General features: G+C 68.8%; 58 protein-coding genes (2 of these 58 cut by a window edge). 27 read left to right on the top strand and 31 right to left on the bottom strand.

All coding sequences use genetic code 11. The features are described from left to right. Together NOV86_RS16575 and coxB are read right to left on the bottom strand one after the other, a co-directional pair. Positions 1-1,414, bottom strand: the 5' portion of a protein-coding gene (locus tag NOV86_RS16575) for a cbb3-type cytochrome c oxidase subunit I (RefSeq protein WP_267642746.1). 1,211 nt of this gene lie to the left of the window's left edge; only the first 1,414 of its 2,625 coding nucleotides appear in the window; its start codon is at positions 1,412-1,414; its stop codon lies beyond the left edge, outside the window. Further along, on the bottom strand, positions 1,411-2,193 hold the full coding sequence (gene coxB / locus NOV86_RS16570) for a cytochrome c oxidase subunit II (RefSeq protein ID WP_267642745.1): 783 nt from the start codon (positions 2,191-2,193) through the stop codon (positions 1,411-1,413). Before coxB ends, NOV86_RS16575 begins: the two co-directional genes overlap by 4 nt. 175 nt (positions 2,194-2,368) lie before the next feature. Here coxB and NOV86_RS16565 point away from each other — a divergent pair, with 175 nt between their 5' ends. Together NOV86_RS16565 and NOV86_RS16560 are read left to right on the top strand one after the other, a co-directional pair. Beyond that, the gene (locus NOV86_RS16565) at positions 2,369-3,457 is read left to right on the top strand and encodes a M48 family metallopeptidase (RefSeq protein WP_267642744.1); all 1,089 of its coding nucleotides are present in this window, start codon (positions 2,369-2,371) and stop codon (positions 3,455-3,457) included. 91 nt (positions 3,458-3,548) lie between these two features. Then, a complete protein-coding gene (locus NOV86_RS16560; RefSeq protein ID WP_267642742.1) occupies positions 3,549-4,520 on the top strand; it encodes a transcription initiation factor IIB in 972 nt (323 codons plus the stop codon). Between the two features lie 91 nt (positions 4,521-4,611). Here the strand turns inward: NOV86_RS16560 and NOV86_RS16555 are convergent, their stop codons facing one another. The 4 genes from NOV86_RS16555 to NOV86_RS16540 form a co-directional block, all read right to left on the bottom strand. After that, positions 4,612-5,076, bottom strand: a complete 465-nt coding sequence (locus tag NOV86_RS16555; protein ID WP_267642740.1) for a DUF7522 family protein — start codon at positions 5,074-5,076, stop codon at positions 4,612-4,614. A 62-nt stretch (positions 5,077-5,138) separates the two neighbouring features. Next, positions 5,139-6,677 carry a 2-isopropylmalate synthase gene (locus tag NOV86_RS16550; RefSeq protein ID WP_438266722.1) on the bottom strand — a complete coding sequence of 513 codons (1,539 nt, stop codon included), beginning with the start codon at positions 6,675-6,677 and terminating at the stop codon, positions 5,139-5,141. Positions 6,678-6,955: 278 nt separating this feature from the next. Then, positions 6,956-7,303 (bottom strand): DUF192 domain-containing protein, encoded by a 348-nt coding sequence (locus tag NOV86_RS16545; protein ID WP_267642736.1) that lies wholly within the window; start codon positions 7,301-7,303, stop codon positions 6,956-6,958. Between the two features lie 36 nt (positions 7,304-7,339). Beyond that, a complete protein-coding gene (locus tag NOV86_RS16540) occupies positions 7,340-7,636 on the bottom strand; it encodes a NifU family protein (protein ID WP_267642735.1) in 297 nt (98 codons plus the stop codon). A gap of 152 nt (positions 7,637-7,788) precedes the next feature. Here NOV86_RS16540 and NOV86_RS16535 point away from each other — a divergent pair, with 152 nt between their 5' ends. Beyond that, positions 7,789-9,471 (top strand): hydroxysqualene dehydroxylase, encoded by a 1,683-nt coding sequence (locus NOV86_RS16535; RefSeq protein WP_267642733.1) that lies wholly within the window; start codon positions 7,789-7,791, stop codon positions 9,469-9,471. Positions 9,472-9,778: 307 nt separating this feature from the next. Here the strand turns inward: NOV86_RS16535 and NOV86_RS16530 are convergent, their stop codons facing one another. Next, positions 9,779-9,967, bottom strand: coding sequence for a hypothetical protein (locus tag NOV86_RS16530; RefSeq protein ID WP_267642732.1), 189 nt, complete (start codon positions 9,965-9,967; stop codon positions 9,779-9,781). Between the two features lie 190 nt (positions 9,968-10,157). On the opposite strand from NOV86_RS16530, the gene NOV86_RS16525 reads away from it, so the two are divergent. Beyond that, on the top strand, positions 10,158-10,694 hold the full coding sequence (locus NOV86_RS16525) for a DUF7097 family protein (RefSeq protein ID WP_267642731.1): 537 nt from the start codon (positions 10,158-10,160) through the stop codon (positions 10,692-10,694). A 71-nt stretch (positions 10,695-10,765) separates the two neighbouring features. On the opposite strand, the gene NOV86_RS16520 is transcribed toward NOV86_RS16525, so the two are convergent. Both NOV86_RS16520 and NOV86_RS16515 read right to left on the bottom strand, forming a co-directional pair. After that, positions 10,766-11,014, bottom strand: a complete 249-nt coding sequence (locus NOV86_RS16520) for a UPF0058 family protein (RefSeq protein WP_267642730.1) — start codon at positions 11,012-11,014, stop codon at positions 10,766-10,768. Positions 11,015-11,144: 130 nt separating this feature from the next. Then, entirely contained in the window at positions 11,145-11,342 is a 198-nt protein-coding gene (locus NOV86_RS16515; protein ID WP_267642729.1) for a DUF5800 family protein, read from the bottom strand. A gap of 150 nt (positions 11,343-11,492) precedes the next feature. Between NOV86_RS16515 and NOV86_RS16510 the strand changes: the two genes are divergently transcribed. Further along, positions 11,493-12,347, top strand: coding sequence for a polymer-forming cytoskeletal protein (locus NOV86_RS16510; protein ID WP_368408779.1), 855 nt, complete (start codon positions 11,493-11,495; stop codon positions 12,345-12,347). A 105-nt stretch (positions 12,348-12,452) separates the two neighbouring features. Here the strand turns inward: NOV86_RS16510 and NOV86_RS16505 are convergent, their stop codons facing one another. After that, positions 12,453-13,058: a hypothetical protein gene (locus tag NOV86_RS16505; RefSeq protein WP_267642728.1), complete on the bottom strand. Its 606-nt coding sequence runs from the start codon at positions 13,056-13,058 to the stop codon at positions 12,453-12,455. Between the two features lie 207 nt (positions 13,059-13,265). Further along, positions 13,266-13,760 carry a hypothetical protein gene (locus NOV86_RS16500; protein ID WP_267642726.1) on the bottom strand — a complete coding sequence of 165 codons (495 nt, stop codon included), beginning with the start codon at positions 13,758-13,760 and terminating at the stop codon, positions 13,266-13,268. Between the two features lie 144 nt (positions 13,761-13,904). Between NOV86_RS16500 and NOV86_RS16495 the strand changes: the two genes are divergently transcribed. Both NOV86_RS16495 and NOV86_RS16490 read left to right on the top strand, forming a co-directional pair. After that, positions 13,905-15,086 carry a redox-regulated ATPase YchF gene (locus NOV86_RS16495; RefSeq protein WP_267642725.1) on the top strand — a complete coding sequence of 394 codons (1,182 nt, stop codon included), beginning with the start codon at positions 13,905-13,907 and terminating at the stop codon, positions 15,084-15,086. Beyond that, positions 15,087-15,470 carry a hypothetical protein gene (locus NOV86_RS16490; RefSeq protein ID WP_267642723.1) on the top strand — a complete coding sequence of 128 codons (384 nt, stop codon included), beginning with the start codon at positions 15,087-15,089 and terminating at the stop codon, positions 15,468-15,470. It begins immediately after the preceding gene. 39 nt (positions 15,471-15,509) lie between these two features. Here NOV86_RS16490 and NOV86_RS16485 read toward each other — a convergent pair whose 3' ends face one another. Beyond that, the gene (locus tag NOV86_RS16485; RefSeq protein ID WP_267642721.1) at positions 15,510-16,163 is read right to left on the bottom strand and encodes a type 1 glutamine amidotransferase; all 654 of its coding nucleotides are present in this window, start codon (positions 16,161-16,163) and stop codon (positions 15,510-15,512) included. A 109-nt stretch (positions 16,164-16,272) separates the two neighbouring features. On the opposite strand from NOV86_RS16485, the gene NOV86_RS16480 reads away from it, so the two are divergent. After that, the gene (locus NOV86_RS16480; RefSeq protein ID WP_267642720.1) at positions 16,273-16,941 is read left to right on the top strand and encodes a DUF7978 family protein; all 669 of its coding nucleotides are present in this window, start codon (positions 16,273-16,275) and stop codon (positions 16,939-16,941) included. 20 nt (positions 16,942-16,961) lie between these two features. Here NOV86_RS16480 and NOV86_RS16475 read toward each other — a convergent pair whose 3' ends face one another. The 3 genes from NOV86_RS16475 to NOV86_RS16465 form a co-directional block, all read right to left on the bottom strand. Further along, entirely contained in the window at positions 16,962-17,813 is an 852-nt protein-coding gene (locus NOV86_RS16475; protein ID WP_267642719.1) for a UbiA family prenyltransferase, read from the bottom strand. 121 nt (positions 17,814-17,934) lie between these two features. Continuing rightward, positions 17,935-19,689, bottom strand: a complete 1,755-nt coding sequence (locus NOV86_RS16470; RefSeq protein ID WP_267642718.1) for a bacterio-opsin activator domain-containing protein — start codon at positions 19,687-19,689, stop codon at positions 17,935-17,937. Positions 19,690-19,764: 75 nt separating this feature from the next. Next, the gene (locus tag NOV86_RS16465; protein ID WP_267642717.1) at positions 19,765-20,886 is read right to left on the bottom strand and encodes a pyridoxal phosphate-dependent aminotransferase; all 1,122 of its coding nucleotides are present in this window, start codon (positions 20,884-20,886) and stop codon (positions 19,765-19,767) included. Positions 20,887-21,145: 259 nt separating this feature from the next. On the opposite strand from NOV86_RS16465, the gene NOV86_RS16460 reads away from it, so the two are divergent. Genes NOV86_RS16460 through NOV86_RS16450 form a run of 3 tightly spaced genes read left to right on the top strand, consistent with a single transcriptional unit; the run spans position 21,146 to position 23,843 of the window. Further along, on the top strand, positions 21,146-22,204 hold the full coding sequence (locus NOV86_RS16460; RefSeq protein ID WP_267642716.1) for an ABC transporter substrate-binding protein: 1,059 nt from the start codon (positions 21,146-21,148) through the stop codon (positions 22,202-22,204). Further along, positions 22,201-23,076: an ABC transporter permease gene (locus NOV86_RS16455; protein ID WP_267642714.1), complete on the top strand. Its 876-nt coding sequence runs from the start codon at positions 22,201-22,203 to the stop codon at positions 23,074-23,076. The genes NOV86_RS16460 and NOV86_RS16455 overlap by 4 nt, the downstream gene beginning before the upstream one ends. After that, the gene (locus NOV86_RS16450; protein WP_267642713.1) at positions 23,064-23,843 is read left to right on the top strand and encodes an ABC transporter ATP-binding protein; all 780 of its coding nucleotides are present in this window, start codon (positions 23,064-23,066) and stop codon (positions 23,841-23,843) included. The genes NOV86_RS16455 and NOV86_RS16450 overlap by 13 nt, the downstream gene beginning before the upstream one ends. A gap of 43 nt (positions 23,844-23,886) precedes the next feature. Here NOV86_RS16450 and NOV86_RS16445 read toward each other — a convergent pair whose 3' ends face one another. Then, the gene (locus NOV86_RS16445; RefSeq protein WP_267642712.1) at positions 23,887-24,624 is read right to left on the bottom strand and encodes a proteasome assembly chaperone family protein; all 738 of its coding nucleotides are present in this window, start codon (positions 24,622-24,624) and stop codon (positions 23,887-23,889) included. Positions 24,625-24,704: 80 nt separating this feature from the next. On the opposite strand from NOV86_RS16445, the gene NOV86_RS16440 reads away from it, so the two are divergent. The 3 genes from NOV86_RS16440 (at position 24,705) to NOV86_RS16430 (ending at position 26,680) form a co-directional block, all read left to right on the top strand. Further along, positions 24,705-25,613, top strand: a complete 909-nt coding sequence (locus NOV86_RS16440) for an RsmB/NOP family class I SAM-dependent RNA methyltransferase (RefSeq protein WP_267642710.1) — start codon at positions 24,705-24,707, stop codon at positions 25,611-25,613. Next, on the top strand, positions 25,610-26,119 hold the full coding sequence (locus NOV86_RS16435) for a DUF7122 family protein (protein ID WP_267642709.1): 510 nt from the start codon (positions 25,610-25,612) through the stop codon (positions 26,117-26,119). Before NOV86_RS16440 ends, NOV86_RS16435 begins: the two co-directional genes overlap by 4 nt. Before the next feature lie 135 nt (positions 26,120-26,254). After that, on the top strand, positions 26,255-26,680 hold the full coding sequence (locus NOV86_RS16430; protein WP_267642707.1) for a CBS domain-containing protein: 426 nt from the start codon (positions 26,255-26,257) through the stop codon (positions 26,678-26,680). 154 nt (positions 26,681-26,834) lie between these two features. On the opposite strand, the gene NOV86_RS16425 is transcribed toward NOV86_RS16430, so the two are convergent. Continuing rightward, positions 26,835-28,421: a DUF790 family protein gene (locus NOV86_RS16425; protein ID WP_267642706.1), complete on the bottom strand. Its 1,587-nt coding sequence runs from the start codon at positions 28,419-28,421 to the stop codon at positions 26,835-26,837. Between the two features lie 93 nt (positions 28,422-28,514). Between NOV86_RS16425 and NOV86_RS16420 the strand changes: the two genes are divergently transcribed. Next, on the top strand, positions 28,515-28,925 hold the full coding sequence (locus NOV86_RS16420) for a hypothetical protein (protein WP_267642704.1): 411 nt from the start codon (positions 28,515-28,517) through the stop codon (positions 28,923-28,925). A 15-nt stretch (positions 28,926-28,940) separates the two neighbouring features. Here the strand turns inward: NOV86_RS16420 and NOV86_RS16415 are convergent, their stop codons facing one another. Beyond that, positions 28,941-30,296 carry a DEAD/DEAH box helicase gene (locus NOV86_RS16415; protein ID WP_267642703.1) on the bottom strand — a complete coding sequence of 452 codons (1,356 nt, stop codon included), beginning with the start codon at positions 30,294-30,296 and terminating at the stop codon, positions 28,941-28,943. A gap of 131 nt (positions 30,297-30,427) precedes the next feature. On the opposite strand from NOV86_RS16415, the gene NOV86_RS16410 reads away from it, so the two are divergent. The 3 genes from NOV86_RS16410 (at position 30,428) to dnaJ (ending at position 34,737) form a co-directional block, all read left to right on the top strand. Beyond that, entirely contained in the window at positions 30,428-31,408 is a 981-nt protein-coding gene (locus NOV86_RS16410; RefSeq protein ID WP_368408778.1) for a nucleotide exchange factor GrpE, read from the top strand. A gap of 147 nt (positions 31,409-31,555) precedes the next feature. Then, the gene (gene dnaK, locus NOV86_RS16405) at positions 31,556-33,430 is read left to right on the top strand and encodes a molecular chaperone DnaK (RefSeq protein WP_267642702.1); all 1,875 of its coding nucleotides are present in this window, start codon (positions 31,556-31,558) and stop codon (positions 33,428-33,430) included. Between the two features lie 125 nt (positions 33,431-33,555). Continuing rightward, on the top strand, positions 33,556-34,737 hold the full coding sequence (gene dnaJ, locus NOV86_RS16400) for a molecular chaperone DnaJ (RefSeq protein ID WP_267642700.1): 1,182 nt from the start codon (positions 33,556-33,558) through the stop codon (positions 34,735-34,737). A 27-nt stretch (positions 34,738-34,764) separates the two neighbouring features. On the opposite strand, the gene NOV86_RS16395 is transcribed toward dnaJ, so the two are convergent. Together NOV86_RS16395 and NOV86_RS16390 are read right to left on the bottom strand one after the other, a co-directional pair. Continuing rightward, positions 34,765-35,409: a PH domain-containing protein gene (locus NOV86_RS16395; RefSeq protein ID WP_267642699.1), complete on the bottom strand. Its 645-nt coding sequence runs from the start codon at positions 35,407-35,409 to the stop codon at positions 34,765-34,767. A 1-nt stretch (position 35,410) separates the two neighbouring features. Continuing rightward, positions 35,411-36,208 (bottom strand): hypothetical protein, encoded by a 798-nt coding sequence (locus NOV86_RS16390; RefSeq protein WP_267642698.1) that lies wholly within the window; start codon positions 36,206-36,208, stop codon positions 35,411-35,413. Between the two features lie 116 nt (positions 36,209-36,324). On the opposite strand from NOV86_RS16390, the gene NOV86_RS16385 reads away from it, so the two are divergent. After that, on the top strand, positions 36,325-36,750 hold the full coding sequence (locus tag NOV86_RS16385) for a GerW family sporulation protein (RefSeq protein ID WP_267642697.1): 426 nt from the start codon (positions 36,325-36,327) through the stop codon (positions 36,748-36,750). A 63-nt stretch (positions 36,751-36,813) separates the two neighbouring features. Next, positions 36,814-37,530 carry an acyl-CoA synthetase family protein gene (locus NOV86_RS16380; RefSeq protein WP_267642696.1) on the top strand — a complete coding sequence of 239 codons (717 nt, stop codon included), beginning with the start codon at positions 36,814-36,816 and terminating at the stop codon, positions 37,528-37,530. On the opposite strand, the gene NOV86_RS16375 is transcribed toward NOV86_RS16380, so the two are convergent. Then, positions 37,516-38,580, bottom strand: coding sequence for a sensor histidine kinase (locus tag NOV86_RS16375; protein WP_267642694.1), 1,065 nt, complete (start codon positions 38,578-38,580; stop codon positions 37,516-37,518). The two genes, NOV86_RS16380 and NOV86_RS16375, sit on opposite strands and share 15 nt — an antisense overlap. A gap of 43 nt (positions 38,581-38,623) precedes the next feature. After that, positions 38,624-40,630, bottom strand: coding sequence for an AMP-binding protein (locus NOV86_RS16370; RefSeq protein ID WP_267642693.1), 2,007 nt, complete (start codon positions 40,628-40,630; stop codon positions 38,624-38,626). A gap of 106 nt (positions 40,631-40,736) precedes the next feature. On the opposite strand from NOV86_RS16370, the gene NOV86_RS16365 reads away from it, so the two are divergent. Then, positions 40,737-41,894 (top strand): alpha/beta hydrolase family protein, encoded by a 1,158-nt coding sequence (locus NOV86_RS16365; protein WP_267642692.1) that lies wholly within the window; start codon positions 40,737-40,739, stop codon positions 41,892-41,894. A 73-nt stretch (positions 41,895-41,967) separates the two neighbouring features. Then, positions 41,968-42,588, top strand: coding sequence for a GNAT family N-acetyltransferase (locus NOV86_RS16360; RefSeq protein ID WP_267642691.1), 621 nt, complete (start codon positions 41,968-41,970; stop codon positions 42,586-42,588). On the opposite strand, the gene NOV86_RS16355 is transcribed toward NOV86_RS16360, so the two are convergent. Together NOV86_RS16355 and NOV86_RS16350 are read right to left on the bottom strand one after the other, a co-directional pair. Next, on the bottom strand, positions 42,589-44,091 hold the full coding sequence (locus tag NOV86_RS16355; RefSeq protein ID WP_267642690.1) for an FAD-binding domain-containing protein: 1,503 nt from the start codon (positions 44,089-44,091) through the stop codon (positions 42,589-42,591). Beyond that, positions 44,088-44,399, bottom strand: coding sequence for a DUF8142 family protein (locus NOV86_RS16350; protein WP_267642689.1), 312 nt, complete (start codon positions 44,397-44,399; stop codon positions 44,088-44,090). Before NOV86_RS16350 ends, NOV86_RS16355 begins: the two co-directional genes overlap by 4 nt. Positions 44,400-44,471: 72 nt before the next feature. On the opposite strand from NOV86_RS16350, the gene NOV86_RS16345 reads away from it, so the two are divergent. After that, a complete protein-coding gene (locus NOV86_RS16345; protein WP_267642688.1) occupies positions 44,472-44,765 on the top strand; it encodes a DUF7967 family protein in 294 nt (97 codons plus the stop codon). Positions 44,766-44,839: 74 nt separating this feature from the next. Beyond that, on the top strand, positions 44,840-46,522 hold the full coding sequence (locus NOV86_RS16340) for an acyl-CoA mutase large subunit family protein (RefSeq protein ID WP_267642687.1): 1,683 nt from the start codon (positions 44,840-44,842) through the stop codon (positions 46,520-46,522). Between the two features lie 24 nt (positions 46,523-46,546). Here the strand turns inward: NOV86_RS16340 and NOV86_RS16335 are convergent, their stop codons facing one another. From NOV86_RS16335 to NOV86_RS16325, 3 genes are all read right to left on the bottom strand, one after another. Continuing rightward, positions 46,547-47,653 carry an aminotransferase class V-fold PLP-dependent enzyme gene (locus tag NOV86_RS16335; RefSeq protein WP_267642686.1) on the bottom strand — a complete coding sequence of 369 codons (1,107 nt, stop codon included), beginning with the start codon at positions 47,651-47,653 and terminating at the stop codon, positions 46,547-46,549. 107 nt (positions 47,654-47,760) lie between these two features. Further along, positions 47,761-47,994 (bottom strand): YgaP family membrane protein, encoded by a 234-nt coding sequence (locus NOV86_RS16330; RefSeq protein ID WP_267642684.1) that lies wholly within the window; start codon positions 47,992-47,994, stop codon positions 47,761-47,763. A gap of 107 nt (positions 47,995-48,101) precedes the next feature. After that, positions 48,102-49,076 (bottom strand): hypothetical protein, encoded by a 975-nt coding sequence (locus NOV86_RS16325; RefSeq protein WP_267642683.1) that lies wholly within the window; start codon positions 49,074-49,076, stop codon positions 48,102-48,104. 111 nt (positions 49,077-49,187) lie between these two features. On the opposite strand from NOV86_RS16325, the gene mce reads away from it, so the two are divergent. Further along, on the top strand, positions 49,188-49,574 hold the full coding sequence (gene mce, locus NOV86_RS16320; RefSeq protein WP_267642682.1) for a methylmalonyl-CoA epimerase: 387 nt from the start codon (positions 49,188-49,190) through the stop codon (positions 49,572-49,574). Here the strand turns inward: mce and NOV86_RS16315 are convergent, their stop codons facing one another. From NOV86_RS16315 to NOV86_RS16305, 3 genes are read right to left on the bottom strand one after another with little or no spacing between them, the layout of a single operon-like run. After that, positions 49,575-50,066 carry an NUDIX hydrolase gene (locus NOV86_RS16315; protein ID WP_267642680.1) on the bottom strand — a complete coding sequence of 164 codons (492 nt, stop codon included), beginning with the start codon at positions 50,064-50,066 and terminating at the stop codon, positions 49,575-49,577. Continuing rightward, positions 50,063-50,683 carry an NUDIX hydrolase gene (locus NOV86_RS16310; protein WP_267642679.1) on the bottom strand — a complete coding sequence of 207 codons (621 nt, stop codon included), beginning with the start codon at positions 50,681-50,683 and terminating at the stop codon, positions 50,063-50,065. The genes NOV86_RS16315 and NOV86_RS16310 overlap by 4 nt, the downstream gene beginning before the upstream one ends. 55 nt (positions 50,684-50,738) lie before the next feature. Beyond that, positions 50,739-51,329 carry an NUDIX hydrolase gene (locus NOV86_RS16305; RefSeq protein WP_267642678.1) on the bottom strand — a complete coding sequence of 197 codons (591 nt, stop codon included), beginning with the start codon at positions 51,327-51,329 and terminating at the stop codon, positions 50,739-50,741. 164 nt (positions 51,330-51,493) lie between these two features. Here NOV86_RS16305 and NOV86_RS16300 point away from each other — a divergent pair, with 164 nt between their 5' ends. Continuing rightward, on the top strand, positions 51,494-52,357 hold the full coding sequence (locus NOV86_RS16300; RefSeq protein WP_267642676.1) for an SDR family oxidoreductase: 864 nt from the start codon (positions 51,494-51,496) through the stop codon (positions 52,355-52,357). Between the two features lie 83 nt (positions 52,358-52,440). Beyond that, the gene (locus tag NOV86_RS16295) at positions 52,441-52,860 is read left to right on the top strand and encodes a VOC family protein (RefSeq protein ID WP_267642675.1); all 420 of its coding nucleotides are present in this window, start codon (positions 52,441-52,443) and stop codon (positions 52,858-52,860) included. 22 nt (positions 52,861-52,882) lie between these two features. On the opposite strand, the gene NOV86_RS16290 is transcribed toward NOV86_RS16295, so the two are convergent. Beyond that, positions 52,883-53,509: the 3' portion of a hypothetical protein gene (locus NOV86_RS16290; RefSeq protein WP_267642674.1), read on the bottom strand. 273 nt of this gene lie beyond the right edge of the window; only the last 627 of its 900 coding nucleotides appear in the window; its start codon lies off the right edge, out of view; its stop codon occupies positions 52,883-52,885.

Below are 53,509 nucleotides of genomic sequence, written 5' to 3'. Positions count from 1 at the left end.
GGAAGTAGAGCAGGTTGAACCCGACGAAGTACAGCGCGAAGTTCACCTTCCCGAGGAACTCGTCGTACATCCGGCCGGTCATCTTCGGGAACCAGTAGTAGAGGCCGCCGATGAGCCCGGTCACCCCGCCGACCATGACGTAGTGGAAGTGCGCGACGACCCAGTAGGTGCCCCGGAACGTGTAGTCGAGGACGACCGCGCCGAGGAACACGCCGGTGATGCCACCGAGGATGAACAGCATCAGGCCGCCGAAGGCGAACAGGAAGGGCGTCGTGAAGCGTATCTTCCCCTTCAACATGGTGTAGATGAGCGCGAACACCATCAGGTCGAACGGTAACGAGATGCCGATGGTGGTCACCATGAACAGCGTCTGTATCTCGAGGTTGATGCCGGTCAGGAACATGTGGTGCATCCAGACGATGAAGCTCTGGATCGCCACGAGCACCATCGCGCCGATGAACCACTTGCGCCCGACGATGCGGCGACCACAGAACGTCTGGAATATCTCTGCCATGGCGCCCAGCGCCGGGAAGAAGACGATGTACACCTCGGGGTGGCCGAAGAACCAGAACAGGTGCGCCCACAGCATCGAGCCGCCCGGACTGGTTGAGGCGAAGTAGGTCGTCCCGAGCAGCCGGTCCGAACTCAGGAGCATCAGCGCCGCGAGCAGGGCCGCGAACGCGAAGAGCATCATCCAGACGGTCAGCAGGATGCTCCACGTGAACAGGGGCATCCGCCGGAGAGTCATCCCCTCCGCCCGCATGCGATGGATGGTCGTCAGGAAGTTCACCGAACCGACGGTGACACCGACGACGAACAGCAACAGCGCCAGCACCGCGGTCGAACCGCCCACCTCCGGCGTGTAGACGGGCATGTTCAGCGGGGCGTACATCGTCCAGCCGCCGGCGAAGGTGCCGCCCTGGAAGAACGAGATGCCCATGAGGACGCCCGAGGCGAGGTAGAGCCAGTACGACAGCGCGTTCAGCCGGGGGAACGCGAGGTCCTTCGCCCCGATCTGGAGCGGGACGACGTAGTTCGCGAAGCCGAACGCGAACGGCGAGAGGAACCAGAAGACCATGATGAGGCCGTGGGCGGAGACCGCCTGGTTGTAGCCGTTGGCCTGCATGATGTCCGCGCCGGGTGCCCACAGTTCGGCCCGCATCAGGAGCGCGAGCACGCCACCGAAGATGAGGAAGAACAGCGCCGTGACGGTGTAGAGGATGCCGATGTCCTTGTGGTTGGTCGTGACGAACCAGCGCCGGATGGAGTAGAGGGGTGGGAGGCCGTGGTCCTCGGACTCGTGGCCGGATGGTGCGTCGAGTGGCAGCGAGTCGCCGCCGACGAGGGTCCCGCCGTCGGGTTGCTCGGCGCCGCCGTCCGCCCTGGGTTCGTCGGGATGCTCGTCGTCGCTCATGCGACCACGCGCACCTCCGTTGCCGCCGGGTGACTGACGCTACTGTTCGAGCCGCCGCTGGTGGTGTTGTTCCCCATGTTCTCGTACCACTGGTCGAATTCGGACTGCTCCATCACGATGACGTCCGCCACCATGAAGGAGTGGCCCGCGCCGCAGAGTTCGTAACACTGTGCCTGGTACTCGCCCGCCTCGGCCGGGCCGAACCACGTCGTGGTGGTCTGGCCGGGGACGGCGTCCGTCTTCACGCGCAGGGCTGGAACCCCGAAGTTGTGGAACACGTCCTCGGATGTCACCTTCAGGCGTATCTCCTTGCCCTCGGGGACGCGCAGGGTCCCGTCGACGCGCTCACCGTTCGGGTAGGTGAACTTCCAGCCGTACTGGTAGCCCGTCACCTCGATGGTCATCGTCTCCGCGGTGTCCGGCTCCGGCTGGGCCGCGGCCGCGCCCTGCTCGACGTAGAGCAACGCGCCGTACGTCCAGAGGACGAGCGAGACGACGATGACCGCACTGATGGTGAACGAGAGAAGGAGTTTGCGCCCGTGCCCGCCGCCCGTCGGAATCTCGCCGAGGACGGGTCGTTCGTACTCGTCCTCGTCGGCGCGCCCGTCGTGGTCGCGATACTTGTACGCGTTGTACAGCATGTACGACAGCACGACGACGCCGACGAGCGCGCCGAGGGCGACGAACACCTCGAAGATCTGGCTGAATATCTCGGCACGGGACCCCTCCGGGACGATGCCGCCCGAACCGCCGGCCTGCAACACGGTTCCCCCGTACATGGATTACTATTAACGTCGTTCGGGTGGCTATTTATATATTGTGTATGGTTAACACGGTCAGTGGTAGCACGGACTTCGGGTCTCTGTCACAGACACACACTCCGTGACAGGTCCGGTCCCTGCCGCGTCTCCGGGGGGCCAAGGTTCAATTCCCCACGTGGCCAAGGAGACCGTAGTGTCTCTCGTCGCCGCCGTCGTCGTGCACCTGCTGTTCGCGGTCGGCTGGTACGTCCTGTTCCAGTCGCTGGCAGCCCGGCTCTCGGGCCGGCCGGCCCGTGAACCGTTGACCGCGGCGCGACTCCGCCACCTGCGCCGGCTCGGCTATGCCTCCGCCTTCGCGGTCAACCTGTTGCTGGCGCAGGTGGTGGGGACTGCCGCGGCGCTGCAACTGCTCTTCGACGACCTCCCGCTCTTCCTCAGGCCCGTCGTCGTCGGTGCGGGCGTGTTCGTCTTCGGCATCCTCCCCTCGCTCGCCGCGGTGGCCGTCGCCGTGGCCCCCTACCGCGAGCGGGTGCGCCACCTCGCGCTGTCGGCCGGGTTCGTCCTCTGGTGGTTCGTGACCCGGGCGGTCGCGATCACGCTGTCCGTGGCGGTCATCGTCGGTTTCGTCCGGGTCGTCCCCGACGGCTGGCCACGCGTGGTCGGGGCGCTCGGCGTCGTCCTGGTCGCCATCTCGCTCTCGCCGGTGGTCCTCCGCATCGGCCTGCGGACCCGGGCGCCGACCCCGGCCGAGCGCGAGCGCGTGGCCGACGTGCTCCCGGGGTCGGTCAGGCTGCGCATCGTCGACCCGCGGACCCGGGTCGGCTGTGCCTTCGCGGCCGGCATCGTCCCCGGCCTGCGGTACGTCTTCGTGACCGAGACGGTGTTCGACCTGCTCGACGACGACGAGCTCTCGGCGGTCGTGGCCCACGAGGTCGCCCACCACCGGCAGAACCACGTCGTCGCCCGGTTCGGGCTGGCGGCCGTGGTCGTCGTGCCCCTGCTCGTGGGGGTGGAGTTCGGCCGGCCGGAACTCGTCCGCCTCGTCGGGCTCGCCCTCCTGCCCTACGCCTTCCTGTGGTTCAAGCTCATCCGACGGACCGAGTTCGTGGCCGACCGCGAGGCCGCCCGGGCCGTCGGCCCCGACGCCATGGCGCGGGCACTTGAGACGCTGCTGGCCCGGCGTCTCATCCTCGAACCGACCGGGACGACCAGCCGGTTGCTCGACGTGCACCCGACGGTCTCGACTCGCATCGACCGGCTGGAAAGTCCTGCAGACATATAAGTACACGCGAAACATTTATATTTAACCATCGCTAACTTGTAGTTAGCAAGCGCGGCCCGCTACCGGCAAGGCCGCTTGCCCTCCCCCCACGATGTCAGATACACGAATCCGGACGTTCAGCGCAGAGTCCGAGACGACACCCACCACCGAGCAGGTCGACGAAGAGACCTGTCCCGAGTGCGACGGCCGGCTGCAGACCGACGAGGAGCACGGCGAGACCGTCTGCTCGCAGTGTGGGCTCGTCGTCGAGGCGGACAGCATCGACCGCGGCCCGGAGTGGCGCGCGTTCGATGCCGGCGAGAAGGACGAGAAGTCACGCGTCGGCGCCCCAACGACGCAGATGATGCACGACAAGGGGCTCTCGACCAGTATCGGCTGGCAGAACAAGGACGCCTACGGCCGGGCCCTCTCGAGCCGTCAGCGCCGCAAGATGCAGCGCCTTCGCACCTGGGACGAGCGCTTCCGCACCCGCGACTCCCGGGAGCGCAACCTGAAGCAGGCGCTCGGCGAGATCGACCGCATGGCCTCCTCGCTGGGCCTCCCGGACACGGTCCGCGAGACGGCCAGCGTCATCTACCGGCGCGCCCTGGAGGACGACCTCCTGCCCGGGCGCTCCATCGAGGGCGTCGCCACCGCGGCCCTGTACGCCGCGGCCCGCCAGGCCGGCACGCCCCGCAGCCTCGACGAGGTCGCCGCGGTCAGCCGCGTCGACCCGATGGAGTTCAAGCGGACCTACCGCTACATCGTCCGCGAACTCGGCCTGGAGGTCGCCCCCGCCGACCCCGAGAGCTACGTCGCCCGCTTCGCCAGCGACCTCGACCTCTCCGACGAGGCCGAGATGCAGGCCCGCGAACTCCTCCGCACCGCGAAGGAGAAGGGCCTCCAGTCCGGCAAGTCCCCGGTCGGCCTCGCGGCCGCCGCGGTCTACGCCGGCTCGCTGCTGGTGAACGAGCGCGTCACCCAGAACGACGTGAGTTCGGTGGCCAACGTGAGCGAGGTCACCATCCGCAACCGTTACAAGGAGCTGCTCGAAGCCGCCGACGAAGGCCAGAGCGCACACTGACCGCTTTTTGCCGTGACACCCGACGTGCGTGCTGAAGACGAGGAGCGACCGCGCCGTCTCGCGGCGCGACCGTGCCGACTCGCGCCGCGGCTCAGTTCCGCGACGCGACGGCGATGTCGTGCTCGTCGACGACCCGCGGGACCAGCGTGGCGATCTTGGCGCCCGCGTTCAGGTTCGTCGTGACCGCGACGCCGACCTGCTCCCCGAGCGGGACGCGGGCCAGCAGGCCGTCGTCGAACCCGGTGACGACGAAGTTGAGTTGCCCGAGCTGGACGAGCGATTCCTGGTACGGGTCCCCCATCCGCGCGTCCAGGCAGATGTCGCTCGCGAGTGCGTCGAGGTCCTCCTGTCGGTACTGTTCCCTGACCGTGTCGTGGACGAAGTGTATCTCCAGTACGTCCTCGTTGTAGAACGCGACCAGGCTGAGGTCGTCGCCGAGTTCTTCGCGGAGCCGTTCGACCACCCCATCCGTCCGCTCGACGATCCGCTTCTTCGCGCGGGTCTCGTCGGCGAACTGGGCCCGCGCCGGCGATTGCGTCGGACTGTCGTAAGGCATCCCCGTTCGGATATACGATTGTTCTCGGTTAAAAAACCGTGCAAGTCCTCTCGCGTGGCGTCTCAGTCGTCCGCAGTGGGCGCCTTTCGCGGTGCCTCGGTGAGCAAGCGGTCGAGGGCGTCGACCATCGCGCTCACGCTGGCCCGCGTGATGTCGGCGTCGCTGTGGGCGACCGTCACCTCGCGGTCCTCGCGTGCCATCGTCACCTCGACGGTCACGACCGCGTCGGTGCCGCCGGTGACGGCGTCGACGTGGTAGGACTTGAGATGGGCGTCGCCGAAGTCCCGCACCGCGGACTTGACGGCCTCGACCGCGGAGTCGACCGGCCCGGAGCCGGTGCCAGCCGCGACGACCTCCTCGCCGTCGACGTCGAGCCGGACGCTCGCGCTCGGGGTCGAACTCCCGGAGGTCGCGGTGACCTCCAGCAACTCGACGCGCCGCTCGCGCTCGTGGTCGGTCACGTCCTCGGCGACCGCGAGCAGGTCCGCGTCGGTGACGCGCTTGCCGCGGCTCGCCATCTCCTTGACGCGCTCGACGACGCGGCCGAGTTCCTCGTCGGAGACCTCGACGTCGTGCTCGGAGAGCGCGGCGCGTGCGCCTGCACGCCCGGTGTGCTTCCCGAGGACGATGCGGCGCTCGCGACCCACCTGTTCGGGCGGGTACGGCTCGTACATCCGGTCGTCCTTGAGCGTCCCGTCGGTGTGGATGCCCGACTCGTGGGCGAAGGCGTTCTCGCCGGTCACGGCCTTGTTCGGGGCGGGCCGCATGCCCGTGGTCCGGGCGACGACCTCGCCGAGCCGGTAGAGCTGGGTCGTATCGACGGTGTCCACGTCGTAGACGTGCTTGAGCGCCATCGCGACCTCCTCCAGCGCGACGTTGCCGGCGCGCTCGCCGATGCCGTTGACGGTGGCGTGGACGAGGTCCGCCCCGGCGTTGATGGCGGCCAGGGCGTTCGTCACGCCGAGGCCGAGGTCGTCGTGGGTGTGGGCGCTCGTCGGCCCGTGTTCGGCCAGGACGCCGACGACCTCGGCGGTGCGCTCGGGGCCGGCGTGGCCGACGGTGTCGGCGTAGCAGACCCGGTCCGCGCCGGCGTCGAACGACGCCTGTGCGAGCTGGTCGAGGTAGTCGAGGTCGGCCCGGGAGCCGTCCTCGCCGATGACCTCCACCCAGAGGCCGTGGTCTTTGGCGTAGGCGACGAGGTCGGCGGTCCGGTCGAGGACCTCCTCGTGGGAGGAGCCGACCTTCGTCTCGACGTGGCGGTCGCTGGCCGGGACGACGAGGTTCACCCCGTCGACGTCGCAGTCGAGCGCGTGGTCGATGTCCCGCTGGATGCCGCGGGCGAAGCTCGTCACCGTCGCGTCGAGGCGCTGGGCGGTGACCTCCGAGATGGTCTCGCGTTCGCCCTCGCCGGTGCAGGCGCTCCCCGCCTCGATGAACGAGACGCCTGCCGAATCCAGCGCGTTCGCTACCTCCACTTTCTCGTCCGGGGTCATCGAGACGCCCGGGGCCTGTTCGCCGTCGCGGAGCGTGGTGTCCAGGAATCGCACGTTAGATTTGGACAGCTGTGTGTGTTCGGGGGAACCCCCGAATAAAACGTTCACCGGTCATTAGTCCAGTCGGTCAATGGGGGGCGACGGGATTAAGCGGGTCAGTTCGACAGGTCGACCTGTCGTACTTGCAAATATTGTCGCCTGCCGGGTCCGGTGTCGCCGCAGGCGCCGGCTCTGGTGGGTGGGTTCGATAGGGACGGAGTGAGAGGGGGGAGACTCCGCCCGGCGACATAGGGGAGTCGCCACTGGAGATTACCGTGCCTGCATCCAATACTCGACTACCTGCTATGTAATGGCCGCCGCGGCAGACCCCTGTCGGGACCAGCCGGTCAGGACTCCAGTCGCACGATGTCGCCCTCGGAGACGGCCTCGGCGGCGCCCGCGGGCAACTCGACCAGCGTGTCGGCCGTGCCCCGCCCCAGCCCGAGCCAGGGGCGAAGGCGCTTCTTCTGGACGACCTCGTTCCCCACGAGCCAGAGCACGTCGATGGGGAACGGGACGAACAGCATGTGCACGTCGCGTGACCTCGCCTCGTCGAACCGGAAGACGAGCGCGTAGTCCTCGGGGATGGCCCGTCGGAACATCAGGCCCTTCGCCCGGGTGAGCGTCGAGTCCGCGGTGTCGACCTCGGTCGCGAGGACACGCGTCGTCTCGCCGGTGCTGTGAACCAGTCGCACACCGGGGGTTCGACGCCACGGGGTATAGGGATTGTGTCAGAAGGGGACGTCCGAGAAGTCGTCCTGCATCGGCCCGGCGTCCGCACCGAGACCCGTCTCGACGTGGACCTCGGTGAGTTCGGGGAACTCGCTGAGCAGTCGGCCCCGGACTGCACCGATGGTCAGCTCCGAGATGCCACAGCCCTCGCACGCGCCGGTGAGCAACACGGTGACGGTGCCCTCGTCGGCGTCGAGGTGGGCGATGTCGTAGCTCCCCCCGTGGAGCTCTATCTGGGGGAAGTTCCGCGCGAGGAACTGGCCGAGACGGTCCCTGAGGTCGGCCTCGTCTGTCATGCTGCAATCGACGTACCGGACCGTGAAAGCCCTTCTCCTCTGTGTCCCTCGGCCACCGCCACGGCTCCCCAGAGCTATCCCGGGCAAGGTACTTGTCGCCCCCTTCCTAACCCCAGACAAGCGACGGGGTCCTCCACCCCACGACGACCGACATGACACACGAGATCGCTATCCTCGGCGGGGGTATCGGCGGGTTGAGTGCCGCCCACGAACTGGCGACCCGCGGCTTCGACGTGACGGTGTACGAACACCACGACCGCTTCGGGGGCAAGGCCCGGAGCTTCCCCGGGCCGAACGACGGCGACGCGGCGCTCCCGGCCGAGCACGGCTTCCGGTTCTTCCCCGGCTTCTACACGCACCTCACGGACACGATGCGGCGCATCCCGGAGGGTGACGGGACGGTCCACGACCACCTCGTCACCACGGACACGATGCTGCAGGCGGTGGCGACCGGCGAATCCCACGAGCTCCAGGTGTCGGTGCCGGACTCGCCGGCCGCGTGGCGCGACCGGCTCCAGCAGGTGTTCGGCGCCGAGGTGCCCCGCGACGAGGCGGCGTTCTTCGCGAACAAACTGGTGACGCTGCTGTCGAGTTGCGAGCGCCGGTGGGACGAGGAGTACGAGTACCTCTCGTGGTGGGAGTTCATCCGCGCCGAGGAGATGTCCCCGGCCTACCAGAAGTTCCTCGGCTACGGCATCACCCAGTCGCTGGTCGCGATGCGACCGGAGGTGTCGAGCGCCCGGACCATCGGTCGCATCTACCTCCAGATGATCCGCGGCCTGCTCGACCCGAGTCTCGACGCCGACCGACTGCTCGACGGCCCGACCAACGACGTGTTCGTCGACCCCTGGGTCGCCCACCTGCGCGACCTCGGCGCGACGCTCCTCGCCGGCGCGACCGTCACCGGCATCGAGGCCGACGGCGAGCGCGTGACCGGTGTCCGGGTGCGGATGGACGGTGAGGAACGACTCGTCACGGCCGACCAGTACGTCCTCGCGATGCCCTCCGACGTGGTCGTCGACCTGCTGACACCGGAACTGGAGGCGGCGGCTCCCTCGCTCGCGGGCGTCCGCGAACTCGACCGCGGCTGGATGAACGGCGTCCAGTTCTACCTGCGTCGGGACGTGCCGACAGTCGCCGGCCACAGCGTCTACTACGACGCGCCGTGGGCGCTCACCTCCATCAGCCAGCGCCAGTTCTGGCCCGCCCACGACTTCGACGCCTACGACGAGTGCGAGGGCGTCCTCTCGGTCATCGTCTCGGAGTGGGACGAACCCGGCATCCGGTACGGGAAACCGGCCCGGGAGTGCACCCGCGAGGAGGTCACCGCCGAGGTGTGGGCGCAGTTGCAGGCCCACCTCAACCGCGAGACAGCCGAGGGGGAGGCGGTCCTGCCCGACGACGTGCTGCTCGACGCCGCCCTCGACCCCGCCATCCAGTGGGACGACGAGGCCGGCGAGCTCCGCAACGACTCCCCACTGCTCATCAACACGGTCGGGAGCCAGCAGTACCGGCCCGAGGCCCGGACCGACTGCCCGAACCTCGTGCTCGCCGCCGACTTCGTCCGCACCGAGACCGACCTCGCGAGCATGGAGTGCGCCAACGAGGCGGCGCGCCGGGCGGTGAACGCGATACTCGACCGCGTCGGAAGCACCGCCGACCCGTGTGCCCTCTGGGACTTCGAGTGGCCCACGGTGTTCGAGCCGGCGCGCCGCCACGACGCCCTCAACATGCGCCTCGGCCTCCCGCACCCGGCCGCCGGCGGCGACCGGCTCTGGCAGGCCTACCGGGGCGTGCGAGCGTCACCACTGTTCGGTCGGTTCCTCTCGGAGTGAACGGGTGACCGCCGACAGGCAGCGCTGTCGGCCGGTCGAGAACCGGGGAAAACCGAGGGCGGGTGTACGAGACCCCGACGGGGCGTCCGAGGGACGGCCGCCGCGCGGGCCGAGGAAGTCCTCACACTCGGACTGTCGGGCGCTGTCTGCGACGAGTCGGCCACCGAGTGTCGTACTTCCTCGGTCTCGGGCCGTCTGGGACGCCCCTTAGTGGCCGGTCGACGCAGACGTGAAGTAACCCGCCCTCTCGCCCCGACGTTCGCCCCAACAGCGCGGACGTATTTGGTTCTACTGCCGGTGTCGTCGGTCAATCACCGTCGGCCGGTTGCTCGTTCGCGATGCGGACGATCTGTACCTCGAGGTCCTGCTCGTCGGGCGCGCCGCGGAACGTGTATCCACCTTCGAGCGAGACGCCCGCGTCTTCGGCCTCGCGGATGAGTCCCTCGAGTTCTTCGGCGAACGTTTCCCTGGTCTGCTGGAGCGAGTTTTGTTCCATGGTGACGCACTTCGTATACCGCGCGAATTATCTGAAGCTACTACTTAGATTTTCTTATTTCCAAATGCCGTTATGAATATGGGCTTGATATATCCGTTCGTAACGGGAATCCGGGGTGATACCGTGGCCGCGGCGGCCGCCCCACCCGTCCAACAGAGCCAAACCATCGACGGCCCAACCACCACGGCAGATGAAGAAGACGCCGACGGGGACCTCGGTCGGGGTCGACGACCCCTACGACCACGCCGAGCTGTGCGACCACCTGACCGGCGAGGGCACCTGCCGGTACGCGTTCGAGTACCCGCAGCACGACCGCGAGTTCGCGGTGGCCCGCCGCGAGGAGGACTTCGCCTGCCCGGTCGTCAGCGACGACACCGACGCGGACTGGACGTGGGCGGACTGCCCGCACTTCCGGGCGACCGCGACCGACCGCGAGTGCGCGCGCTGTGGCCTCGCGGAGAAGCGCATGGCCCACGAGGAGTCGGCCCGGCCGCTTCTCGAAGAACATCACCTCTCCTACGCCAGCGAGGACCGCGAGACGAGTCACGAGATTACCGTCTACCTCTGTCGCTGGTGTCACGCCAAGGTCCACAACTCGTGGGCGCGGGTGACCGACGACGCCAGCCCCGACCCGGAGGCCGTCGCCGCCCTGGAGGAGCGGCGGGGACGCGAGATGGACGAGTTCGGCTTCCAGACCGCGAGCGAACGCCGCGAACGCGACGAGTGACTGGTCGCGGGCCGGCGATGCCGCTGGCTGTACCGTCCGGCTGTCGGCGTGGAGAACGTCCCCGGCGGGTGCTACGGCGTCATCTCGTCGACCGGTTCCGCCGTCTCGGCTTCGCTCGCCTCGATGGTCGCGACGATGCCGGCCATGAGCCGGTAGATGGCCTCTTCGTGGTCCGCCTTCTGCCGGTTGAACGAGTACGGGCCGACCCCGAACTCGTCGTAGGGGGTGAACGCCCCGGGCGGGACGGGTTCGTCTGTCTCGACGACCGAACGTATCTGGCTGAGCAACTGATGGAGGTGCAGCAGCTCCTGTTTACGCATCTGGTTCGTTGCTAGGGATTCGGGCAGCCTAAACCCGTCGCCTGTCTGGGACGGGGACCGCCGGGAACGCCACCCACGAACGTCGAAACTGGCTAACAGGAACAGTGGAGTCGTCGACGAACAGGGTGGGTCAGGCGAGGATGTCGCCGATGCGTCGCGGCTCGCCGCCGAGGGCCGGGTCCTTCTCGACGATCTGCAGCACCTCGTGGTCGGTCACGTCGTAGTAGTTCTTCCCGGTCGCCTCCTCGATGAGCTCCTTCTCGAGACGGAACTCGGTCCCCTCGTAGACGACGTCGCAACCTTCCTCGTCGAACGAAAGCGTGGTCATGGCTTGGCAGATGGGACTCACGAATAAAACCCTGATGAGACCGCTCGAACCGCCGGTCGACTGGTGTTCGCTACCGCCCCGCAGACAGGCGTCTGACGCCCGTCAGACGCCGACGAGGGGTTTAATACGGCCTGGAGACCATGTGGGGGTGTGTCGCTGCATACGGACCCACTCGACGAACTCTCCATCCCATCGGGTACGACGGTCGAGGAACACGACCTCGTGACCGACGGCGACGTCCTCATCGGTGGACGCTCGACGGTCGAGTTCGGCGTCCGGGGACGGAACGTCCTCGGTGGCGAGGGCATCCGCATCGACGGCGGTGTGGAGGCCGAAGCCGACTGTCGACTCGACATGTGGTCCGACGTGGCGGGGAACGTCCTGGTCGGCCGGGACGCGTTCATCGGCGAGCGAACCCACATCGGCGGCCGCCTGCTGGTCTCGGGCGACCTCGACATCGGCGACGAGGTCGACATCGCCGAGGGCTTCGAGGCCAACGGCTGGATCGTCATCCGCAACCCGATGCCGACCATCGTCTTCCTGTTCGTCTACCTCAAACAGCTCATGCTCATGGGCGAGGAGGAGGCGGCCAAACAGCTGGTCAACGAGATGACCGACGAGGAGGACCCGGACGAGGACCCGCTCGTCGTGCCACGGAACGCCACCGTGAGCGACGACGCCTGGCGCGTCTCGACGCCCGCGAGCATCGGCGACGAGTGCCGCCTGCACGGAAACTTCCGCGCCGAGTCCATCGAGGTCGGCGAGGACTGCAACATCTTCGGGAGCCTGCGCGCCAAGGAGGACATCCTCATCGGCGAGGGCACCCGCGTCCACGGCGACGTGACCACGCGCTCGGGCGAGGTCCGCATCGCACCGGGAGCGCTCGTCCTCGGTGACGTCTCCTGTTCGGACCTCCAGCTCTCGAAGGGCGCCGAGGTCGACGGGACCATGCGCGCCCGGGGCGACATCACGATGGCCGGCATCGCGAACCGCGACATCGAGTAGTCGTCCTGCTTCTTCCCGGTCGCAACGAGCCGAGCCACGCCGTTCTTGCCGGTGGCACTCGATATCGAGAAAGAGGAGAGCGTCGTCGCTCGGCAGCCGACAGCCTCAGTTCTGCGTCGTCTGGGTGCCCGAGGTGGTCCCGGTCCCCGTCGCGGTCTCCGTCTCCGAGGCGGTCCCCGTGGTCGTCGCGGTCGCGGTATCCGTACCGGTGCCCTCCGCCGACCCCTCGAACGTCTTCTCGGCGACGACGGTGGTCTCGCCCGCCGAGTCCGTCACGACGACCCGCACGGTCGCCCCGGCGGGCGCGGTGACGAAGACGCGGTTCCCGATGGATATCGGGTAGGGCGTCGCGGCGGTCTGGTCCTCGCCGAGGGCGCTGTCGTCGGCCGCGAAGTAGGCGTGTTCCGTGCCGGCATCGTCGGCGACCGCGACGCGCTGGCCGTCGACCGTCACGGCCACACTGGTCGTGCCCTCGTCGGTCACGGTGGCACCGCCCATGTGGACGACCTTCACCTGGTCGCCGGTGGTTCGTTCGACGACGAACGTCGGGTCGGCCGAGTCCGTGGTCGTCGTGTCGGTCTCCGTGGTCGTGTCGGTGCTGTCCGTCTCGCCCGTGTTCGGAGAGCCTTCGGTCTCTTGCCCACCGAGGCAGCCGGCGGCGAGCGTTCCGAGTCCTGTCGCGGCAGCAGCGAGGAAGTTGCGGCGGTTCATACCAGGAGGTGCTATCGAGCGACCGGTTTAACGAGTTACGAATCGAAAGCCCAGTGGGCCGCTGTCTCCCGGTTCTTGATATCTATTCTCATGACATGATGTGGGGAATGGGGACGGAAGTACACGCGAGAATGTCAGCGAAAGCAGGAACTGCGAGAGAAGCGGGGGAGGCGGTCGAGTGTGACGCGGCCGGGTTCGGGAGGGGCCTCAGTCGACCGTCTCCTCTTCGAGGACCGCCGTCCGGCCGTCCTCACCGTACCAGACGACGGCGACCTGCGAGCCTGCCGACGCCTCGACGAAGATGCGGTTGCCGGTCGAGACGGGGTAGGTCGTCGCGGCGGACTCGTTCTCGCCGAGGGCCGAGTCGTCCGCGACCAGGTACTCGTGTTCGGTCCCGGACTCGTCGAGGACCGGTACCGGTTCGCCGTCGACGGTGACGGTGACCTTCTCGGTCACGTCGTCCTCGACCTGTTTGCCTTCCATGTGGACGAGTTTGACCGTCTCGGCGTCCGACCGGACGATACGGAAGTCCATGTTCGGGGCGTACTGCGTGGTCGGCGCCATGGTGTCGGTGGCCGGGTCTGTCGTCTCGTCGTCTGTGCCGGACGCACCGGGGTCGTCGACGCTGACGCTCGTGGTACAACCGGCAGAGAGGAGGGCGATTCCCGTCGCGGCACCGGAGAGGAGGGTTCGTCGTCGCATCGTGTTGCTTCTCCAATGGAACCGGGTTAAGTAGTTTCGAATCGAAGCCTCATCGCGGCGCCCTCACGTGGTTCCTGTTAGACAGAGCCACGGTGGCACGGCGCGACCGAAAGGCAATTTCCCCCAGCCACGCTACAGGAGAACATGCTTTCCATCGCGCTCGCCGGGAAACCGAACGCGGGCAAGTCTACCTTCTACAAGGCGGCGACGCTGGCGGACGTGGACATCGCGAACTACCCCTTCACCACCATCGACCCGAACCGGGGGGTGACCCACGTCCGGACCGACTGTCCGTGCCTGGACCGAGAGGAGCGCTGTGGCGACGACAACTGTCACGACGGGAAGCGCTACGTCCCCGTCGAACTCCTCGACGTCGCCGGGCTAGTCCCCGGCGCCCACGAGGGGAAGGGCCTCGGCAACCAGTTCCTCGACGCGCTGACGAACGCCGACGTCATCATCAACGTCGTCGACGCCTCGGGCGCGACCAACGCCGAGGGCGAACCGGTCGAGCCGGGGAGCCACGACCCGCTGGAGGACATCGACTTCATCGAGGAGGAGATGGACATGTGGCTCACCGGCATCGTGACCCGGAACTGGGAGTCGGTCGAGCGCAAGTCCCGCTCGCCCGACTTCGACCTCGACGACGCGCTCGCGGACATGCTCACCGGGTTCGGGGCCAGCCCCGCCGACGTGCAGGCCGTGTTGCGCGACCTCGACTACCCGGCCGACCCCATCCAGTGGGACGACGACGACCGGGAGGCGCTGGCCCGCGACATCCGGGCCCGGACGAAGCCCATCATCGTCGCCGCGAACAAGGCCGACGTGGCGTCCGAGGAGAACGTAGAGCGCCTGCTCGACCTCGACAAGCCGGTCATCCCCACGACGGCCGAGGGCGAACTCGCCCTGCGCAAGGGGGCCGAGGCGGGCGTCATCGACTACGACCCCGGCGACGAGACGTTCGAGATCGTCGGCGACATCTCCGACGCCCAGCGCGACGCGCTCTCGGGGCTACAGGAGACGCTCGACCGCTGGGGCGGGACCGGCGTGCAGTCGGCGCTGAACTACGCCGTCTACGACCTGCTGACGCACATCACCGCGTTCCCGGTGCAGGACGCGAACAAGTGGACCGACGCGAAGGGCAACGTCCTCCCCGACGCGTTCCTCCTGCCCGACGGGTCGACCCCGGTCGACCTCGCCTACGCGGTCCACTCCGACATCGGCGACGGCTACCTCCACGCGGTCGACGCGAAGTCCAACCGGGACATCTCCGACAGCTACGAGCTGGAAGAGGGCGACGTGGTCAAGATCGTCTCGACCGCGAAGTAGATGCCCGAGCCCTTCACCCTCCCCATCGCCGAGCCACAGCCGAGCCAGCTCTACCTGAGCCAGGCGAAGCTCGACGGGGTGCTCTCGTGGTGCGACCCCGACGACCCCGAGTACGACCCCCTGCCGGTCATCGACCTCGAGGGGGAGTGGACCCTCATCGACGGGCACACCCGGGCGTTCGTCGCCTCGCTGGCCGGCGCGGACGAGTTGACGGTCGTCCACGACCGCGACGACCACCCGCGGGACCTCTACCGGCGCTGCGTCGACTGGTGCCGCGACGCCGACGTCACCCGGGTCGCGGACCTCCACGGGCGACTGGTCAGCCCGGAGGCGTACCAGCAGCAGTGGATAGACCGGTGTCAGGCGGCCGCAGAAGAGTCCTGACGCGACGGGCTCGCGGCTCTCACCGCGAGTGTGCGGCCCTCACCGCGAGTGCGCGGCCGCCAGTCGCTCGAAGTTCCGGAGCGTCCGCGCCGTCGTCACGTCGGCCCACGAGCGGTCGGTGTCGGTCCAGCCGAAGTCCTCGCGGATCCGCGCGAGCAGGTCGTGCTGGAACTCCGGATGGTACTGGACCGTCCACACCGGGGCGTCCCGGTGCCGCGTCGCGAAGTACCGGTAGTCGTCGGTGGCGGCGATTGGGGCCATCCCGTCGCCCGGGTCGACCACCCGGTCGCCGTGGACCGCCGGAATCGTCCGGTTGACGCCATCGAACAGCGGGTCGTCGGCCAGGTCGGCCGTGACGAGCCGGTGGGCGAGACCGTGGTGTTCGACCCGGCCACCCAGTGCCTCGTTCACGAGCTGGTGGCCGAAGCAGACCCCGAGAACGGGTATCTCGCGGTCGACCAGCTCCCGGACGAACGCGGCCTCCTCGGCCATCCACGGGTGGTCGTCGGCCTCGTACACCCCGGCGGTGCTTCCCCCGACCACCACGCCGTCGAGGTCGTCGAACCGGTCGAGGGCGGGGCGACCGCCCTCGCGGACGTAGTCGTAGGTGGCGTGCTCGCCGAGGAGCGAGCGCAGGGCGTCGCCGAGGTAGCGGGCGTCGGGGTCGACCTCGTTCTCCAGCGAGAGCAGCATCGGCCCGACCGACGGCCCGGCCCGGGGTAACTCCTCGGGTCCGAAGCCTCTCGCAACCCCGCCCCGACAGGTTGAATACTCAGGTACGGATAGTGACAGGCGAGAACCGATGGTGGAGGGGCACGACTACCGCGAACTGAAGCGCGACACCGAGGTCGACAGCGTCGCGACCCTCTTCCTCTGGGTGAAGGGGTCGGCCATCGGCGCGCTCGCGTTCCTCGCGGGGCTCGGCCTCGTCCACTTCCTCGTCCGGATGCGCTACTACGGCGAGGCGGCGCTGGCGGTCGCCGAACTCGGCCGCTGGCGCGTCTCGTCGTGGGTGTACTACAACGCCCATCTCGCACCGACGAGGGGTGCCTCCTTCGGGCCCGGCGAGGCCTTCGCCGAGAGTGGCAGCACGCTGGCGCTCCTCGCCGCGAGCAACGAACGACTCCTCGGGCTCTACCTGCTGCCGCCCGCGTTGCTCGTCGTCGCGGGCTACGTCACGGCCAAGCGCCGCCCGAAGAACACCTCGTGGCTCCGGGCCGGCCTCGCGGTGTTCGTCGGCTACTTCTTCGTCGCGGTGGTGTTCATGCTCGTCTCGACCCTGCAGGCTCCTTCCGGTATCCCCGGGCTGGAGTCCATCGCGACCGAGGAGGTCGGCCCGGACCCCTGGTTCGCCATCGCCCTCGCCGCCATCGCCTACCCCGCGTTCTTCGGGATGGTCGGTGCCATGTTCGGCCGGCGGGCCCCCTGGCGGCGACGGGGGAGGGACCGGACGCCGAGACATCGGCGGTGACGCACGGCCCGGCACCGCACCTACGTCAGCGGCTGGAAGTACACCGCCACGAGCAGCGCCGCCAGGAAGACGTAGCAGCCACGCACGAGCAGCATCGTCGCCAGTTCCTCGGTACCGCGGTAGGCGAAGAACGCGACGGGGACGAACACCACGACGGCGAGGGCGGCCGACGGCGGGAAGACGCCGAGGGCAGCGAACCCGAGGACGCCAAGGAGGCCGACGCCCATGATGCTGAAGGCGGCGCGGCGGGCGCCCTCGCGGCCGAGCAGGACGGCGACGGTGTGCTTCTCGATGGACCGGTCGTACTCGTAGTCCTGCGCGTCGTCGACGACCTTGACGCCCGAGAGGAGGACGAGGAAGACCGCGGCGAAGGCGAGCGCGACCGTGGTGAGCGTCCCGGTCTGGACGTAGAACCCGCCGAGGATGGCCAGCGCGATGCCGAGGGGGTAGCCCGTCGTGGTCGTCACCGGGTTGGTGTCGAGCTGTGGCGCGTGGTGGTAGCCGATGAGCCAGCCGGGGAGCGTCAGCAGGGCGGCCCAGGGGTCGACCAGCACCCAGAGTGCCCCCAGCAGCCCGAAGAAGGCCAGACTCGCGCCGAGAAGCGCGAGGCGACAGCCCCGGACCGTCAGGGGATGGTCGTCGTCCTCGCCCCGGACGTGGAAGTCGACGTAGCCGTCCTTGACGTGGGCGGTGTAGACCGCGAGGAAGATGGCCGTCATGTGGAGGAGTCCGAGGAGCGGGTCGAACTCGCCGGCGAGGATGCTCCCGAACCACGACGCGGCGATGGGTGGGAGCATGAACACGGGATGTACCTGCGAGGCGAGCGCCTGCGCATCTGCTCGAAGCCCTGCTCCGTGACGCGAGAACGTCATGTGGTATCGCTTCGCACGAAGATGACATAACTCCGTGGGTTGGGGCACGCCAGACGCTGCCGGCTGGCCATCGAATCGTGTCAGGAACGGTCGTCCCGGCGTGGGTCGGGGGCGGGCGCGGTCAGGCGCCGTTGTCGTTGTTCGTCTCGTCGACGAAGGCGTCAAGCAGTTTGCGCTCGCCGGCGCGGAGGTGCTCGTGGAGGGTCGGGGCGGCGATGTCCATCGCCTCGGCGACCTCCTCGGCCGTGCTGTCGCGGGGCCACTCGTAGTAGCCCGCGGCGTAGGCCGTCTCGAGGGCGGTCTGCTGGCGCTCGGTCAGTTTGTCCGAGAGCCCCTGCTTGAACGCCTCGGTGGACTGGACGGAGCGTTCGACCTCGCGCTTGGAGAGCACGGAGACGTCCGCGAAGGCGGACTGGACCGCGCCGACGATGGCCTTCAGGTCGGCGTCGGGGGCGACCTCGGCCACGATACGGCCCTGGCCGTCCTCGACCCGGAAGGTGTTCACGGTCGCGCCGACGCCCGAGAGCGTCTCGATGGCCGCGCTCGTCACCGAGAGTTCGAACAGCGACTCCTCGCCCTCGGTGACCAGCCGGACGTGGTCGACGGCCGGGTGTTCGGCCGCGCGTTCGAGGAGCTGCTGGGCGTCGCCGTCGCGCACGTCGACGAAGCAGGTCAGGCCGGACTCGTCCGTCGAGGCGACCCCGCGGAGCGTGATGGTGGCGCCGGTGTCCCGCGAGAGCGCGACGAAGGGGTCGTCGGTGTCGGTGTGGCGGAACTCCAGTTCCGCGATGGTGTCGGCGAGCAGGAGCTTGCGCTGTTCGACCGCGTTGATGCCGTTACCGATGTGGTCGCCCAGGTCGACGAACACGGAGAGCTCGTGGTCGGTGAAGACGTGGGACTCGACGGTGTAGACCAGCAACGCGCCGTAGGACTTCTCGCGGTAGGTCAGGGGGACGACGACGGCCGCGGTGTTCTCGGCGGTGACGCCGTCGCCGAAGGCGGCCGCGGCGTGCTCCGCGGAGATGCTGGAGACGACCTGCACCTGCCCGGATTCGACCGCCTCGGCCACGCACTCCTGGAGCTGGCCGTCATGCTGGGCGTCGACGTCCTCCACGATGGAGCCGGCGGTGACGCGGGTCTGGATGCCCCGGCTGTGGTCGTTGTACTCCGCGACCCAGGCACCGCGGTAGGTGCTCGTCTCCACGAGCGCCTCGCAGACCTCCGTCTCGATGGTCTCGCGGGTCGACGCCTCGACCAGGGTGCGGTCGATGCTCCGGATGACGTGGTTGACGTGGACGAGCCGGTCGAGTTGCTCCTCGCGCCGTTCGATCTCCTCCTCGTGGTCCTCGTAGGCCTCCGAGAGCTCCTCGCGGAGGTCGCCGAGGACGCCGGCGTCGCGCAGGTTCTCCTCGTCGCGCGAGGAGAGCGCCTCCGCGGTCGCCTCCAGCGCGAAGTACTCGCGGACGTCCTCGGAGAAGTCGCTCCGGGCGAGCAACTCCTCGACGGCGTCGAGCACGTCGGCCTCGGCCACCGGCTTGACGAGGTACTCGTCGAACGGCATGTCGACGATGTCGGTGTCGGGAGCCACCGCGGTCATCATCGCGACCGGACACTCGTACCCGCGGTCGCGGATCTCGTCCAGCGTCTCGTCGCCGGAGAGGCGGGGCATACGCCGGTCGAGCAGGACGAGGTCGACCTCCTCGTCCATGGCCTCCAGTGCGTCCTCCCCGCTGTAGGCGGTCCGGACGCTGTAGCCATCGCCTTCCAGCCAGTATCGACACGTGTCCGCCAGGTCCTGGTCGTCGTCGACGACGAGGACGGTGGCGTCCGACCGCCGTGTGTCCGACTCGGAGTCCGCGGACAACTCTGTAGCCATTGGTGTCTCGATACGCCGTAGAACCACAAAGGCAGTACGACCTAATTACATAGGGAACAGGGTCGAGCCTGTCGATTACCTAACGGCTTCGGTGGCCTCGCGCATGATGTCGAGGGCCTCCTCCAGTTCCTCGGTGCTGGTCGCGTAGGAGAGCCGCGCGTAGCCCTCGCCGTGTTCGCCGAACGCGTCGCCCGGCACGACGACGACGCCGCGGTCGATGACCTCGTCCACCCAGCCCTCGGGCACCTTCGGCATCACGTAGAACGCGCCACGGGGCGTCGGCACCTCCAGCCCCATGTCCTCGAGGCCGGAGACGACGAGGTCGCGACGCTCCTCGAACGTCTCGACCATCTCGTCGACGACCGTCTGGTCGCCCGAGAGGGCGGCCTCGGCGGCGTACTGCGCCGGGGCGGACGCACAGGCCTGCACGTACTGGTGGACGCGGAGCATGCGCTCGATGCGACGGGTCGCGCCGGTGACCCAGCCGAGGCGCCAGCCCGTCATCGAGTACGTCTTCGAACACGCGGAGACGACGACCACGTTGTCGGACTCGGCGAACTCGATGGGGGAGCGGTGCTCGCCCTCGAAGACGATGTGTTCGTACACCTCGTCGGAGATGCAGAGAACGTCGTGCTCGTCGGCGATGCGGGCGAACTCGCGCATGTCCTCCTCGGACTGGACCGCGCCCGTCGGGTTGCCGGGGCTGTTCACGATGAACGCCGCGGTGTCGTCGGTGATGTGTTCCTCGACGGTCGCCGGGTCGAGCGTGAGGTCCTCGCGGAGCGGGACCGGCTTCGGCTCGCCCGCGGCGATGTGGGTCAGGGCCTCGTAGGCGACGAACCCGGGGTCGGGGTAGATGACCTCCTGACCGGGGTCGACGTGGGCCTCCATGGCGAGGTGGAGCGCCTCGGACCCACCGGCGGTCGCGATGATGTCGTCGGGGTCCACGTGGAGGTCGCGGTCCGTGGCGTAGCGCTGGCTGATGGCCTCGCGCAGCGACTCGGTCCCCTTGTTGGACGTGTAGGCGTCGGCACGACCGTCCTCGATGGCCTCGATGGCCCCCTGCTTCGCGTGCTCCGGCGTCGGGAAGTCCGGCTGGCCGAGGCCGAGGTTGATGGCGTCCTCGCCCGCGGCCTCGAAGACCTTCCGGATACCACTGATGCTGACCTGCTCGATGCGGTCTGAGAACTCCGTCATACCATAGAACGCGCAGGGGGACCGGATAACTCTTGATGTGAGGGCTGTTGCCATATGTACCGATTGGGCGGCCACAGCAGCCCCGAACCAGCAGCGATTGCCGGTGTCTACAACAGCGCTCGGCGCGGCCTGCGGGCCGAATCCCGGTCGATTCGGCCACCGTGGCCGGATAACGTGCCGGTTACCCGCCCGCACACGCTCTCGGAGGTAGTTACCGCGTGCTGTGGCCAGTTAAGCGTGGCCCGTCAAATCCGGGCGAATGAGTACGTTCGACGGGCAGCAGGTCTCTCGGCGGCGGTTCGTACAGGCAGCCACGGGCACCGGTATCGCGGGCCTCGCCGGCTGTGTCGGTGGGCTCACCGGTGGCGGCGGTGGCGAGGCACCGCTCTCGGTCGCCTACATGCCCATCTACCCGGACATGCAGCACTTCGTGATGGACCAGCAGGGCTACTACGACGAACTCCCCGTGCCGGTCGAGGCCGAGCTGTTCAGCGACGGCCCGAGCATCGTGCAGGCGTACGCGAAGGGCGACTACGACGTGGCGCTGTTCGGCGTCGTCCCCGCGATGATCATCGCCGACAAGACCGGCTTCGCGAAGGTGACCGGTGCGAACATCGAGGAGGCGATGCTCATCATGGCCAGTGACGAGTTCGCCGGGCTCTACGAGGAACACGGTGGCGACGCGTTCGCGAAGTTCGAGCAGGAGAAGGGCCGGAAGTTCACCTTCGGCACCTTCCCGCCGGGGTCGGTCCCGGACATCCTGCTCCGGTACTGGCTCGACAGCGAACTCGGGCTCGACCCCGAGAGCGACGTGAACATCAAGTCCCTCGGCGGGGCCGGGCCGGTTCGACAGGCGCTCGTCGCGGGCAAGATAGACGGCACGAGTATCATGGAGCCGGTACCGACCATCGTCCAGTCCAAAGGGGCGGGCTACCAGAACATCGCGTGGGCCGGCGACTTCATGTCCGGCCAGCCCGCGGCCGTGACGATGATGCACGACCGGCTGCGGAACGACCGTCCGGGCCTCGCGAAGGACTTCCTCCGCCAGCACCGGAAGGCGACGGAGTTCATCGACGCGAACCCCGGGAAGGCAGCCGAGGACGCGGCGACCGTCATCGGCGAGGACGTGCTGCCGGTCGACATCGCCCGGCAGGCGATGGAGTCGAAGGGCGCGAACTTCATCTCGAACCCCCACCGCATCGAGAGCGGGGCGAAGATCTTCGCGGAGTACGCCGCCCGCCTCGGGAAGACCGAGCAGGAACTGGGCGTCTCGGACATCTTCGACTACTCGCTGTACGACGAGGTCGCGAACGAATGAGCACCGAGACCGCCGACGCAACGGCGACGAAGCCCGACGAGCACGATGGCACGGCCGGCGAGACGGCCGGGCTCCGCGGTCGCGTCGACACCCGGCGTCTCGGTGCGGGTGCCGCCGGCACGCTCGCGTTCCTCGTCCTCTGGCAGGTGGCCGCGATGCCACTCAAGCCGTTCATCCTGCCGACCCCGGTCGAGGTCGGCGGCGCGCTCTACGGGCAGGTGACCACCGACGCGACGTACACGCTGCCACTGACCAGTACCGACGTCTCCCTGCCGAAGCTACTGGTCCGGCTGTTCCAGAGCCTCCAGCACTACCTGCCGGGCCTGCTCATCGGGTCCACGCTCGGCACCACGACCGGTATCGCGATGGGGTGGTTCACGCTGGTCGACGACGCGCTGACCCCCGTGACCCGCATCCTGCGGCCCATCCCGCCGCTGGCGTGGATCGCGTTCGCCATCATCTGGTTCGGGACGGGCCACACCGGTGCGACGTTCATCGTCGCCATCGGCGCGTTCTGGATCACCTTCTACAACGCCTACAGCGGTGTCGAGGCCGTCCCGCAGGACCTCAAGGAGGTCGCGGCGAGCCTCGGTGTCGACGACGACCTCACGATGATACGGAAGGTGGTCGTCCCGAGCGCCATGCCCGAGATATTCACCGGTATCCGGACGAGCATCGGCCAGTGCTGGATGATCGTCGTGGCCGCCGAACTCGTCGGCCCGCCCGGCGTCGGCGAGCAGATACTCATCGCCGCCCAGAACCTCGCGCTCGACGTGAGCGTGGCCTACATGCTGGTCATCAGCGCGGTGTTCCTGGTGAGCGACGCGGCCTTCCGGAGGGTCCAGCAGGAGGTGCTGGCATGGCGAGCGTGAACGAGCCGGCAGACGAGGACGCCACCACCGCGACCGTCTCGGTCGAGCGCGTCGGCAAGCGCTACGAGACGGGGCGACAGGACGTGCAGGCCATCGACGACGTCTCCTTCGCGGTCGAAGACGGCGAGTTCGTCTGCATCGTCGGCCCGTCGGGCTGTGGCAAGACGACGCTCTTTCGCATCATCGCCGGCCTCGAAGCCCCGACGACCGGCGGCGTCTTCCTCGGCGGCGACCGCGTCGAGGGTCCCGGCACCGACCGCGGGATGGTGTTCCAGGAGTACGGGCTGTTCCCGTGGCGAACCGTCTCCGAGAACGTCGCCTTCGGCCTCGAACAGCAGGAGGTCTCCGCGGCGGAACGCGAGTCCCGGGTCGCCGCGATGCTCGACCTCGTCGGCCTCGCCGACTTCGCCGACGCCTACCCGAAGGAACTCTCGGGTGGGATGAAACAGCGCGTCGGCATCGCCCGCGCGCTGGCGGTCGACCCCGAGATACTGCTCATGGACGAGCCGTTCGGCAGCGTCGACGCCCAGACGCGCAACATGCTCCACGACGAGCTGCTGGAGGTGTGGGCGGAGACGGAGAAGACGGTCCTGTTCGTCACGCACGACGTCGAAGAGGCGGTGAAACTCGCAGACCGCGTCGTGGTCCTCAGCGAGAACCCCGGGACGGTCCGCGAGATCGTCGACGTCGACCTCGCACGGCCCCGCAGCCGGACCGACGAGGCGTTCGTCGAGCACGCTGAGCACGTCCTCGACCTGCTGCACTGACCGGGCAGCCCCGTCGGGCCCCGGTCCGGCGCCGACAGGGCCCCTACTGGTACATCCGGAGGGGCTGGGCCTTCGAACTCTCCTCCTCCTTGGCCGCCTGCATCCGCTCGGCCAGGCGCTCCTTCTGCTCGCGGATCTCCTCGGCGTGGTCGACCAGTTCGGAGACGTCGACCTCGACGTCGGTGAGCTTCGAGATGCCGTGTTCGATGAGGACGCGGGCGGCTTCCGGGTCGGGGAACTTCGGGTCCGACTCGACGACGAGGCCGATGCTGTCGACGTCCATCTCGGCCGCCTGGCTGAGCAGTGCCCCGGTCGGACCGCTGATGACGCCGTTCTCGGGTGGCAGCGGGATGTCGGTCTCGTCGAGGTGTCCCACGCCGCCGGCGGTCGCGACGCCGTGGATCTCCGGCACGCCGTCCTTCTGGGCGGGCATGCCGCTGAGGTAGATCGGCAGGACGCCCGCGCTCTCGATCCAGCTGGTCATGCACGACGAGAACTCGCCGACGGCCTCGGCGTCGACCGGGATGTCGCTCTGGAGCGCCACGAGGCCGCGCTCCTCGTCGGCGTAGATGCGGACGGGCGACTGGAGTTCGCGCTGGTCCTCGTGGTAGATGCCGATGCGTGCGAGGCCCTCGCAGTGACAGGTCCCGTACAGCTCCATGTCGAACGTCTCGATGAGGTGGTCGGTGGCGATCTTCCCGACCAGGCCGACGCCCGGCAGTCCTTCGACCAGTACCGCGCCTTCGAGGTCCATGTCGGCTCGTCGCTTCACGTGTGCCATACCTGAACCGAAGCGCCGACGCGAGTAAAAAGCACCCCCCGTTCGAAAGCGACAAACCCCCGTCCCCCGAAGCGGGCGGCATGGAGCCGTTCGAACGGTATCGAGACATCGTCGACGATTTCGAGGCGTTCCTGGCCGCGTGCGAACGGCCGTTACCGATGGCGGTCCGGGTGAACACACTCAAGACCACCACGGAGCGCGTCACGGAGGCGTTCGACGAGGCGGGCATCGGGTACGAGCAGGCGGACTGGCACCCCCACGTGCTGAGGCTGGACACCGAGAAACCGGGGTCGACGTGGCCGGGCTTCCACGGGTGGACCACCGGGCAGGAGGAGGTGTCTGCCATCCCGCCGACCGTCCTCGACCCGCAGCCGGGCGAGCGGGTGTTCGACACCTGTGCCGCGCCGGGGTCGAAGACCACGCAACTGGCCGCCGGGATGGGCGATACGGGCACCCTCGTCGCCAACGACAACAACCTCGGGCGGCTCTCGGCGCTGCGGTTCAACTGCGAGCGCCTCGGCGTGACGAACGTCGTCGTGACGAACCAGGATGCGAGAAACTTCTCGCTGAAACCGTTCGACGGGAAAGCGTTCGACCGCGTCCTCGTGGACGCACCCTGCTCGTGTGAGGGCACCATCCGGAAGAACCCGGACGCACTCGACAACTGGAACATGGGCCACGTCACCTCGGTCGCGGGCGTCCAGAAGGGCATCCTGAAGCGCGCCCTGCAGGTGACCCGCGAGGGCGGGACCGTCGTCTACTCGACGTGTACCTTCGCCCCCGAGGAGAACGAGGCCGTCCTCGACCACGTCCTCGAGGAGGAGGACTGCCGCGTCGTGGATTACGACCTCGCGCTGGAACACGTCCCCGGCGTCACCGAGTGGGAGGGCGAGGCGTACGACCCGCAGGTCGCGAAGGCAAAGCGCGTCTACCCGCACCACAACGACACGGGCGGGTTCTTCACCGCGAAACTGGAGGTGACGGCATGAGCGAACAGACGAACCAGGGCCACCGGTTCGACCGACTGCCCGCGACCGAAGACGAGCGCGAGGTCGAGGGACGCGCCACCCGCGAGGCGGTCGTCGGCTGGTGGGAGGAACGGTTCGGTATCCCGCCGGAGACCTTCGCGGACCACACGTTCTACGAGAAGGGCAAGGGCAAGATCTGGGCGTTCGCCGGCGACGTGCCGGACCACATCGCGGTCGAGGGCGTCGGCATGACGTTCCTGCGCACCCGTCAGGAGCACTGGAAACCGACGACCGACGCGGTCCAGCGCTTCGGCAAACTTGCCACGAAGAACGTCATCGACCTCTCCCCGGCGGAAGCCCGCCGGTTCGCGAACGGCGAGGACCAGGAGCTCGACTACGACGGCGACTGGGGCTACGTCATCGCGGCCCACGAACTCGCCGGCGAGCGCGAACCGCTCGGCGTCGGGCTGTTCCTGTACGGGGAACTGCGGTCGGTGGTCCCGAAGGGACGCCAGCGCGACGTGTGACCCTCGGGTCGCTGTCGGTTCGTGGACGAACACCAGCCCCGTGAGACATCGATACGTTGTTGCTTGCTAACACATATCATCGGCTCCGCCCTAGAGAGAGCAGACGCCGGACGACCGGCGTCGGGGAGTACACCAATGCCAACGTTAGACATCGCTCGACAGAAGGACGCCGTCGTCACAGCCACCGCGGACACACCCGTCGGCGACCTCGCGAAGACGATGAAGAACAAGCAGGTCGGGTCCGTCGTCATCCACCAGAACGAGGAACCCATCGGCATCGTAACAGACCGCGACATCGCCGTGAAGGTCGTCGCCGACGGCAAGGACCCGAAGACCACGACCGCGAACGACGTGATGGAGAAGAACATCGTCAGCGTCGACGCCAACACCGGCGTCCGTGAACTCTGTGCGAAGATGAAAGAGCACAGCGTCCGCCGGATGCCCGTCACCGAGAACGGGAAGATCGCCGGGTTCGTCACGCTCGACGACCTCGTCGTGCTCATCGACCAGGAGATGAACGACCTCTCCGAGGTCATCAAGAGCGAGTCGCCGCCCTACTAGGCGCGTCGTCGCCGTACCAGGGTTCAAACGTGACCGGGCAGCAATGCCCGTCGTGACCTGACCACCACCCCGTGGCGGCCTGCGGTCGCACGGCACACCGCCACGGGGCCATCTCGCCAGTGCCGTCTGTTCGCCCTGACCAGCCACCTGCCTTTCAGTCCGTCGTGCGGAGGGTGCCACCACTCAGCCCCTCCCACTCGACGCGATAGCCGAGTCGCGAGAGCACCGCGCTCGTCTCGTCGATGTCGTACTCACCGAGCACCGCTTCCGCCTCGGCCAGCGACAGCCCGGCCGCGAGTTCCGTCGCCACCTCGTCCAGCACCGTCGGCCTGACGAGCGTCCGCCCGACGCGCTCGTGCGCCGGGAACGACTTGCCCTCGACCACCTCCTCGCTGACGCCGTGGCGCGCCGCCAGCGACGCCAGCGTCACCACGTCCGCGTCCGGGTCGAGTTCGTCGGGGAGGGCCGCCGCACTGGCGGCGACGAGGTCCTCCTCGTACCGTCGGAGGGCATCGCGCACGTCCTTCACCCGGATTCGCCCGCCGGAGTACGGGATGGCACGGTGGTCGAGCGACTCGATGGCCTCGCCGACACCGAGCGACTCGTCGACCGCGACCAGCATCTCCACGTCCTCGAGGTCTGCGAGCTGGGAGAGCTTCTTCTCGACGTACTCGGGCGTCCAGAAGCCCATCACCTCGAAGTAGACCCGGAAGTCGCTGGCGTCGTCGCCCCGCCCGGCCGGTGCCCAGTCGAACGCGAAGTCGGGGATCATCACCCGGGTTCCCGTCGCCAGCGGCTCCGGCTCCCGGACGAGGTTCCAGTCGAGGTCGAGCGACGTGAACCGGGCCGCGAAGTCGGCTTCCACGTCGCTGTCGAACCCGACGTCGGTGACGGGGTCGGTGCCCGGCACGCGGACCGGGTCGTCGTCCGAGAGCACCAGCTGGCGCTCGGTCCCGCGGTCGTCGATGGTCGCCGAGAGCCGCCAGTCGTCGGTCTTCGCGACCGTCCGCAGCAGCCGCGCGAACCGGGTCCCGTAGCGCCGCGAGTTCCGGAACAGGCTGTCCGGCCCGGTCACGACGACCTCGCGACCGTCGGGCGTCTGCTCGATCTCGTACATGAGCCGGAGGCGCTTCACCGCGGAGACGAGTGCCTTCGGGTCGCCGGACCGGACCCGGACCACGGTCGCATCGAAGAGCGCGGTCTGGGCCAGCGAGAGGTTGTACTGCGTCACGAGCTCTGCAGGCGTCCACGGCGCGTCGACCGTGGTCACGACCTGCTCGTCGGGGAGGTCGGCGTACAGCGAGGTCGCCACCGACTCGGGGTCCGACCCGAGCGACTCGGCGGCCTGCGCCATCGCCTTCTCACGCTCGTCGGCGGTGACCACCCCGACCGCCTCGGCCGCCGAGAAGGCGGCTTTCCGGGCGCGCTCCGGGGGGAGTGGAGCGCTGGTCTCGACCGTCGCCTCGCGTTCGACCAGTTTCGCGAACCCCCGGACGAGCTTGAAGTCCGCCTCCTCGCCCTCCAGTGCCGTCAGCGCGTCCTGCAGCTCGCCGTAGGACTCGCCGACGTGCCCCTGGAAGACCCCGAGGACGCGCGCCGCGACGGCCTCGGCCGACTCGCCGACGTGCCCCTGGAAGACCCCGAGGACGCGCGCCGCGACGGCCTCGGCCGACTCGTCGACGAACCGTGGCTGGTAGCCACCGCCGGCGCGCGAGACCCGGAGCAGGTCCTTGGTCAGCATGGCTCCACGTCGGAGCGCGGCCCGCAAAAACCTGTCACTCGCACCCGGCGCGAGTCACAAGGGTTTCGTCCCCCCACCGCGAAGCAGGTGGCGATGCAGCGTCGTGTCTTCTGCGCGGCTCTCGCCAGTACCCTCGCGGGCCTCGCCGGCTGTGCCGGGCGGCTCCCGGGCGACCAGCCGGGGGCCCGGCACACCCCGCCGGGCGAAGGGGGCTACGATGGGTCTTCGGGCGGCCAGGCCATGCCTGATGGGGACGAGGGGGGCGCGTCGAACCTCCAGGCGGTCTTCGAGCTCCCGACCGGAACGGAGGGGTTCGTCGTCGACGTGGTCGTCACGAACACCGGTGCCACGGCTGCGGAGGCCGTCTTCGTCCTCACGTGGTCGAAGGGTGACCGGAGCCAGGAGCGCCGGCAATCGGTGGCTCTGGAATCGGGCGGCGAGAAGACCTACACCTTCGAGTTCCCGGCGGCCGGCGACCTCTCGCTCGACTGGGAGGACTCCTGACCGACCTTCCCGCGGCTAGCCGCGACGCCGGTCGGCGACCCGCGTCTCGGCCGTCTCCTCGCTGATGATCTCGTAGAGGAGCGCCCGCCCACCGCCCTCCTTCGGGCGCAGGATACGACCCAGTCGTTGCGTGAACTCGCGCTCGCTCCCCGTGCCCGAGAGGATGACGGCGACGTTCGCGTCGGGCACGTCCACCCCCTCGTCGAGGACGTTCGACGTGACGACCCGCGAGTAGCGACCGTCGCGGAACCGGTCGAGGATGTCCCGGCGCTCCGTCGTGCCGGTGTGGTGCGTGATGACCGGGACGAGGAAGCGCTCGGAGATGTCGTAGGCGAGGTCGTTGTGGGCGGTGAAGAGGATGATTCGGTCGTCGCGGTGCCTGTCGAGCACGTCGGCGAGCGCGTCGAGTTTCGCCTCGCTGCCCATCATGATGCGCTTGGCCGCCTGCTTCGCCAGCAGGGCTTCGCGGGCCTCGGGGTCGGTCCCGGAGCGCTTGACGAGTTCCTGGTAGTCGCTCCCGCTGCGGAGCTGGATGTTGCTCCGGGCGAGGTAGTCGGTGAAGACGCCCTGTTTCTCCTCGTAGCGCTCGCGTTCGTCGGGCGTGAGCTCGACCCGGAGTCGCTTCACGTCGTAGTCGGCGAGGTGGTCGCCGGCGAGGTCGTCGACCGAGAGCTGATGGACCAGCGGGCCGACGAGGTCCCCGATGGTCTCGTGGGCGCCGTCTGGACGTTCGAACGTCGCCGTGAGGCCCAGGCGGTAGGGTGCCGCGAGGAGCCGCCCGATGTCCCGGTAGCCCTCGCCGCCGAGGTGGTGGACCTCGTCGAAGACGACCAGTTCGAACCGGTCGCCGATGTCGTCGGCCCGGAGGTACGCCGAGTCGTAGGTGGAGACGGTGAGTGGTTCGACCCGCTGCTCGCCACCCCCGAGTTGCCCGATCGGCTCGCCGAACTCGGCCGCGAGTTCGCGCCGCCACTGGTCGACCAGGTCGAGCGTCGGCACCACGACCAGCGTCGGCGTCGCACACTGCTCGATGGCCGCGATGGCGATGACGGTCTTCCCGCTCCCGGTCGGCAGTTCGAGGCAGCCACGCCGGGAGAGCCCGGTCTCGGGGTCCTCCCGGTTCCACGCGTCGAGGGCGTCTCGCTGGTAGTCACGGAGTTCGTAGGCCGACTCGAGGTCGCCGACCTGCGGGAGCTGCAGGACCTCGTCGCGGTACGCGACGCCCTGCTGGTCGAGGCGACGCCTGAGGGAGGCGTACTCGACGGCCGGGACCCGGCCGGTCCCGCTTCGCGCGTCGAGATCCACGCCCGGGAGGGAGCGGTCGCTCTCGACCCGGACCGTCCCGTCCTCGTACCGGAGCGTGGTCGGCATCTGCCGGGAGTTACCGGCCGGGCGATAAAAGCGGTGCGGGAGGTCGGTCCCGGGACGATGGGACGGCGGGCCGGGGTCGCCGCGACGCCGTACCTGAACCCTTTTGGTGTCTGGCGGGTTTTGTTCCGCACATGAACGAAGACGAGGACACGGAGACGCCGACCGACGAGGCGGTCGACGACGCTCCGGCAGCGGAGGAGCCCGCCGGCGATGCCCCAGAGCAGGACGCTCCCGACGCGGACGCTTCGGCCGCGGAGCCGGAGACAGGTACCGACAAAGGGACGAGCGAAGACGCGAGAGCCGAGGAGACGGCCGACGCGTCGGGAGAGGACGACGTGGAGTTCGAGTGGACCGACGCCGAATCGGCCGAGGCGACCCCCGTCGGCGACGACCTCGTCGACCGCGTCACCGCCCTCGACGAGGAACTCGGCGCCGAGGTCGAGCGCCTCGTCGACCGCGCCTTCGAGCTGAAGGACGAGACCGAGACGCTGCGCGCCCGCGTCGAGGAACTCGAGTCCGAGGCAGACGACCTCCGGGAGGAGCGCGAGGACTTCAAGCAGCGCCTCGTCCGCAAACAGGCCGACTTCAAGAACTACAAGGAGCGCTCGAAGAAGAAGCAAGAGCAGATCCAGGAGCGCGCCACGGAGGACCTCGTCGAGCGCATCGTCCCCGTCCGCGACAACCTCGTCCGGGCACTCGAACAGGACGAGAGCGCAGACATCCGCGACGGCATCGAGGCGACCCTCCGCGAGTTCGACCGCGTCCTCGAGGACGAGAACGTCGAGAAGGTCTCGCCCGAGCCCGGCGGCGAGGTCGACCCCCAGCGCCACGAGGTCATGGTCCGCGTGGACAGCGACAAGCCCGACGGCGCCATCGTCGACGTCTACCGACCGGGGTACGAGATGGGTGGCAAGGTCATCCAGACCGCCCAGGTCACCGTGAGCAACGGGTCGGACTACGACGGCGACGAGGCCGTCCCTCTCGGCGGCGAGGTCGAGGACGACGGCACCGACGCTGCCGCATCTGACGGCGGCGCGCCCGACGACGAATCCCCCGAAAGCGTGGCGTCGTCGGACGAGGAGGTCGGGGAAGCTATCGGCGAACAGGAGTGAAGCTATCGCCTATCTGGAGTAAAGCTAACCCGCAGTAACGCGAAAAATAGCTCTCTGGGGCGTTGTACGGCCGCCTGACAGGTTTAATTCGTCGGATAGTTAAGTAAAGCAAGTTTTAAACCGACGAGGGAGGTATAACCCCGTAACATGGCGAGCAACAAGATTCTCGGTATCGACCTCGGGACCACTAACTCCGCCTTCGCCGTCATGGAAGGTGGCGACCCCGAGATAATCGTGAACAGTGAAGGTAACCGGACGACCCCCTCCGTCGTCGCGTTTACCGAAGACGGTGAGCGCCTCGTGGGCAAGCCGGCCAAGAACCAGGCCATCCAGAACCCCGAGCGCACCATCGCGTCCATCAAGCGCCACATGGGCGACGACTACACGGTCGATATCGACGACGAGGAGTACACGCCGGAGCAGATCTCGGCGATGATCCTCCAGAAGATCAAGCGGGACGCCGAGGAGTACCTCGGTGAGGACGTCGAGAAAGCGGTCATCACGGTGCCCGCCTACTTCAGCGACCGACAGCGACAGGCGACCAAGGACGCCGGGGAGATCGCCGGCTTCGAGGTCGAACGCATCATCAACGAGCCGACGGCCGCCGCGATGGCGTACGGCCTCGACGACGACTCCGACCAGACCATTCTCGTCTACGACCTCGGTGGGGGTACCTTCGACGTCTCCATCCTCGACCTGGGCGGCGGCGTCTACGAGGTCGTCGCCACGAACGGTGACAACGACCTCGGTGGCGACGACTGGGACGAGGCCATCATCGACTGGCTCGCCGAGGAGTTCGAGGACGAACACGGCATCGACCTCCGCGACGACCGGCAGGCGCTCCAGCGCCTGAAGGACGCCGCCGAGGAGGCCAAGATCGAGCTCTCCTCGCGCAAGGAGACCGAGATCAACCTCCCGTTCATCACGGCGACCGACGACGGCCCCATCCACCTCGAGAAGAGCCTGACCCGTGCGAAGTTCGAGAACCTGACCCAGGACCTCATCGACCGCACGGTCGCCCCGACCGAGCAGGCCCTCGAGGACGCCGACTACGAGATGGACGACATCGACGAGGTGCTGCTGGTCGGTGGCTCGACCCGCATGCCCCAGGTGCTGGACAAGGTCGAGGAGATGCTCGGCAGCGAGCCGAAGAAGAACGTCAACCCCGACGAGGCCGTCGCGCTGGGCGCGGCCATCCAGGGTGGCGTGCTCGGCGGCGAGGTCGACGACATCGTCCTGCTCGACGTGACGCCGCTCTCGCTCGGTATCGAGGTCAAGGGTGGCCTCTTCGAGCGCCTCATCGAGAAGAACACGACCATCCCGACCGAGGAGTCGAAGATCTTCACCACGGCCGCGGACAACCAGACCTCCGTCCAGGTCCGCGTCTTCCAGGGTGAGCGCGAGATGGCCGCCGACAACGAACTGCTCGGCGAGTTCCACCTCACCGGCATCCCGCCGGCACCCGCCGGCACCCCGCAGATCGAGGTCACCTTCAGCATCGACGAGAACGGCATCGTGAACGTCTCCGCCGAGGACAAGGGCTCGGGCAACCGCGAGGACATCACCATCGAGGGTGGTGCCGGCCTCTCCGACGAGGAGGTCAAGCGGATGCAACAGGAGGCCGAAGAGCACGCCGAGGAGGACCGCCAGCGCCGCGAGCGCATCGAGGCGAAGAACTCCGCCGAGGCGACCCTCCAGCGCGCCGAGACCATCCTCGACGAGAACGAGGAGAACGTCGACGACGACCTGCGCGAGGCCATCGAGACCGAGATGGCGAACGTCGAGGAGGTCATCGACGACTCCGACGCGACGAAGGAGGACATCGAGGCGGCCACCGAGGCCCTCTCCTCCGAGCTGCAGGAGATCGGCAAGCAGATGTACGACCAGCAGGCCGCCGCACAGGGCGGTGGCATGGGCGGCGGTATGGGCGGTGCCGGCGACATGGGCGGCGCCGCGCCCGGCGACGACGACGAGGAGTTCGTCGACGCCGACTTCGAGGACGTGGACGAGAAGGACGAGTAACCCCGCCAGCGCAGGCGAAGACGAGTAGAGGCAGCCACCGACACCGGCGCTCGCCAGCGGTTCGCCGGTTCGCGGACCGAACCCGTTCTTTTCAAGTGGTTCAATCTGCTATCGACGCGTAACCAATGAGCGAGGACTTCTACGAGGCCCTCGGCGTGAGCAGGGACGCGTCCGAGGACGAGATCAAGCAGGCCTACCGCAAGAAGGCCGCCGAGTATCACCCGGACGTCTCCGACGCGGAGGACGCCGAAGAGAAGTTCAAGAAGGTGAAGAAGGCCAAGGAGGTCCTCACCGACGAGGAGAAGCGCCAGGCCTACGACCAGATGGGCCACGACCGCTTCAAGGAGGCCGAGAAGCGCGGCGGCTTCGACGGCCGCGGCGGCATGGGCGGCGGTGCCGGCGGCTTCGGCGGTGGCGGCGGTCCCTTCGGCGGTGGGGCCGGCGGCATGGGCGACATCAACGACATCTTCGAGCAGTTCTTCGGCGGTGGCGGCCAGCGCGGCCAGGGCCAGCGCGACCGCGGGCCCCGGCCCGGCCGCGACCTCCGGACCCGGGTCACCCTGGACCTGGAGGACGTGTACGACGGCATCGAGAAGCAGGTGACCATCACGCGGCCCGAGCACTGTGACACCTGCGAGGGCCACGGGCACCCGCCCGACGCCGACTCCGAGACGTGTTCGAACTGTAACGGTCAGGGCCGGGTCACGAAGGTCCAGCAGACGCCGCTCGGGCGCGTCCAGCAGACCCAGACCTGTCGCCAGTGCGAGGGCGAGGGCGAGATCTACGACGAGACGTGTTCGGACTGTCGTGGGCGCGGCATCGTCGAGGAGGAGACGACGCTGACCGTCGAGATTCCGCCGGGTATCCGCGACGGCCAGTCGGTCCGCCTCGGTGGCGAGGGCGCGCCCGGCGACCCCGGCGCGCCGAAGGGCGACCTGCTCATCGAGGTGTCGGTCGACCAGAGCGGCGACTTCGAGCGCGACGGCGACGACCTCTACTACCGGCTGCCCATCTCGTTCCCGCAGGCCGTCTTCGGCGACAGCATCGAGCTGGAGACCTTCGGCGGGACGGCCGACATCGACGTGGATGCGGGCACCCAGAGCGGCGAGACCATCCGGCTCCGCGGCGAGGGGATGCCGCGCCTGCGCCGGAGCGGTCACGGCGACCTCTACGTGCAGGTGCAGGTCGTCACGCCCGACGACCTCAACGAGGAACAGCGCGAGGCGCTCGAGGCCTTCGCCGAGGCTGGCGGCGAGGAGGTCGAGGTCAACAAGGGCTTCTGGAAGAAGATCAAGAACTCGTTCTGAGCGTCGCGTCGGTCCGCGGGACCGGCGTCAGTCGTCGCCCGACGCTTCCGGCGCCTCGGCCTGTCCCTGGACCGGGTCGCTGGCCGGCGTCTCGGCCTCTGCGGCCTGCTGGGGCGGGGCGCTGCGCCGGTGGGTCGGGTTGCCGTCGAACTTCTCCATCAGCTCGAACACCTTCTCGCGGACCTCGTGCGGGCTGTCGGTGTTGTCGAAGTCGATGTAGCCGATGCTGCGGTTGGTCCCGGCCGCGAGGAAGGACACGTCGCCGAAGCCGAGCATGGCCTGCAGGCGACCGCGGCGGAGTTCGACGCCGCGGACCTTCGAGAGCGGGAGTTCGCGGGACTTCTCGCTGTAGAGCAGGTCGTACTCGCGCCGGATGGAGTCCTCGGTGAGGACGTACTCGGTCCGCCGGAGGACGAGGAACTGGATGGTCAGCCGGACGAGGCCGATGACGGTCAGCAGGATGATGACCCATCCCGCGATGCCGCCGTAGCCCTGCTCGCCGAGTGCCTGCTTGTTCGTGAGGAAGTACAGCCCGAGTGCGGTCCCGACGACCGCCAGCACCCCGATGTATATCAGGACGAGCTTGGTTGTCGGCGTGACCCGCATGACGGTTCGCGAGCCGAGTCCCTGTTCGCGGTTCGTTGCGACGTTGGTGTGGGTATCTCCTGCCATGTTAGATCGCTCCGTAGGTGTTCGCGAGGATGATTCCGACGACGTACAGCGCCGGAGCGGCACCGACGGCCCCGATGACGAGGAGGGCCGTCACTCGCGACGTGCCGTGGTTCAGGCGCGCGCCGAGGTACAGCGAGTAGAGGTAGTACAGCAGCGAGATGACCAGCCCGGCGATGACGAGCTGGCCCTCCTGCGTGACGTTCGTGAGGACGATCTGCTCCGGCCTGCCCTGTGGCAACTCGAGGTTCGAGCCGAGCAGGTCGATGAAGAAGTAGAAGAACGCCTTCTGGACGTTGATGACGAGGTCGTCGGCGACCTGGATGGAGGGGCTCGTCGAGAGGTGCATGACGAGCGTGAAGATAGCAGCCAGGTACGCGCTGGTGGTGTAGACGACGGTGTGCATCGTCTGCAGGATGCCCCGCGAACTCCACAGCAGCGCGACCGCCGCGTGGTAGTTGACGAGCGTGATGATGAGTGCGACCGTGATGAACGAGCAGTTCTCGATGAGTGCGGTCCAGAACTGCCACAGCGGGGTCGGTTCCGCGAGCAGCGCGAACATCGAGTTCGCGAACCACTCCGGTGCCGGCTGGCTCTTCTGGATGCCGACCCCGGCCAGCGTCAGCGGCACCGCGTACATCAGCAGGTTCACGATGTACACCACGACCAGCCGGTTCGCCTCGACCAGCGTCCCGATGCGGGACTGGGTGTACGAACTCGTCCGTGCCTGCACGAAGTCCGACGGCCGGAACACCGCCTGGTACAGTTCGCGAACGATTCCGGTCGTGATCCGTCGTGACATGGGCCCTATACAGGTCACGTTGCAGAACGGCTACTAAACTGTACTGGCCCCGATATGAAGCGCGAACGGGTCCGTCGCGCACGAATCGTTATCTCGCTGCTCGACGTATCAACCACATGAACTTCTCTGAGACGCTGCAGTCGACCGTCGAATCGCTCCGGGACAGCGCCCACGTCAGGACCGTCTACGGCGACCCCGTCGAACACGGCGACCGGACCGTCGTCCCGGTCGCGCGGGTGGCCTACGGCTTCGGCGGCGGGTTCGGCGAGGGCGACGGGTCCGAGGGAAGCGGCAGCGGCGGCGGGTACGGCGGTGGCGTCGTGACGACGCCGGTCGGCGCCCTGGAGATATCGGACGGCGAGACCCGGTTCGTGCGGCTGGACGAGCGCCGCAGTCTGGCACGCGGCGTCGTGGCCGGCGCCATCGTGGGCGCGCTGCTCGCGGGCGGACTCTTCGCCCGGTTCTCCAGCGACAGGCGGGCCGGGTCTGGCAGCGACGATACGCGGCACGACGACGCGGGCATCCACGTCGACATCGAGTAGGGCTGGCGGTGTCCGACGGCGGAGAGCGCGGTGTTTTTGCCGGACTGACCCGAAGCGCCGCGCATGGAGACGCTCGCCGACGTACTCGCCCGAGACCGCCGGAGCGACGCGCCCGCCCTGACCGCGGCCGGGGACGGCGTCCAGCGCTACGACTACCGTCGGTTCCTGACGACGGCCTGGAAGGCCGGGAACTTCATGCACCACCACGGGGTCCGGACCGGGTCGACCGTCGCCGTCGCCACCGAGCCCCGGGCCCAGCCCGTCCTCGCCTTCCTCGGGGCGTCCTTGCTCGGCGCGCAGACCCGGTTCGACCCGCCGCCGACGGTCGACGCGAAACTGCTCGTCGCCCCGACCGCCCGCCTCGACGAGTACGAGGTCCCGCCGGGGACCCAGCGAATCGGCTACGGCGACGACCCCGAGGACCCGGCGTACTGGTACTGGGAGGGCGGCGTCTGGAGCGAGAACCCGACCATGCCGCCGGAGCCGTGCCGGCCCGACGACGGCATCCTCTGGACAGAAGAGCGGGTCTACACCCACGCCGACCTGCTCGCCGGGGCGCGACAGGCCCGCGACGCGCTCGACCTGACCGGCGACGAGCGCGTGGCCGTCAGGGCACCCGTCGCTGACCCGCGGACGATCGCCGCGGGGGTGCTCGGGGCGTTGCTGACCGGGTGCGAGATCCTGTTCCCCGGGCCGGCGGAGGAAGGCGACGTGGCGGTCGCGACCGGCGAGGACGCACCCGAAGCACGCGTCTTCGCCCTCGCGTCACTCGACCTGTAGGCCGTCGCCGGGACGCACCTCGAACTCGAAGCGGGCGCCGCCGGTCGACCCGTCGGTCACCCTGACGCGCCAGCCGTGCGCCCGGGCGATGCGCCTGACGATGCTGAGACCGAGGCCGGTCCCGTGCTCCGTGGTGGTGTAGCCGCCCGCGAAGATCTCGCCGCGGCGGGCCACGTCGATGCCGGGGCCGTCGTCCTCCACGAAGAACCCTGTCGCCGTCTCGCCGATGGTCACCGTCGCGTCCCGGCGGCCGTGTTCGATGCTGTTCCGGTAGAGGTTCTCGAACAGCGTCCGCAGTCGCTCGGCGTCGGCCAGCACGGTCCGCTCCAGCCCGACCACGAGGGTCGCCCCCTCGGTCGCGACCGTGTCCCAGGCCTCCCGGGCCACCACCTCGACGTCGGTCGGGACCGGGTCGGTGATGTCGGTCCCCTGCCGGGCCAGCACGAGCAGTTCGTCCACGAGGACGCCCATCCGCTCGTGGGCACGGTCGACCGCGTCGAACCGTTTCTCCTCGCCCGTCTCCCGGGCCAGTTTGAGCGACAGGGTCGCGACGGTGAGCGGGTTCCGGAGGTCGTGGCTGACCATGCTCGCGAACTCGTCGAGGCGCTCGTTCGCCGCCTCGAGTTCGCGGGTTCGCTCCGTGAGCCGGTCGGCGTAGAGGCCGAGAACGAGCCCACCGCCTGCCCCGAGGATGCCGGCGGTCAGGCCGTCGAGCAGGAGGTGCGCGCTGACGAGCTGGCCGCCGAAATCCAGCGTGTGGATGGACGAGAAGACGAGCAGGGACAGGCCACCGGCGACACCGCCGGCGACGGTCCACCCGGTCAGCCGACGGACCCGGGCCGGGCGGTACCCGCGCCGGACCACCCTGACGCCGACCGTGAAGATGGCCGCGCCGATGAGGAACGGGACCGTGACCTCGAGCGCGTCGAGCAGCGGGTCGTCGTGGTCGACGACGTAGTAGCCGACGGAGGCGGCCATCGCGACCGCGCCGACGCTCGCCAGGGAGACGCAGGAACGTGCTCGTCGCCGTCCGCCCACCCATCGAGTCACAGCGCCCCTAGGGAGCCGAGGAGGATAACTGCTTTCTGAACCCTCAGCGCGCCTCTTCGAGGTTCTCGAGCGCTTCAGGGTTCTCGATGCTGGACATGTCACCGAGGTCCTCGCCGCGGTAGGTCGCCTCGATGGCCCGCCGGATGATCTTCCCGGACTGGGTCTTCGGGAACTCGTCGACGAACAGGACCTCCCGCGGGCGGAAGGGTTTGCCCAGCTCCTCGCCGACCTGCGCGGTGAGCTCGTCCCTGAGGTCGTCGGTCTCTGCGACGCCGTCCTCGAGGATGACGTAGGCGATGACGGCCGTCCCGGTGGTGTCGTCGGGGGCGCCGACCGCGGCGGCCTGGTTCACGGCCTCGTGCTCGATGAGCGCGCCCTCGACCTCGGCGGGACCGACCTTCCGACCCGCCACGTTGAGCGCGTCGTCGGCGCGGCCGTGGAGGAACCAGAAGCCGTCCGCGTCCTTCTGGGCCCAGTCGCCGTGGTCCCACATCGGCGGGTCCTCGAAGGAGGACCAGTACTCCTCGAGGTAGCGCTCGTCGCCCGACCAGAGCGACTTCGTCATGCTCGGACAGGAGTCACGGGCGACGAGGAAGCCGCGCTCGTGGGTGTCCGCGATGGACTCGCCGGAGGAGTCCACGATGTCGATGTCCATGCCGAGGCCCGGCCCGCCGAGGGTACAGGGCTTCAGGTCGGTGATGGGCATCGGCATGAGGAAGCACCCGCAGATCTCGGTCCCGCCGGAGATGTTGATGATGGGTGCCTCGCCACCCCCGACGTTGTCGAGGAACCACTGCCAGGACTCGGGGTCCCACGGTTCGCCGGTGCTGCCGAGCAGCCGCAGGCTGGAGAGGTCGTGCTTTGCGACCCACTCGTCGCCGTGCTTGCGCAGGGCGCGGATGGCCGTCGGCGAGATACCGAACTGGGTGAGCTTGTGGCGGTCGACCATCTCCCAGAACCGGTCGGGCTCGGGGTGGTCGGGCGCGCCCTCGTACATGAACATCGTGTTGCCGAAGGAGTGGTTCCCGATGAGCGTCCACGGGCCCATCATCCAGCCGATGTCGCTGACCCAGAAGAACCGGTCGGCGGGCTTCAGGTCGAAACCGAAGTAGAGTTCCTTCGCGCACTGCATCTGGACGCCAGCGTGGGTGTGGACGATGCCCTTCGGCTTGCCGGTGGTGCCGGAGGAGTACAGCAGCATCGACTCCTGGCTGGCGTCGAGCTCTTTCGTGTCGTAGTCGTCGTCCTGCGTCTCGACCGCCTCGTCCCACGTCTCGTCCCGGTCGTCGTCCCAGGGCAGCTCCTCGCCGGGCTCGTGGCCGAGGCGCTGGAAGGTGACGGTGTGTTCGACGTGGCCGGCCTCCTCGATGGCCTCGTCGGCCGCACCCTTCAGGGTTATCTCGCTGCCGCGGCGGTAGAAGCCGTCACCGGTGAACAGGACCGAGCACTCCGAGTCCGCGATACGGGTCGCGGTCGCGTCGACCCCGAAACCCGAGAAGATGGGCACCGCGATGGCGCCGACCTTGAAACAGCCGTAGAGGATCGAGATGACCTCGGGAACCATCGGCATGTACAGGCCGACGGTGTCACCCGTCTCGATGCCGGCCGATTCGAGGTAGTTCGCCACCTTGTTCGCCTGTCGGTGGAGTTCGTGGTACGTCACCTCGCGCACGTCGCCCGGCTCGCCCTCCCAGATGCAGGCGACCGAGTTGCGCGTCTCCTCGTCGACCGCGGCCCAGCGGTCGAGCGTGTTGTGCGCGATGTTGATCTTCCCGCCGGGGTACCAGTCCGTGAACTGCGGGCCGTCGCTGTCGTCTCGGACCGCGTCGTACTCCTCGTAGAACTCGATGTCGAGGTAGTCGACCAGTTCGTCCCAGAACCAGTCGACCCCGCTCTCGTCGACCCCCTCGACCTCCTGTGTGGTCCGCTCGATGAGTTCGTCGTAGTCGTCGATGTCGTGTTCCTGCATGAACGCCCAGACGTTCGTCGACTCGACGAACTCGCGGGACGGTTCGAACGCCACCTCGGATACGTCTTCCAGGGATTCCATCTCGTCCGAAAACACTCGCGGGGGTGACAAAGAAATTGCCCTCTTCTTTCGTGACTTTTCGCGGTGGGTCGTGAGCCTTACCCCGCTGGCAGACCACCCCGGAACCATGCCCGAACTCTCGCTCCCCGAGGAGACGCGCGTCGGCGACCCCCTGCCGGTCCGGCTCTCCGGCGGCCCGGCCATGGCCGAGGTGTCGGTCCGGCTGACCGTCACCGACGACGCCGGCCGCGAGCTGACCGTCCAGAGCGTCTACCGGACGACGACCGACGGCGACCTCGACACGACGAAAGCGAACGTAGTCGAGGGGCCGGACATCGGGGGCGCGATGCCGCTCTCGCACGCCCGACCCGAGGCGGCCCACCAGTTCCCCTACGCGGTGTTCGACGAGGCGAAGAAGACGCCGGTGGTCGTCTCCGCGAAGGTCGACGGCGAGGTCTCCCGGCAGGATACGATCCGCGCGTTCGTCGAACCCACGGTTCGGACCGAGCCGGTCGGGGACGCCGCCGCCTTCGACGGCGAGGTGTTCGTGCCGCCGGGCGACGGCCCGCATCCGGGCGTCGTCTTCCTGCCACCCGAGGACGCCACCACGCACCGGCGACAGGTCGCGATGCTGGCCACGGCCGGCGTCGCCGTCGTCGTGCCCCGGTACCGGGCCAGTTCGGCGGGCGACGACGAGGTCCGGTGTTCGCCGGTCGAGGGTGCCGTGGACCTCCTCGCGTCGCGCGAGGACGTGGACGCGCCCGTCTCCATCGTCGGCGTCGGGCGGGGGACCGAGGCCGCCACGCTGGTCGCGGCCGACCACGACGCCGTCGACACCGTCGTCGGGTACGCGCCGACTGCCTACGCCTTCTCGGGAATCGTGGGGGCCGATTCGTCGGTCGACCCCCTCCCGGTTGCCGACGACGCGGCCGACGCCGAACCGACCGCCAGCCGGTTCCAGCGCGCCGTCGACGACGCCAGTTTCGACGCCATGGAGGCGGCGGGCCTGCCCTGGGCCGACGTGGCGCACGTCACCCTCGTCTCCGGCGGCCACGACACCGTCTGGCCGGCGACCGCCTTCTGCGAGCGCATCGCCATGTGGCGCGACCGGGCCGGTCGAGATACGGTCCAGGTCGACCACCCCGACGCGGGCCACGGCATCCGCGAGCCCTACCACGACTACCGCGAGCGCGAGGCCGGCCTCGGCGGGTCGGCACTGGGCGACGCCGAGGTCGCCATCGACGCCTGCCCGGCCGTGCTCGAGGCGGTCCGAGGCGACGACTGACGGGCGCGCCGGGGGTCGAATCGTCGCCCGGCTGGGGACAAATCCTATGCCCTTCGGGGAACTACCAGTTACCATGTACGTCCGGGACGCGAAGAACAGGGACGAGGTCTGGTTGCTCGACCGAATCGAGGAGATGGGTCTCGACGACACAGCGTTCCGGTCCCGCGATTACGTCATCGCCGTGGACGAGGACTCGAGTTCGAAGGCCGGCTTCGGCCGTATCCGCCTCCACGCGACCGACGAGGGCGACCGGAAACAGAGCGGCCGCCGGGAGGTCGAGGTCGCCGAGGACGTCTGCGAACTGACCAGTATCGGTGTCCTGGAGAGCTGGCGCGAGCAGGGCGTCGGCGCCCACGTCGTCGAGCGCCTCATCGAGTACGCCCGCGACAAGGGCTTCGAGACGGTGTACGCGCTGACCGACCGCGGCGGCTACCTCGCCCAGTTCGGCTTCACCGCCATCAGCGAGGACGACCTGCCGCCGGTACTCCAGGAGCGCCTCTCCGAGAAGCGTGAGGAGACCGCGCCGAAGGCCAAACCGATGAAGTTGCGCGTGGGCCAGTTCCGGATGCCCGACCGCCTGCGCGAGCGGTTCAAACAGGCCGCGAAGGCCGAGGTCGTCCCCGACGAGGTGTCGCCCGAGGACTTCGGCATCGACAGCGAGAAGGCGACCTACAAGTACGACACCGGCAGCTAGTCAGAACTGGTCGAGGCTCGTCTGGTCCTCGCTGCGGGCCTGCTCCTCGCCTGCGCCTCCGTCTTCTCCATCGCGACCGTGCCGCCGGGAGAGCGACGCCCGTCGCCGAATCCCAGGGTCGGAGAGGGCCTCCTCCGCCCGCGGCTGCAGGCGCTTGTACCGGTCCAGTGCCCGCTGGCGGGCCGCCTCGTAGTCGACGATGGGTGCCGGGTAGTCCTCGCCGATGACGACCCCGACCTCCTGCTGGAGCGACTTCGGCATGCGTTCCGGGCGGTCGAGGTACTCGTCGGGGACCGGGTCGAGTTCCGGGACGTACTGCCGGACGTACTCGCCCTCGGGGTCGTGCTCGCGGACCTGCTTCGCGGGGTCGTAGATGCGCGGTGGGTGCGCACCGACGGTCCCGGCCTGCATCTGCCACTGCTGGTAGTTGATGCCCGAGTCGGCGTCGATGAGGTGGTAGTACATGAAGTCCGCGCCGACCTGCCAGGGCTGGCGGAGGACGTAGCTGAAGAACGTGGCACACAGCGCCCGCAGCCGGAAGTTGACGTACCCGGTCTCGACCAGCGCCCGCATGCCCGCGTCGACCATGGGGAACCCGGTCTCGCCCGCCTGCCAGGCCGCGACCAGGTCCGGGTCGTGGCTGTCGCGGTTCAGGCCCCGGAACACCGGGTTGACGGCGCGGTCCGTCGCGGCCGGGAAGTCCTCGAGTTTCTGCCGGAAGTGCTGGTTCCAGAACAGCCGGGACTCGAACAGGGACTCGCCCTGCCCCCGGCCCTGCACCCTGCGGTACACCTCCCGGGGCGAGAGACAGCCGAACGTGAGGTACGCCGAGAGCCGCGAGCAGTGCTGCTCGGCCGCGGCCGGCGGCGAGATGCTCGCCGGGTAGCGGTCGAGGTTCCGCGCGAAGTGGCGCAGCCGGCGGAGGGCCGCGGTCCGGCCGCCCCGGGGCACGTCGCGCTTCTCCGACGTGAGGTCGTACTCCTCGCGGACCGCGTCCGTCGTGACGTCGCTCTCGACCGGGTTCGCGGGGAGCGAATCCGGTGCCGGCACCGGCTCCGACTCGAAGTACGCTTCGGCGTGGGCCTGCCAGCCGTCGCGCGGCTCGGGGACCTCGCGCCGGATGGCGTCGGCGTCGAACCAGCGCGTCCACCCGCGGTCGGCCAGCGCCTCGTCGCGTTCTCGCCCGTGTCTCGCGTTCGTGTGGTGGTTCACGTACACCGGCGCGTCCAGCGACTCGTGGAGGCGCGTGAGTCGGTCGACCGCGTCCCCGTGCAGCAGCGTCAGCGACGAGCCCAGCTCGCGGTACTGCTCGTCGAGGTCCGAGAGTGCCGCCAGCAGGAACAGCAACCGGTCGTCGCAGGCGAGGCCACGGTCGCCGAAGTACTGGGGGTCGATACAGAAGACGGGAACCGGGTCGCCCTCGTCGGCCGCGGCCGCGAGGGCGGGGTTGTCCGCCACCCGGAGGTCGGCGCGGTGCCAGACGACGACGGGGCTCGGGCTCATTCGGTGGCGACGTCGTCCTCGTCCTCGGCGTAGTCGTAGTGCTTGTTGTCGCCCACGAAGCCGTACTTGAAGGCGATCCAGCCGATGAAACTGATGGCGAGGATGGGCGGGAGGATCATGAAGCCCCAGAGGGGGTCGAGCCCCCAGCCCAGTAGCAGGACAACGTCGGCGAGACCGAGCAACAGGAACGGGAGGATGAACAGGAACGCCTGTTTGCGCGAGACCTCGTCGTCGTCGTCGGGAATCGGTGCGCCAGCCTGCCCCGCGTCGCCCTCCTCTGGTTCGTCGTCCGGCAGTGGCGCGTCCATGGACGTGGCTCGGGTTCGGACGTGCAAAAAGTGCCCGGTACCGGTTTGGGTTTCGACGCCGATACTACACGTATGGGAGCACAGACCGGCGAGACGGACACGAAGCGGATGTGGCTGGTCGAACGAACCTACTCCGACGACGAACAGAACATCGTCATCCTCGTCTACGCCACCGAGGACGGCCGGTTCTACCACCGGCGCGAGCGCGCCCTGACCAGTTTCACCGGCGACCACCGCGTGACGAAGGCGGCCCTCGACGTGCCTGCCGACAGCTACGGGCCGGTCGACGACCCCGAGGAACGCGAGCAGTACGCGACCGAGGCCCAGCGCATGGCGGCGACCCACGACCCAGACGACGAGGTCTGAACGCTCGTGTGAACGCGGCGCGGTATCACGGTCGTTCGTGAACAGTTAAGGCCGGGGTGGCCCTCGGTTCCCGTATGTTCGACGAGGACGACCTCGACGCGATTCGCTCCGCGAGATCGGAGTGGGAATCCGAGTCGGTCGACCCGGTGCTCGACCGCTTCGGCGAGCGCAAAGAGGAGTTCACGACAGACACAGGGGGGCAGGAGGTCGACCGGCTCTACACGCCGAACGACGTGGCCGACCTCGACTACCAGGATGACCTCGGGTTCCCGGGGCAGGACCCGTACACGCGCGGCGTCTACTCCACCGGCTACCGCGGTCGCCTGTGGACGATGCGCCAGTACGCCGGCTTCGGGACGCCCGAGGAGACCAACGAGCGCTTCCACTACCTGCTCGACCAGGGCCAGACCGGGCTCTCGATGGCGTTCGACCTGCCCACGCAGATGGGCTACTCCTCGGACGACGCGATGTCCGCGGGCGAGGTCGGGAAGTCCGGCGTCGCCATCGACACGCTGGACGACATGGAGACGGTCTTCGACGGCATCCCGCTCGACGAGGTCTCGACCTCGATGACCATCAACGCGCCCGCCTCGGTCCTGCTGGCGATGTACATCGCCGTCGGCGACAAGCAGGGCGTCGACCGCGACGAGCTGCGCGGGACCATCCAGAACGACGTGCTCAAGGAGTACATCGCCCGGAACACGTACATCTACCCGCCCGAGCCCTCCATGCGCATCATCACGGACATCTTCGAGTTCTGCGCCGAGGAGACGCCGAAGTTCAACACCATCTCCATCTCGGGCTACCACATCCGCGAGGCCGGGTCGACCGCGGCCCAGGAGCTCGCGTTCACCCTCGGTGACGGCATCGAGTACGTCGAGGCCGCCCTCGACGCCGGGCTGGACGTCGACGAGTTCGCTCCCCAGCTCTCGTTCTTCTTCAACGCACACAACAACATCTTAGAGGAGGTCGCGAAGTTCCGCGCCGCCCGGCGCATGTGGGCGAAGATCATGGAGGAGCGCTTCGACGCCGAGAACCCGAAATCGAAGCAACTGAAGTTCCACACCCAGACCGCCGGCTCGACCCTGACCGCCCAGCAGATCGAGAACAACGTCGTCCGCGTCGCCTATCAGGCCCTCGCCGCCGTCCTCGGGGGTACCCAGTCGCTGCACACCAACGGGAAGGACGAGGCGCTGGCGCTGCCGACCGAGGAGTCGGTCCGCACCGCGCTCCGCACCCAGCAGATCCTCGCCCACGAGTCGGGCGCCGCCGACACCATCGACCCCCTCGCCGGCAGCTACTACGTCGAGGCGCTGACCGACGAGATCGAGGAGGAGGCCTTCGACATCATCGAGACGGTCGACGAGAAGGGCGGGATGCTCCAGGCCGTCGAGAACCAGTGGGTCCAGCGCCAGATTCAGGACACCGCCTTCGACCGCCAGCAGGAGATCGAGTCGGGCGAGCGCGTCATCGTCGGCGTCAACGAGTTCGAGGTCGACGAGGAGCCCGAGATGGACGTCCAGGAGGTCACCGAGGAGGACGAACAGCGCCAGATCCGCCGGCTGGAGGACGTCCGCGAGGCCCGCGACGACGAGGAAGTCGACGCGAAACTGCAGGCGCTCCGCGAGGCCTGCGAGGGCGAGGAGAACGTCATGCCGTACATCGTCGACGCCGTGAAGGCCTACGCGACGGTCGGCGAGGTCTGTAACGTGATGCGGGACGTGTTCGGGGAGTACCACCCCGGCGGCACGGTCTGAGGAGGAGCGTCTACGTTTCGGTCTTCAGAGCGCGTCCAGCAGCGCGTCCACGTCGTCACGCGTGTTGAAGACGTGCAGCGACGCCCGGACGACGTTCGCGGTCGGGATGGACCGGATCTTGATGCCCTGTTCGGCCGCCTGCTCGACCACCGCCTCGGGGTCGGGGTCCGAGAACGACACCAGCCCGGAGTGGTACTCGCGGGGCGAGACGAGGCGGTCCTCGCCGAGTTCCCCCTTGAAGTAGTCCGTGAGGTCGGCGATGTGGTCCTCGATGGTGGCCATGCCGATGTCCTCCATCATCTCGATGGCCTCCTGCAGGCCGGCGTAGGGGGCCGGCGCGACCGTCCCGAACTCGAAGCGCTTCGCCCCCGGCGCGTACTCGTAGGGGTCGGCGTAGGGGTCCTCGAGGTTCCGGTAGCCCAGCTGGGCCGGTTCGAGCGTCTCCGCGAAGTCCTGCTCGACGAAGAGGTAGCCCGCGCCCCACGGCCCGAGCAGCCACTTGTGGGCCGACCCGGCGACCGCGTCGGCGCCCCACTCGTGGACGTCGAAGGCGTGCTGGCCGGTCGACTGGACCGCGTCCACGAGGACGCGGGCGCCGGCGTCGTGCGCGACGTCGACGAGGTCGCTCACCGGCGCGAGCGCGCCGGAGGTCCAGCAGATGGAGGAGAAGGTGGCGAGCGTGGCACCCTCGACGGCTTCCTTCCACGCGTCGCGGGGGATGCGGCCGTCGTCTGTCTCGACCACGCGCACCTCCACGCCGTACTCGTCGCGGAGGCGGCGCCAGGGCAGGATGCCCGCGGCGTGCTCGGCGTCGGTTCGTACGATTACGTCGTCCGAGTCCCAGTCCATCGCGAGGGGGAGTCGGCTGATGCCGTCTGTCGTGCTCCCCGTGAGGGCGATCTCCTGTGACCGGGCGCCGACGTGGCCGGCGACGGTCTCGCGAACGTCGTCGAACAGGTCGAAGGCCGGCATGTACATCCCCTCGCCGGCCGGGGCCTCGAACTCGTGGAACTCGTACCACGACTCGACCGCGTCGGTGACGCGGCGGGGACTCGGGCCGCTCGCGCCGGTGTTCAGGTAGATGGTTCGGTCCAGAACGGGCATGTCGTCGCGGAGGTCGGCGGGGTGCATGTGTGGTTCGTGTACGGTGGTGTGTCGCGTGGGTAGGTGTGTGTTTCTGCTCGTCGTGGTCGGAGAACAGGACGTGGTGAGGTATCGAGCCGGTGGGGTATCGGGGATTACCGGCGCTGGAGGGTCCGCATCCCGATGAGGGTGTAGGCCGGGCAGGACTGCGTGTAGCCCGTGACGAGCATCACGAGGCCGACCACGGCCAGCACGAGCGGGACGGCGATGGCGACGGTACCACTGCCGACGCTCACGAGGCCAGCGCCGATGGCGATGGCCGCGAGGAGGAGTACTGCGCCCAGTGCGAGGCGGACGATGCGGTCCGTGGAGCCGACGTTTCGTTCCATGGTACTAGTGTTGTTCGCTAGTGGCATAAATACACAAGACTGTTCTCGCCGGGCGGGAATCGGGCGGATTCGGTCACGGACGAGAGGAAGGAGGCGGGAAACCCCGGTCAGGCGTCGGCGTTCCGCATCGCCTCGGCCACCGTCGTCGTCTCCCCGTTGCTCTGGTGGCGGACCACGACGTGGGCCGGCAGGTCGTGCTTCAGGCCGGCACTGGCCTGGAAGGGGACCGCCCCGACGCAGTTCATGCAGGAGCCGTCGCCCGGCTGGGTCGTGAGGGTCACCCGCAGCTCGTCGGTCTTCGGGTTGTAGCCGATGTCGCCGACGGACACCTCGTAGCACGGGTCGCCGGTGACGAGCGTCCCCTCAATGTCGACGCCGTCGTCGGTGAAGGAGACGGTCGCAGTCGACGTATCGCGCGACGCACAGTCCCCTTCGCCGGCGCCCAGCGAGGTGGCCGTGATCTCGGGCGCGGGACAGCCGACCGCGGTCGAGAATGCGGTGACGTGGGTCGTCCCGTCGGCCTCGACGCCGACCATGTGGGCGCCCGAGTTGCAGTCGAAGTCGCCGTGGTCGAACTCCAGGGTCTGGAGCGTCTCGTCTCCGTCGAGTAGCGTCACCGTGTACAGGGTCGGCACCTGGAGGGTGAGTTCGTACCACTCGTCGGCCGGGAAGGTGACGCTGCCCGGCCCGTCCAGTTCGTCTGTCAGCCCGTCCGCGACCGTCAGGCGCAGGTCGCGGGCCTCGTCGGCCATGTTCCACACGCGGACGTGGGCCGGCCGGTTGTTGTCCGGGAACGCGACCGAGTCGCGGTCGCCGATGGCGGACTCGGCGAAGGGTTCCTCGGAAGCCGGGTCCCACTCGAACCGGTCGGAACCCTCGGTCGTGGTCTCGTCGTCGTCTGTGGTGGTCCTGTCGTCGGTGGTGGCCGGGTCGTCGGTGGTCGGCTCGGTCGTCGTGCGGCGGGTCGTGTCCCGCGTCGTGGTATCGGTCCCGCCCGGGCCGCCGACACCGCTCTCGTCGAGACAGCCGGCGAGCGCGCCGATGCCGCCGGCGAGACTCGTGAGGAGGGCTCGTCGCTTCATACCCTCACTTGCCCCACCGGCCCCTAAACAGTTCGTCAGGCTGAGAGAGCCGTTTCACCTTGCCCACCCGGATTCTATACCTTCTTGTGGCTGCCAGTCGACATCCAGGGTATGCACTTCGACCACGCCGGCGTCGCGACCGACGACGCCGCCTCGATGGCCGAGCTGTACACCGACCTGTTCGGCTTCGCGGTGGCACACGAGGAGGAGTTCGACGGGATGCGCGTCGTCTTCCTCGACTGCGGGAACGGGTACTTCGAACTGCTCGAACCCATCGAGGACGAGGGGACCATCGCCCGCTACCTCAACAACCGCGGGGCCGGTATCCACCACCTCGCGGTGGCGACCGACGACATCGAGGCCGCCATCGAGACGGCCCGCGACCACGGCGTCCGCCTCATCGACGAGGAGCCCCGGACCGGTGCGTGGGGCCACGACGTGGCCTTCATGCACCCGAAGGACACCGGCGGCGTCCTGCTGGAGTTCGTCCAGCACTGATCAGCCGAGGCGGGCGAACTGCTCGAGCGCCGGGCCGAGGTATCGGGTCACGTTCTCGGGCGGGCTGTCGAACCAGCCCGCCTCGTGGAGTTCGTCGGTCTGCACGTCGAGCCCCGTCGCCGCGCTCTCGCCGGCGAAGATGGCCCAGTCTCCAGTCACCGCCGCGCCGTCGTGGGCGAACGAGAACCGGTTCACCGCGAGCAGGGCCGTGATGTCGACGGCGAGGCCGACCTCCTCCCGGGCCTCGCGGCGGGCCGTCGCTGCGAGGGAGGCGTCCGCCGGCTCGCAGCTGCCACCGACCACGTCCCAGCCGTCGAAGTCGTCCTTCACCCGGCAGAAGAGCAGGCCGGCCTCGCTCTCGACCAGCACGCGACCGCCCCCGAGGACGCCGCGGTCGGCCTCGGCACGGAACGAGGCGAAGCGGTCGGCATCGACCTGGATCGTCTCCTCGTGGACCGGCCGGTCCCCGATGTCGTGCGTGAGCGTCGTCACGCGTCCTCACCCCTGTCGGCCCAGTACTCGGGCCAGAAGTCGAGGTTCGGATGAAGTTCGCTCGGCAGCTCGGAGAACCAGGCCGCGCCGTTGAGCTCGCCGGGCTGGACGTCGATGCTCCCGCCGGCGTACCGGCCGCCGAAGACGACGTAGGCGAGGTGGACCTCGTCCGCGCCGTCGGGGTCCTCGACGACGAGGCGGTCGACCGTCACCGGGCCGTGGACCTCGCACTCGACGCCGGTCTCCTCCGCGACCTCGCGGACCGCGGCGTCCTCGTAGGTCTCGCCGCTGCCCGGGTCGGCGGGGTCGAAGCCCTCCAGCCCGCCCCCTGCCGGCCCCCAGTGGTTCGAGCCACGGCCCATCCCGAGCAGGACCCGGTCCTCGTCGCCGAAGGCGTCGTCGGGCATCGACTCGGTGAGGTCGTGGGCCTGCTCGGGTTCGCGGACGACCCAGACGTAGGCACCGCCGATGTAGCCGTCCTCGGCGTACCCCCGGAGGTCGGCGAACGTCTCCACGGGTTCGTCGCGTCGCCGCTCGACGCGGACCACCTCGTAGGCCTCCCGCAGGCGCTCGATGCGGCGTGTCACCTCGTCGGCGTTGTAACGTGTGGGCGGCATGGACTACGTGAGAAATCGACCGACCGACAAAAGCGTACCTGATTCTCGTGACCGTCTACCACCCGGCAGCACGTCGCTGCGCGAAGTAGTGCAGGTTCGGCGGCAGGTCGGCGAACCACGCCGCGCCGTTGAGTTCTGCGGGTTCGATGGCGACGCTCCCGTCGCGGTAGGTCGCGTCGAAGACGACGTAGGCCATGTGGACCTCGTCCTCGCTGCTGGGGTCCTCCACGACCGCCCAGTGGACGAAGACGCACTCGGTGAGCCGACACTCGATGCCGGTCTCCTCGCGGACCCGGCGGATCGCGGTCTCCTCGAACGTCTCGCCGCTGCCCGGGTCGGCGGGGTCGTAGCCCTCCAGCCCGCCCCCTGGCGGGCACCAGCTATCGCGGTCGCGGCCCATCCCGAGGAGGACGCGACGACGGTCGTCACCGGTGTCGGCGTCGCGGCACTCGCTGCCACGCTCGTCGTGGCGGGTGGTCCAGCAGTAGGCGCCCCCGATGTAGCCGTCCTCGGCGTGGCGGCGCAACTCGGCGAACTCCCGGTCCGGTTCCTCGCGCTCCGTGACGACCGTCACCTCGTCGTACTCGTCGGTGAGTCGGCCGACGCGTCTGGCGACCTCTCTGGCGTTGTAGCGGGCAGGCGGCATTGCCTCGCAGAAGACTCGGGTAAGCCCGCGGATGAATCTGTTGGCCCGCCGACGGCCGGGCCGCCTGCAGTCGGTCGAACAGGGGGACGGAACCGTGCCGGGACACCCACGCGGCTTGAACTTTCGGGACTACTGTAATGTTCTTCGGCGCCCTCCGGACACCCATGGACGATCCGATCCTCGTCACCGGCGCGACCGGGACCGTCGGTGCCCCGCTGGTGGACGACCTCCTCGACCGTGGCGCGCGGGTCCGGGCGGCGGTCCGGAACCCGGCGACCGTGACCCTCCCCGAGGCGGCCGAGACCGTCGCCTTCGACTTCGAGCGCCCGGAGACGTGGGGGTTCGCCCTCGACGGCGTCGAGCGCCTGTTCCTCCTCCGACCGCCCTCGGCGACCCGGGTGAGCGAGAACGTCGTGCCGTTCGTCGAGGCGGCCGCCCGTTCCGGGGTCGAACACTGCGTGGTGCTCTCGGTCCTCGGCGCGGAGAAGAACCCCCTCCTGCCCCACCGCCGCATCGAGAAGGCCGTGGCCGCGTCCGGGATGCGCTACACCTTCCTGCGCGCGTCGTTCTTCATGCAGAACTTCCTGACGACCCACCTGGAGGACGTGGTCGAACACGACGAACTGTTCGTCCCGGCCGGCGACGGCGCGACGAGCTTCGTCGACGCGCGAGACGTGGCGGCGGTCGCGGGCGAGGCGCTCACCACCAGCGGTCACGCCGACCGGGCCTACGACGTGACCGGGCCAGTGGCCCTGACGTACCACGAGGCCGCCGAAGTGTTCACCGAGGTACTCGACCGGCGCATCACCTACCCGAACCCCTCCGCGGTCGCCTTCGCCCGGCGCTGGCTCGGCCGCGGCGAGTCCCCCGGCTTCGTCGTCACGATGCTCGGCATCTACACGACGGCGAGGCTCGGGCTGGCCGGCCGGGTGACCGACGACGCCCGCCGGGTGCTCGGGCGCGAGCCGCGCGACCTCGGGACGTTCGTGGCCGACCATGAGGACGCGTTCGCCCCGCGGCCACGCTGAGGCGCGCCCGGAGCGGCCGCCTGCCGCGTGCCAGCACCCGACCGACCGAAACGGCGATATCTCGGCGAGTCGTGTCGAAGGGCATGACAGACGACCGCCCGGTGAAGGAACTCGGTGAGCTCGCGCTCCGCGTGGCTGACCTCGAGGAGATGACGGTATTCTACCGTGACGTGGTCGGTCTCGCGGTGCTCCGGCGCTTCGACGACTGCACCTTCTTCAGCCTCCGCGAGGGCTACGGCGGCCACACGCAGATCCTCGCGCTCTTCGACCGGTCCGACGAGGCCGAGTACGTCGCGCCGGCTCCGGCACGGACCACGGTCGACCACTTCGCGTTCACGGTCGACCTCGCGGACTTCGAGGCCGAGCGCGACCGGCTCGAATCGCTGGGCGTCGACCTCGACCTCGCCACCCACGAGTGGGTGTCGTGGCGGTCGCTGTACTTCTCTGACCCGGAGGAGAACCGCGTGGAGTTCGTCTGCTACGACGAGACGGTCGGCGAGTGACCGCGCCAGCCTCCCGCGACGCTCACACCAGTTCCGTGTCGAGCATCCGCGTCCGCCGCCCGTTCACCTCGTGGTCGACGACCACGCGGCGCGGGTAGGCGTTCCGGAAGCGCATCCGCGACTGGTACGGGACGTGCCCGACGCACTGGATGCAGGCCACGTCCGTCGACTTCTCGGCCCCGATGGTGACGTGGAGCACGTCGTCCTCCAGGCGCGTCTCGACGACCTTCGCGGTGTAGCACGGGTTCGGCGTGAGCACCAGTCCATCGACGACGACCGCCTCGTCCTCCCGGATGACGTCGGCGTCCTCGAGCGTGCCACACCGGCCGCTCTCGGCGCTGAGGGTGGTCTCGACCAGTTCGGCGCCGGGGCAGCCGATGAGCGTCGACTTCGTGGTCGAACTCACCGTGCCGAGGTCGTCGACCCGGATGGTCGTCGTCGCGACGTTGCAGTCGAAGGCCCCGACCTCGACCTCGCCGCCGAAGGCGCCCTCGACGTCGACCGCGACGACGTAGTCGGTCGGCTGGTTCAGGGTGATCTCGAGCCAGCCGCCCGCCGGGAACTCGCGGATCTGCCAGAGGCGGAGCTGTGCCCCGTCCCTGATACGGTAGCCGATGGTGCGGGTCTCCTCGCTGTCGTTCCAGAGCCG

Origin of the sequence: Haloarchaeobius amylolyticus, assembly GCF_026616195.1 — an archaeon.
Taxonomy (GTDB): Archaea; Halobacteriota; Halobacteria; order Halobacteriales; family Natrialbaceae; genus Haloarchaeobius; species Haloarchaeobius amylolyticus.
Note: the sequence above shows the minus strand (reverse complement) of the source record. Positions and strands in the feature narration are given on the sequence as shown.

What these genes read in the sequence shown, in the direction of transcription:
- coxB (WP_267642745.1), bottom strand. Translation starts at nt 2,193, where the DNA reads ATGTACGGGGGAACCGTGTTGCAGGCCGGCGGTTCGGGCGGCATCGTC.
- NOV86_RS16560 (WP_267642742.1), top strand. Translation starts at nt 3,549, where the DNA reads ATGTCAGATACACGAATCCGGACGTTCAGCGCAGAGTCCGAGACGACA.
- NOV86_RS16555 (WP_267642740.1), bottom strand. Translation starts at nt 5,076, where the DNA reads ATGCCTTACGACAGTCCGACGCAATCGCCGGCGCGGGCCCAGTTCGCC.
- NOV86_RS16540 (WP_267642735.1), bottom strand. Translation starts at nt 7,636, where the DNA reads ATGACAGACGAGGCCGACCTCAGGGACCGTCTCGGCCAGTTCCTCGCG.
- NOV86_RS16535 (WP_267642733.1), top strand. Translation starts at nt 7,789, where the DNA reads ATGACACACGAGATCGCTATCCTCGGCGGGGGTATCGGCGGGTTGAGT.
- NOV86_RS16530 (WP_267642732.1), bottom strand. Translation starts at nt 9,967, where the DNA reads ATGGAACAAAACTCGCTCCAGCAGACCAGGGAAACGTTCGCCGAAGAA.
- NOV86_RS16525 (WP_267642731.1), top strand. Translation starts at nt 10,158, where the DNA reads ATGAAGAAGACGCCGACGGGGACCTCGGTCGGGGTCGACGACCCCTAC.
- NOV86_RS16520 (WP_267642730.1), bottom strand. Translation starts at nt 11,014, where the DNA reads ATGCGTAAACAGGAGCTGCTGCACCTCCATCAGTTGCTCAGCCAGATA.
- NOV86_RS16515 (WP_267642729.1), bottom strand. Translation starts at nt 11,342, where the DNA reads ATGACCACGCTTTCGTTCGACGAGGAAGGTTGCGACGTCGTCTACGAG.
- NOV86_RS16505 (WP_267642728.1), bottom strand. Translation starts at nt 13,058, where the DNA reads ATGAACCGCCGCAACTTCCTCGCTGCTGCCGCGACAGGACTCGGAACG.
- NOV86_RS16500 (WP_267642726.1), bottom strand. Translation starts at nt 13,760, where the DNA reads ATGCGACGACGAACCCTCCTCTCCGGTGCCGCGACGGGAATCGCCCTC.
- NOV86_RS16495 (WP_267642725.1), top strand. Translation starts at nt 13,905, where the DNA reads ATGCTTTCCATCGCGCTCGCCGGGAAACCGAACGCGGGCAAGTCTACC.
- NOV86_RS16490 (WP_267642723.1), top strand. Translation starts at nt 15,087, where the DNA reads ATGCCCGAGCCCTTCACCCTCCCCATCGCCGAGCCACAGCCGAGCCAG.
- NOV86_RS16485 (WP_267642721.1), bottom strand. Translation starts at nt 16,163, where the DNA reads ATGCTGCTCTCGCTGGAGAACGAGGTCGACCCCGACGCCCGCTACCTC.
- NOV86_RS16480 (WP_267642720.1), top strand. Translation starts at nt 16,273, where the DNA reads ATGGTGGAGGGGCACGACTACCGCGAACTGAAGCGCGACACCGAGGTC.
- NOV86_RS16475 (WP_267642719.1), bottom strand. Translation starts at nt 17,813, where the DNA reads ATGACGTTCTCGCGTCACGGAGCAGGGCTTCGAGCAGATGCGCAGGCG.
- NOV86_RS16470 (WP_267642718.1), bottom strand. Translation starts at nt 19,689, where the DNA reads ATGGCTACAGAGTTGTCCGCGGACTCCGAGTCGGACACACGGCGGTCG.
- NOV86_RS16465 (WP_267642717.1), bottom strand. Translation starts at nt 20,886, where the DNA reads ATGACGGAGTTCTCAGACCGCATCGAGCAGGTCAGCATCAGTGGTATC.
- NOV86_RS16460 (WP_267642716.1), top strand. Translation starts at nt 21,146, where the DNA reads ATGAGTACGTTCGACGGGCAGCAGGTCTCTCGGCGGCGGTTCGTACAG.
- NOV86_RS16455 (WP_267642714.1), top strand. Translation starts at nt 22,201, where the DNA reads ATGAGCACCGAGACCGCCGACGCAACGGCGACGAAGCCCGACGAGCAC.
- NOV86_RS16450 (WP_267642713.1), top strand. Translation starts at nt 23,064, where the DNA reads ATGGCGAGCGTGAACGAGCCGGCAGACGAGGACGCCACCACCGCGACC.
- NOV86_RS16445 (WP_267642712.1), bottom strand. Translation starts at nt 24,624, where the DNA reads ATGGCACACGTGAAGCGACGAGCCGACATGGACCTCGAAGGCGCGGTA.
- NOV86_RS16440 (WP_267642710.1), top strand. Translation starts at nt 24,705, where the DNA reads ATGGAGCCGTTCGAACGGTATCGAGACATCGTCGACGATTTCGAGGCG.
- NOV86_RS16435 (WP_267642709.1), top strand. Translation starts at nt 25,610, where the DNA reads ATGAGCGAACAGACGAACCAGGGCCACCGGTTCGACCGACTGCCCGCG.
- NOV86_RS16430 (WP_267642707.1), top strand. Translation starts at nt 26,255, where the DNA reads ATGCCAACGTTAGACATCGCTCGACAGAAGGACGCCGTCGTCACAGCC.
- NOV86_RS16425 (WP_267642706.1), bottom strand. Translation starts at nt 28,421, where the DNA reads ATGCTGACCAAGGACCTGCTCCGGGTCTCGCGCGCCGGCGGTGGCTAC.
- NOV86_RS16420 (WP_267642704.1), top strand. Translation starts at nt 28,515, where the DNA reads ATGCAGCGTCGTGTCTTCTGCGCGGCTCTCGCCAGTACCCTCGCGGGC.
- NOV86_RS16415 (WP_267642703.1), bottom strand. Translation starts at nt 30,296, where the DNA reads ATGCCGACCACGCTCCGGTACGAGGACGGGACGGTCCGGGTCGAGAGC.
- NOV86_RS16410 (WP_368408778.1), top strand. Translation starts at nt 30,428, where the DNA reads ATGAACGAAGACGAGGACACGGAGACGCCGACCGACGAGGCGGTCGAC.
- dnaK (WP_267642702.1), top strand. Translation starts at nt 31,556, where the DNA reads ATGGCGAGCAACAAGATTCTCGGTATCGACCTCGGGACCACTAACTCC.
- dnaJ (WP_267642700.1), top strand. Translation starts at nt 33,556, where the DNA reads ATGAGCGAGGACTTCTACGAGGCCCTCGGCGTGAGCAGGGACGCGTCC.
- NOV86_RS16395 (WP_267642699.1), bottom strand. Translation starts at nt 35,409, where the DNA reads ATGGCAGGAGATACCCACACCAACGTCGCAACGAACCGCGAACAGGGA.
- NOV86_RS16390 (WP_267642698.1), bottom strand. Translation starts at nt 36,208, where the DNA reads ATGTCACGACGGATCACGACCGGAATCGTTCGCGAACTGTACCAGGCG.
- NOV86_RS16385 (WP_267642697.1), top strand. Translation starts at nt 36,325, where the DNA reads ATGAACTTCTCTGAGACGCTGCAGTCGACCGTCGAATCGCTCCGGGAC.
- NOV86_RS16380 (WP_267642696.1), top strand. Translation starts at nt 36,814, where the DNA reads ATGGAGACGCTCGCCGACGTACTCGCCCGAGACCGCCGGAGCGACGCG.
- NOV86_RS16370 (WP_267642693.1), bottom strand. Translation starts at nt 40,630, where the DNA reads ATGGAATCCCTGGAAGACGTATCCGAGGTGGCGTTCGAACCGTCCCGC.
- NOV86_RS16365 (WP_267642692.1), top strand. Translation starts at nt 40,737, where the DNA reads ATGCCCGAACTCTCGCTCCCCGAGGAGACGCGCGTCGGCGACCCCCTG.
- NOV86_RS16360 (WP_267642691.1), top strand. Translation starts at nt 41,968, where the DNA reads ATGTACGTCCGGGACGCGAAGAACAGGGACGAGGTCTGGTTGCTCGAC.
- NOV86_RS16355 (WP_267642690.1), bottom strand. Translation starts at nt 44,091, where the DNA reads ATGAGCCCGAGCCCCGTCGTCGTCTGGCACCGCGCCGACCTCCGGGTG.
- NOV86_RS16350 (WP_267642689.1), bottom strand. Translation starts at nt 44,399, where the DNA reads ATGGACGCGCCACTGCCGGACGACGAACCAGAGGAGGGCGACGCGGGG.
- NOV86_RS16345 (WP_267642688.1), top strand. Translation starts at nt 44,472, where the DNA reads ATGGGAGCACAGACCGGCGAGACGGACACGAAGCGGATGTGGCTGGTC.
- NOV86_RS16340 (WP_267642687.1), top strand. Translation starts at nt 44,840, where the DNA reads ATGTTCGACGAGGACGACCTCGACGCGATTCGCTCCGCGAGATCGGAG.
- NOV86_RS16335 (WP_267642686.1), bottom strand. Translation starts at nt 47,653, where the DNA reads ATGCACCCCGCCGACCTCCGCGACGACATGCCCGTTCTGGACCGAACC.
- NOV86_RS16330 (WP_267642684.1), bottom strand. Translation starts at nt 47,994, where the DNA reads ATGGAACGAAACGTCGGCTCCACGGACCGCATCGTCCGCCTCGCACTG.
- NOV86_RS16325 (WP_267642683.1), bottom strand. Translation starts at nt 49,076, where the DNA reads ATGAAGCGACGAGCCCTCCTCACGAGTCTCGCCGGCGGCATCGGCGCG.
- mce (WP_267642682.1), top strand. Translation starts at nt 49,188, where the DNA reads ATGCACTTCGACCACGCCGGCGTCGCGACCGACGACGCCGCCTCGATG.
- NOV86_RS16310 (WP_267642679.1), bottom strand. Translation starts at nt 50,683, where the DNA reads ATGCCGCCCACACGTTACAACGCCGACGAGGTGACACGCCGCATCGAG.
- NOV86_RS16305 (WP_267642678.1), bottom strand. Translation starts at nt 51,329, where the DNA reads ATGCCGCCTGCCCGCTACAACGCCAGAGAGGTCGCCAGACGCGTCGGC.
- NOV86_RS16300 (WP_267642676.1), top strand. Translation starts at nt 51,494, where the DNA reads ATGGACGATCCGATCCTCGTCACCGGCGCGACCGGGACCGTCGGTGCC.
- NOV86_RS16295 (WP_267642675.1), top strand. Translation starts at nt 52,441, where the DNA reads ATGACAGACGACCGCCCGGTGAAGGAACTCGGTGAGCTCGCGCTCCGC.